This window comes from Arthrobacter sp. 01T425 (assembly GCF_056398725.1).
In genome coordinates this window covers 115344-171588 of the sequence record NZ_JBFTPY010000006.1, presented here as the reverse complement: position 1 = coordinate 171588, position 56245 = coordinate 115344, and the positions used below count along the sequence as shown (strand labels likewise).

Here is a 56245-nt window from a genome sequence, read left to right as displayed (position 1 = left end):
ATGCCGATCAGGCCGATGAACAGCCCGAGCGCCAGGGATGCCAGGCCGCGCAGGACGGAGGCGCCCAGCAGCGCACCGACGGTCAGGAAGGCCACCACCATGAGGGCCACGTAGTCCACGGGGCCGAGGCCGACGGCGAAGTCGGCCACGACGGGCGCCAGGAAGGTCAGCAGGACCGTGGCGATGGTGCCCGCGATGAAGGATCCGATCGCCGCCGTCGCCAGGGCTGCCGCTCCCCTGCCGGCCTTGGCCATCTTGTTTCCTTCAAGCGCCGTGACAATCGAGGAGGACTCGCCCGGCGTGTTCAGCAGGATGGAGGTGGTGGAACCGCCGTACATGCCGCCGTAGTAGATCCCGGCGAACACGATCAACGCGGCCGCGGGGTCCAGGGCATAGGTGATGGGCATGAGCAGGGCCACGGTCATGGCGGGGCCAATGCCGGGCAGCACGCCGACGGCGGTGCCGACGAAGACTCCGCCCAGGGCGTAGAGCAGGTATACGGGCTGCAGCGCGGTGCTGAATCCCTCGAGCAGGAGCATGAAGCTATCCATGGAAGAACGGCACCCCCTCGAACAGCGGCCCTGGCGGCAGGGAAACACCGAGCAGGCCGCCGAAGACGTACTGCAGCACCAGCGCCAGGATCACGGACACGGCGATCGCCTTCCAGAGGGGTTTGGCGTCCAGGGACCAGGCGGCACCGCTGAAGAGCACGGCGGCGGCCACCGGCCAGCCGGCCGGCTCGATCAGGAAGATGTGCAGCACCACGAAACCCACGAGTTTGGCCAGGGCCACCCAGTCGGTCTTGGCGGTCGCGTCCAGGTCTTCGCTGTCCTCGGCCTGCCCGACTTTGCCGCGGAGGACCTGCAGGATCACCCCGGCGCCGCACAGCACCAGCATGCCGCACACGATGTAGGGGAAGGCCCGCGGGCCGATGCCGGTCTCCGAGGGCGGGATCGGAATGGATCCCGCCGTCGCCAGGCCCGCGACGCCCACGCTGACGAACACGAGGGCGAACAGGATCTCCCCGGTCGGCCGCTTGGCGGGCGCCGCAGGGGGCGCCGCGGCGGGTGCAGACGTTGATGCGAGGTCAGACACTGTTACTTGACCAGGCCGATCTGGGTCAGGGTGGTCTTGACCTTGGCGATGTCCTCGGTCAGGAAGGTCTTGAAGCCGTCACCGGCCAGGAACGCGTCGTCCCAGTTGTTCTTGGTCAGGGTGGACTTCCAGGCCTCTGACGCGTGCAGCTTGGTGACGACGTCGGTCAGCTTCGCTCGCTGGGCGTCGTCGATGGACCCGGGGGCCACCACGCCGCGCCAGTTGGTCAGCACGACGTCGATCCCCTGGTCCTTGAGCGGCTTGATCCCGGGAAGCGCCGGGGCCTCGGCCTTTCCGGAGACGGCGAGCGCCCGGACCTTGCCGGCCTTGACCTGTTCGGCATACTCGCCCACGCCGGAGATGCCGGCCTGGACCTTGTTGCCGAGCAGCGCCGCGATGGACTCGCCGCCGCCGGAGTAGCCGATGTAGTTCAGCTTGTCCGCCTCCACGCCCTGGGATTTCAGGATCTGCCCGGCCAGGATGTGGTCCGCGCCCCCGGCCGAGCCACCCGTGATGGCCACGCCCTTGCCGTTGGCCTTGATGTCCGCGACGAGGTCGGCGACCGACTGGTATTTCGACGACGCCGGCACCACGAGAACCAGCGGCTCTTCGGTGAGCCGCGCGATCGGGGTGGTGTCTTCGAGCCGGGTCTTGGCGCCATTGGTCTCGACCGCACCCACCATGACGTAGCCCATCACCATGAGGGTGTTGACGTCCTTCTCGGTGGCGAGCTTGGCGAGGCCGTTGGTCCCGCCGCCGCCGCCAATGTTGGTGACCTGGGCGGAGGAGACGAGCTTGTTGGTCTGCAGGTCCTGCTGAATGGCGCGTCCGGTCTGGTCCCAGCCGCCGCCGGGGTTGGCCGGGACGATGATGCTGAGCTTCTTGATCGGATCGGCGCCCGCGGACGCGCCGGCAGCGGTGCCGGTTCCGCTTCCCGCGCAGGCGGACATGGCCAGGACGACTCCGGCGGCGCCGGCAATGAGGGCGGCGCGACGTGTGTGGGTGGGACGCGTGAAAGCGGGCCGCGTGAAAAAGTTCTGGGCAGTCATGGTTTCTCCTTGGGCGAATGTGATGCACATCATTGGAATCACGTCACTGACCCTAGGAGCGCCCGTCGAACGGCAACAGCATTTGGCCGTAGAGGTAGTAGTGGTCATATTGGTCACGGCCCCGGCCGTCTTTTTGGCGGGCGGGCTGCGCCCCCAATGGGAAACTTGTGACATGTTTCACAGGATTCCCCTTCGGTTCCAGCTGGTCGCTTTGCAGCTGGGCATCGTGCTGGCTGTCCTCACGGTGGTGGGGGCCGTGACCATCCGGATGCAGGAACAACAGCTCCGTGACGCCTACAAGGGCCGGCTGATCGGCGTCGCCGAAAGTGTTGCCCAGTTGCCCTCGGTCATCAACGCGTTCGGCACATCGTCGCCGGCGCAGACCATCCAGCCGATCGCGGAAGTCATCCGGCAGGCATCCAACGTCACCTATGTGGTGGTGACGGACCGGCACGGGGTCCGTCAGTCGCACCCCAATCCGGCGGAAATCGGCCGGCCGGTCTCCACCGATCCGTCCGTGCCGCTGTCCGGGGAGATCTACGTGGGTACCCAGACGGGCACGCTCGGTGAGTCCTGGCGGGTGAAGGTTCCCATCTTCGATGCGGCCGGCGCCGTGATCGGCTCCGCATCCGTGGGGGTGCTGGAGAGCACCCTGGCCGCCGACCTCCATGAGGACATGCCGCAGCTGTTCGGCTGGCTGCTCGGGGCGGCGCTGCTGAGTTCGCTGGGCGCGATGTATGTCTCGAAACTGGTGTGGCGGCGGATCTACAAACTCGAGCCCGAGGACATCGCTGCCCTGCTCGAAACGCGCGACGCCATGCTCCACGGCCTGGGTGAAGGACTGGTGGCGGTCGACGCCGACGGCAGGGTCGCGCTGGTCAACGATGAGGCACGCCGCCTGCTCGCCCTGGCAGGGGACATCACCGGGACCCCTGCAGCGGCAAGCCTGGAACCGGCGGTCCTCCGCTTGCTCTCGGCCGGGTCCGCCACGGAGGAACTGGTGCTCTCGGGTGAACGGATTCTGCTGGGCAAGGTCAATGCGGCCACCGTCGACGGCCGCGAAGTCGGCAAAGTGCTGATCCTGCGCGACCGCACGGAGCTCCACACCGTCCTGCGTGACCGCGACGGCGCCGTGGACGTGACGCAGGCGCTCCGCGCCCAGGCGCACGAATTTGCCAACAAACTGCACGTCATCTCCGGGCTGCTGGAGCTTGGAAAGCAGGACAAAGCCATCGAATACCTGGGCCGCAGCCACAACGACGCCGTCTTCGCGAACCGGCCGCTGGCGGCCGGAATCACCGACCACGGCGTCCAGGCGCTGCTGATCGCGAAGTCCACGGTCTGCGCCGAGCGCGGCATCGAGATCATCGTCAGCCCGGATTCGCTGTGCTCGGTTGATGACTCGGGCGACGTCATCACGGTGCTGGGCAACCTGATCGACAACGCTGTGGACGCTGCGGGTTACGACAGCACTGTTGCCATCCGGCTGGGCGAGAGCGCCGACGGCGGGCGGACCATCGTGGTGGAGGACGACGGACCCGGCGTCCCGGTTCCTGAACGCGCTAAAGTGTTCGAGCCCGGCGTGACCAGCAAGGAGTCCGAGGGAATCAACAGCCGCGGGTTTGGGCTGGCCCTGGTCCAGCGGGTTGCCCTCCGGCGCGGAGGCCGGGCGGCAGTATCCTCATCGGCGTTGGGCGGAGCCTGCTTCTCGGTAGTGCTCAGAACAAAAGAGGCGGAACTACAAAACCAATGAACGCCATACGCACCCTCATCATTGACGATGACGTAGCAGTGGCCGGGATCCATCACGGGTTCCTGCTGGCACGCGGCGGATTCGACGTCGTGGCCATGGCCCACACCGGGCAGCAGGGCATCGATCTGGCCGCGGAGCTGGGCCCGGAGCTGGTGTTGCTGGACATCCATCTGCCGGACATGTCCGGCCTGGACGTCCTGCAGCGGCTGCGCGCGCGCCGGCGGCCCGTGGATGTCCTCGTGATCACCGCGTCCCGGGAGCTGGACACGGTCCGCGGCGCGATGGCCGGCGGGGTGCTGCACTACCTGGTCAAGCCCTTCTCCTCGCAGGCATTGAACGAACGGCTCGACGAGTACGTCATGCTGCGGGACGATCTGGCCTCCGGCGCTTCCGGGCCGCTTGACCAGGCGAGCATCGACCGCCTGGTGGCGCCCTCCCGCCGGTCCGCGGTGGCGGAAACCCCGGCGAGTCAGCCCGCCCAGCCAGACCAGGCCGCCGTACGGCTGCCCAAGGGACTGTCGCGCCCCACCCTGGACGCGGTCATCGAGGCACTGAAGGCCAGTCCGGAGGACGTCTCCGCGGCCGGCCTGGCGCTGCAACTGGGCCTGTCCCGGGTCAGCGCCCGCCGCTACCTCGAGTACCTCGTGGTTCACGGCCATGCCCGGCTGACGCCCCGCTACGGAGCCGCGGGCCGGCCGGAGAACCGCTATCTCTGGCGCCGCTGAACATGTCCGGTTCTTGGAGGCAGCAATGAGCATGTCCAATTCATGACGGCCACACCGAGCATGTCCAGTTCATGACGGCCACACGGGACACGTGGCACAAATGCGGGGCACGGGCCTGGGGTTGCGCGGCACAGGGCACCCATTTGACGCAGATGGCCGCAATAGGATCAGCCAATCCGGCCATCTGTGACGAATCGGCGAAGTCCAGCCCGGCAGGGTCCCACCTCGGCACCCACGAACATGCCCGGCGCCAGCCCCGGGACGCCGGCCACCCAGGGACCCATCGGAACAAGGCCTCGGAGAATGGTCGAGGATTCAGAGCCACAGGGCACCCAATTGACGCAGATGGCCGCAATAGGATCAGCCAATCCGGCCATCTGTGGCGAATCGCGAAGTCCAGTCCGGCAGGATCCCACCTCGGCACCCACGAAGTTGCCCGGCGCCAGCCCCGGGACGCCGGCAGCCGCCCAGGGACCCCTCGGCACAAGGCCCCGGAGAATGGGCGAGGATTCAGAGCCACAGGGCACCCATTTGACGCAGATGGCCGCAATAGGATCAGCCAATCCGGCCATCTGTGGCGAATCGCGAAGTCCAGCCCGGCAGGATCCCACCTCGGCACCCACGAAGTTGCCCGGCGCCAGCCCCGGGACGCCGGCAGCCACCCAGGGACCCATCGGCACAGGACCTCGGAGAATGGTCGAGGATTCAGAGCCACGGGGCACCCAATTGACGCAGATGGCCGCAATACGATCAGCCAATCCGGCCATCTGTGGCGAATCGCGAAGTCCAGCCCGGCAGAGCTTCACCCGGGCACACGCTGGTTGGCACACGCTGGTGGGCACACGCTGGTGGGCACACGCTGGTGGGCACACGTTGGTGGGCAGCCGGCCCGCGGTCAGGACCCGACGCGGCCCGCGCGGCGCAGTGTGGACGCGGCGTGCTTGAGGATGGGCCCGTCGACCATCTTGCCCTTGAACTGGAAGACGCCCGAGCCTGCCGCGGAGGCGGCATCGAGCAACTCCGCGGCTGCCGAGACGTCGGCCTCCGAGGGTGCATAGGCTTCGCGGACCACGGCCACCTGGTCCGGATGGATGCAGGCCTTGGACGAGAATCCGGACGCCACCGCGTCACGTGATTCAAGTGCCAGTCCGGCCAGATCCGGGATGTTGACGTAGACGGCGTCGATCGCGTCCTTGCCGAAGGCGCCGGCGGCCAGCAGCACGCTGGAACGGGCGTGCAGCGCGACGGCCCGGTAGCTGCCGTCCTCCGCCCGGCTGGAGGTTCCGCCGAGCGATGCCAGCAGGTCCTCCGCACCCCACATCAGGGCCACCACGTTGGGCTCGGCGGCGATGGCGGCGGCGTTGAGGACGCCGGCGGCCGTCTCGCAGAGGGCAATCACGCTGTAGCCCTCGAGTTCCCTCAGCTGGGCAGCGCTCTCCGCCTTGGCCAGCATGATGTGCCGGTACGGCGTGTGCTTGAGGCAGTGCAGGTCCTTCTCGAACTCGTCCGTGCCGGCCGGGTTGACCCGGACGACCGTGCGGGACGGATCCAGTTCCGGGACGTCGCCGGTGGCGCCGAGCTGGGCGAGGATGGCGCCGCGGGCCCGCTGCTTGTCGGCAGGGGCGACGGCGTCCTCAAGGTCCACGATCACGGTATCGGCGCGTTCCGCGGCTTTTTGGTACCGCTCGGGGCGGTCGGCGGGGCAGAACAGCAGGGCAGGGCCCATCAGGAAACTCATGTCTCTATTCTCCCCTTTTGCGCCGCTTCCAGCTCGGCAGCGGCGTGGGCCTCGCGTGTCCACATCAGGCAGCTGCGGGCGGCGAGCGCAACCACGTCCCCGTGCTGGTTCCGTCCGGTGTGCTGCATGGTCACGATGCCCTGCCCCGGGCGGGTCGCGGACAGCCTCTTCCCGGTCACCACCGTCTCCGTGTACAGGGTGTCCCCGTGGTACAGCGGGTTCGGAAAAGACACATCCGTCAGGCCGAGCTGGGCGATGATGGTGCCCTGGGTCAGCTGCGGCACGGACTGGCCCACCACGGTGGCAAGGGTGAACATCGAATTCATCAGCCGCTGGCCGAAGGGCTGCCCGGCGCTCCAGGCCGCGTCGAGGTGCAGGGCCTGGGTGTTCATGGTCATGGTGGTGAACAGGACGTTATCCGTCTCCGTGAGCGTCCGGCCCGGCCGGTGGGCGTAGACCACGCCCTCCTCCAGCTCATCGAAATAGAGGCCGCGCTGCTCGATCACCCGGGGGGTGCCGGTACCCGGGTGTGCGCCTGCGCCCGGTGAAGTCGTGCCTGCATCACTCATACGGTCAGTTCCTGGTCTTCCTCAAAGAGTTCGGCTCCGGTGGCCGCCACGACGTCCTCCACGGACACGTTCGGCGCCAGTTCGCGCAGCACCAGGCGGGACTTCCCGCCCTCGGTCACGACGTCGATCACGGCGAGGTCGGTGATGATCCGGTCCACGCAGCCCTTGCCGGTCAACGGCAGCGTGCAGGTTTCCACGATTTTCGGCTTACCGTTGCGGTCCACGTGATCCATCATCACGATCACCTTCTTGGCCCCGAACACCAGGTCCATCGCGCCGCCCATGCCCTTGACCATCTTGCCCGGGATCATCCAGTTGGCGAGGTCGCCGTTGACGGCGACCTCCATCGCGCCGAGCACGGCCACGTCGACGTGGCCGCCCCGGATCATGCCGAAGGAGGCGGCGGAATCGAAGAACGCCGCGCCCTTGTTGACCGTGACGGTTTCCTTGCCGGCATTGATCAGGTCCGGGTCGACTTCATCCTCGGCCGGGTACGGCCCGACACCCAGGATGCCGTTTTCCGAATGCAGCACCACCTCGACGCCGGCCGGAATGTAGTTGGGTATCAGCGTCGGCATGCCGATGCCGAGGTTGACGTACTGGCCGTTGTGCAGCTCCTGCGCCACCCGGGCCGCGAGTTCGTTGCGGGTCCAGCCCTTGCCCTCAGTACCGGCGTCGTGTTCGACGGCGGAGCGCCGGTATTCGTGGCGCACGGCCTCGGGACGGGGCGGGGCCTCTGCGGCTTTGTTCGTTTCCACGGCTAGGCTCCTGCCTGCTCTGGCGACAGTTTTGGTGCGCCGGAGGCACCGGTGGCCACCGCAACCGTCCGCTTCTCAATGCGTTTCTCGCCCTGCGGGGCAAGAACCACGCGCTGGACGAAGATCCCTGGGACGTGGACGTGCTCCGGGTCCAGCTCCCCCGGCTGCACGAGCTCCTCGACCTCGGCGATGGTGATCTTCCCTGCCATGGCGCACAGCGGGTTGAAGTTCATGGCCGTGGCGTGGAAGACGAGGTTGCCGTGGCGGTCACCCTTCCAGGCGTGCACGAGGCCGAAGTCCGGGGTCAGCGATTCCTCCAGCACGTACTCGGCGCCGTGGAAGCTGCGGACTTCCTTGGGCGCGGAGGCAATCGCGACGTTGCCCTCGGCGTCGTACTTCTGCGGCAGGCCGCCGTCGGACACCTGGGTGCCGACGCCGGCCGGGGTGTAGAACGCCGGGATACCCGCGCCGCCGGCGCGCAGCTTTTCGGCCAGCGTGCCCTGCGGGGTGAGGACCACCTCCAGCTCGCCGGAAAGGTATTGCCGGGCGAACTCCTTGTTCTCCCCCACGTAGGAGCTGATGGTGCGCCGGATCCGGCCGTCCTTGAGCAGGATCCCGAGGCCCCAGTCGTCGACGCCGCAGTTGTTGCTGACGGTTTCCAGGTCCGTGGCACCGCGCTCATGCAGGGCCTCGATCAGCGTCACGGGAATGCCGCACAGCCCGAACCCGCCGACGGCGAGGGAGGCGCCGTCGTGAATGTCCGCGACAGCCTCGGCGGCGCTGGCAACAACTTTGTTGATCATCGGTGATCCTTCCGGCCGGCTACAGTCCCAGTTCGCGGGCGATCAGCATCAGCTGGACCTCCGTGGTGCCCTCGCCGACTTCAAGGATCTTGGAGTCGCGGTAGTGGCGCGCCACGGTGAATTCGTTGATGAAGCCATAGCCGCCGAACACCTGGGTGGCGTCCCGCGCGTTGTCCATGGCTGCCTCGCCTGCGACCATCTTAGCGATGGCCGCCTGCGTCTTGAACGGCTTGCCGGCAAGCATCCGGGCGGCCGCGTCGTAGTAGGCCAGGCGGGCCGTGTGGGCGCGGGCTTCCATCCGGGCGATCTTGAATGCGATGGCCTGGTATTTGCCGATGTTCTGCCCGAACGCGCTGCGTTCCTTGGCGTATTTCACCGACTGGTCCACGCAGCCCTGGGCCGCGCCGACGGCCAGGGCCGCGATCGCGATCCGGCCTTCGTCCAGGATGGAGAGGAAGTTGGCGTAGCCGCGGCCCTGGGTGCCGAGCAGGTTTTCCTCGGGGACGTGGACGTTGTTGAACGTCAGCGGGTGGGTGTCCGAGGCGTTCCAGCCGACCTTGTTGTAGGCCTTTTCCGCGGTGAAGCCCGGAGTGTTGGTGGGCACCAGGATGGTGGAGATTTCCTTCTTGATGCTGCCGTCCGCGCGTTCCTCCTGGCCGGTCACCGCGGTGACGGTGACGAGCCTGGTGATGTCCGTGCCGGAGTTGGTGATGAACTCCTTGTTGCCGTTGATGACCCACTCACCACCGCCCAGCTTGGCGGTGGTCTTGGTGCCGCCGGCGTCCGAGCCGGCTTCCGGCTCGGTCAGGCCGAAGCCGGCGAGCGCCTTGCCGGAGGCCAGCAGCGGCAGCCATTCCTGCTTCTGCGCCTCATTCCCGAAGCGGTGGATCGGCATCGCACCGAGCGAGACGCCGGCCTCGAGGGTGATCGCGACAGACTGGTCCACCCGGCCGAGCTGTTCCAGGGCCAGGGCCAGGGCGAAGTAGTCCCCGCCCATGCCGCCGAACTCCTCCGGGAACGGCAGGCCGAACAGGCCCATGTCCGCCATCTGGGAGACGACCTCGTAGGGGAAGCTGTGCTCTTCGTCGTGCTTGGCGGAGACCGGGGCCACCACTTCGTCGGCGAATTCGCGGACGGTGTCGCTAAGGATCTGGTAGTCCTCGCTGAGTTCAAAATCTGCCATGGGGTGACTCCTGTTTCTGAGGTACATCGGTGGTCTGTTGAAAGGTGTTGAGTGTGCCGGGGTTGGTGTGCCGTGGTGGAGGCGGTGGGATCAGTGCGGTTCGGTCATTCGGCCGCGCCCATCGCGATGACGGCTTCCTCGATCGTGTCCTCCGCTTTCGAGGGTTCAGTCGGAACAGCGGGGTGGATCGTTGCCACCACCTGATCGGCCTTGACGAGGTCGCCGGAGCCGACGCTGATGTGGACGGTTCCGTCCAGGGGCGCCACGAGCTGGTGCTCCATCTTCATGGCTTCCACCGAGAGCAGGACCTGGCCGGCCTCCACGGCGTCGCCGTTGCCGACGGACACCGACACCACGGTGCCGGGCATCGGCGAGCGCACCGCCGGGTCGGCGGCGCCTTCCTCGCGTTCGATCGCGGCCAGCACCCGGGCGAGCCGGGTCTCCCGGGTGAGCACCTCGAGCCGGCAGGACCAGCCCTCGTTGCCGAGGAACACTTCCGTTGGCATCGGGTTGCCGGGGCCAGGGGGGACGGGCCCGCGGTGGACAGGCGCCAGCGCGTAGCTGCGGGATTCGTCGCCCAGAGTCAACTCCGCGGTGCCTCGCTTGGTGGACCGAAATGATGCCGGGCGTCGCGGGCCGCCGTGGACTGCCACGGTCGCCGTCCCCCGCGCCAAGGAGCCGGATACCTGCACCGTGGCGATACCGCCGTCGGGGGTCCCCAGGCTGATCCGGCGCGGGGCAGCTGCACCGAGCCGCCACCCGTTACCGAGATGCCAGGGGCCTGTCCCGGCGTCCTGCGTTTCATGCCCGTGCATCGCAGCGGCGAAGACGGCAGCAGCGGCCACCTCGAAGTCGCCCGGGTGCCGGAAGGAGAACTCCGGCATTTTCCGTTCGATCAGGCCGGTGTCGAGCCGTCCGGCGCGGACGTCGGCGTCGTTGATCAGCAGCCGCAGGTATTCGACGTTGGTGTCGATGCCCAGCGCGGTATACCCGGCGAGCGCCTCATCGAGGGTGTCCAAAGCCTCAGCCCGGTCCTCGCCCCACGCGATGACCTTGGAAATCATCGGGTCGTAGCTGCTCGAGATTTGGAGGCCCTCCAGCAGGGCCGAGTCGACACGGACCTTGCCACTCGCGGTGTCCGGCAGTTCGTCCAGCAGCACGACCTGTCCGATGGACGGCAGGAAGTTCTTCTCTGGCACCTCAGCGTAGACGCGTGCCTCCACCGAGTGGCCGGTCAGCACGACGTCGGCCTGGGTCACCGTGAGTTCCTCGCCGGCGGCGATGCGCACCTGCCATTCGACGAGGTCAATGCCGGTGACCATCTCGGTGACGGGGTGTTCGACCTGCAGGCGGGTGTTCATCTCCATGAAGAAGAACTCGTCCGGGGCGGCGTCCGAGACCAGGAATTCCACGGTCCCGGCGCCGGAGTAGTGGACGCTGCGCGCGGCCTGGCAGGCGGCTTCGCCGATCCGGGCGCGGATCTCCGCTCCGTCGGGCAGGGATTCCAGCAGCGGGGACGGTGCTTCCTCGATGACCTTCTGGTGGCGGCGCTGCAGCGAGCACTCGCGCTCCCCGAGGTGGATGACGTTGCCGTGGTTGTCCGCCAGGATCTGGACCTCGATGTGCCGCGGGGTGAGCACGAGCCGTTCCAGGAACAAGGTGTCGTCGCCGAAAGCACTCGCGGCGACCCGGCGTGCGGTGGCCAGGGTGGCTTCCAGGTCCTCGGCGCGTTCGACGATGTGCATGCCCTTGCCGCCGCCGCCGGCGGAGGGCTTGATCAGCAACGGGAAGCCGACGCCGGCCGCGGCCTCGATCAGCCGCGCGTCGGTCATGCCGGGTTCAGCGATGCCCGGGACCACGGGGACGCCGTAGCCGGTGACGTGGTTCTTGGAGCGGATCTTGTCGCCCATGACGTTCAGGGATTCGACGCCGGGGCCGATGAACGTGATGCCGGCGGCTTCGAGGGCGCGGGCAAAGTCGACGTTCTCGCTCAGGAAGCCGTAGCCGGGGTGCACGGCCTCGGCGCCGGTGTCGCGGCAGGCCTGGATGATGGCCTCGATCTTGAGGTAGCTCTCGGTGGCCGCGGCGGGCCCGATCCGGACCGCCAAGTCGGCTTCCCGCACGTGCCGCGCGTCGGCGTCGGCGTCGGAATAGACGGCGACCGAACGGATGCCGAGGGCGCGCAGGGTCCGGATGACGCGGCAGGCGATTTCGCCGCGGTTGGCGACGAGCACGGTGCCGAACAGCGGGGTGCCGGTTGTGGGGGTGGCTGGAGGGGTGGCCACGGAAGGCGTGGTGGGCGAAGAGATGGTCGGCGAAGAAAGATTCATGGCTGGCTCACATCCGGAAGAGGCCGAAGGAGGTCTCCGGCAGCGGGGTGCGGGAGACGACGTCGAGCGCCAGTCCCAGGACGGTGCGGGTGTCCGCGGGGTCGATCACGCCGTCGTCCCAGAGGCGGGCGGTGGAGTAGTAGGGGCTGCCCTGGTCCTCGTACTGGGCCTTGATCGGGGCCTTGAAGGCTTCCTCGTCCGCGGCGGACCATTCCTCGCCGCGGGCCTCGTACTGGTCCCGCTTCACGGTGGCGAGCACGCTGGAGGCCTGGTTGCCGCCCATGACGGAGATCCGCGACGCCGGCCACATCCAGAGGAAGCGCGGGGAGTAGGCGCGTCCGCACATTGAGTAGTTGCCGGCGCCGAAGGACCCGCCGATCACGACGGTCAACTTGGGGACCCTGGCGGTGGCGACGGCGGTGACCATCTTGGCGCCGTTCTTGGCGATGCCGCCCTGCTCGTAGTCCTTGCCGACCATGAAGCCGGAGAGGTTCTGCAGGAAGATCAGCGGGATCCCGCGCTGGTCGCACAGTTCGATGAAGTGCGCGCCCTTGAGCGAGGACTCGCTGAACAGCACGCCGTTGTTCGCCACGATGCCCACCGGGTGGCCGTGCAGCTTGGCGAAGCCCGTGACCAGGGTGGTGCCGTAGTTCTTCTTGAACTCGTGGAACCGGCTGCCGTCGACCAGCCGGGCGATGACCTCACGCACGTCGTACTGGGCGTTGACGTCCGTGGGCACGGCACCGTAGAGCTCATCCGGGTCGGCAACGGGCTCGACGACGGTGTCCACGTCCCAGACTGGCGCGGAGGGCTTCGGCAGGGTGGAGACGATGTCCCGGACGATCTGGAGGGCATGCTCATCGTTCTCGGCCAGGTGGTCCGTGACCCCGGAGATCTTCGAGTGCACGTCGCCTCCGCCGAGTTCCTCCGCCGTGACGATCTCGCCGATCGCGGCCTTCACCAGCGGCGGGCCGCCCAGGAAGATGGTGCCCTGGTTGCGGACAATCACGGTCTCGTCGCTCATCGCGGGGACGTAGGCGCCGCCGGCGGTGCAGGAGCCCATGACCGAGGCGATCTGCGGGATCTTCGCCGCGGACATCCTCGCCTGGTTGAAGAAGATCCGGCCGAAGTGTTCCTTGTCCGGGAAGACCTCGTCCTGCTTGGGCAGGAACGCCCCGCCGGAGTCCACGAGGTAGATGCAGGGCAGCCGGTTCTCCAGGGCGATTTCCTGCGCGCGGAGGTGCTTCTTCACCGTCATCGGATAATAGGTGCCGCCTTTGACCGTGGCGTCGTTGGAAATGACCAGCACCTGGCGGCCGTGCACCAGCCCGATGCCGGCAATGACGCCGGCACCGGGCGAGTCGCCGTCGTACATGCCGTCCGCGGCCAGCGGGGCGATCTCCAGGAAGGGGCTGCCATCGTCGAGCAGCTGGTCAATGCGCTCGCGCGGCAGGAGCTTGCCGCGCGCCACGTGGCGTTCCCGGGACTTCGCGGGCCCGCCCAGCGCGGCGGTGGCGAGCCGTTCCCTCAGCTCGCCGGCCAGCCCCAGTTGGGCCTCCCGGTTCGCGGCGTAGGCGGTGCTCGTCGCATCCACCCGGCTGGCGATTGTCTCCATTGACTGTTTCCGTTCCCTGACCGGCGCGGACTTGCGCGCCGGAGCGGCAACTCAGGCCGCCCGACTATTTCGGTTAGTACCGCATAACTGAGATTTAGGTTAGTCTCTATTAACTGTGATGTCCAACACAGGGATCATTTTGTAAAGAGGGGATGCGCCGGTGACCGAGCCCAGCCAGACTGCCCAGCTTCCGTCAGCGCAGGCAGCCCCGCCCCAGGCAGCCTCAACCCAGCGCAGCCAGGCCAAGGCGAACAGACGGCAGGCCCTCCTGTCCGCCGCCGCTGCGCTCTTTGCCCTGGAGGGCTTCAACCGCGTTTCCCTGGAGGATCTCGGGGCCGCGGCCGGCGTCAGCGGACCGGCGGTCTACCGTCACTTCGCCGGCAAGCAGGCCGTCCTCGGCGCCCTGCTGCTCAGTGTCAGCCAGGACCTGCTCGACGGCGGCCGCAGGGTGGTGGCCGATTCCGACGGCGATCTGGCGGCGTTGGGCGGGCTGGTGGCCTTCCACGTCGACTTTGCGCTGAGCAACCCGGACGTCATCCGGGTCCAGGACCAGGACTTCAGCAACCTGGCCGGCGAGGACCAGGCCGAGGTCCGCACGCTTCAGCGCAACTATGTTGAACTCTGGGTGGACGTGCTGGCCGGACTGCACGAGGGCACGGAGGCCGCCGAACTGCGGATGCGCGCGCATGCCACGTTCGGGCTGATCAACTCGACCCCGCACTCGGTGCGCAGCCACGGGCGCCGGATCGGGGTCCGCCGCGCGAGGCCGCTGCTGGAAAGCATGGCGCTGGCCGCGCTCCTGGCACCGGCTCCCACCGAGCCGCTCGGCTAAGCAACTCCCCCCGCCCCGGGCGCCCTCCCGGGTCCACGTGTCCACCGCCCACGTGTCCACCCCATGGCGACTTAGGCACGGAGACGCCGTCAACGGGGCCGCCGCCGTCGAAATTGTCCTCCATGCGCCCCGGGACGGCGACAACCCCGCCCAAAGGAGCCCGCACACCACGAAGCTGCCGGCTGCCCCTTCCTTTCGGACGGGGCAGCCGGCAGCTGTGTAGAGGGACCTAGACCATCGCGAGGACCATGCCCGGATCGGCCAGCATGGCGCCGAGGTCCTGGAGGAACCGCGAGCCCTGCTCGCCGTCGACCAGACGGTGGTCGAAAGACAGGCTGAGCGTCATGACCTGGCGCAGCGCGACCTCGTCCTTGTACTCCCACGGCATCTTCCGGACCGCGCCGAGGGCCAGGATGGCTGCCTCGCCCGGATTCAGGATGGGCGTGCCGGCGTCAATGCCGAAGACGCCGATGTTCGTGATGGAGATCGTGCCGCCGGAGAGCGCCTCAGGGCTTGTCTTCCCGGCCCGGGCCGTGTCCGTCAGTTCCGTCAGGGCCAAGGAGAGATCCATGAGGGACATCCGGTCCGCGTCCTTGATGTTCGGAACCGTCAGCCCCCGCGGGGTCGCGGCCGCGATGCCCAGGTTCACGTAGTTGAACTGGACGATCTCCTGGTTGGCCTCGTCCCAGCGGGCGTTGAGGGTCGGGTGGTTGCGCAACGCAATCAGCACGGCCTTGGACACGAGCGTCAGCGGGGTGAGCTTGTACCCGGCGAACGCGCGACTGGCCTTGAGCCGTGCCAGCAGCTCCATCGTGGGCGTGACGTCGACGGTCAGGAACTCGGTGACGTGCGGCGCGGTGAAGGCACTGGCCACCATGGCGGCGGCCGTGAACTTCCGCACGCCCTTGATCGGCGTGCGGGTCTCGCGCTCGCCCGGGGCCCGGACAAGCCCTGCGGCCTGCGCCGTCGCACCGGCGGGCTCCTGGGCGGCCGCGGGCAGGTCCCCGCCGCCGACGAAGTTCAGCACATCGTCGCGGGTGATGAGCCCGCGCTCCCCGGTACCGGGCACGGCCTCAAGGTCGACGCCGAGATCCTTGGCCAGCTTGCGCACCGGAGGCGTGGACCGCGGGCGCTCCCCCGCCGCGGATGCCGCCGAGGTTTCGACCGGCTTGGATTCGGCCGGCGCAGAGACGGCCGGTTCAGCAGCACGTACTGGTGCCACCGGCTCTGCCGCGACGGCCGGAGGGGCCGCCGGGGCCGCGAAGGTGCGGGCGCGGCGGGCCGGACGGCCGGACGCTTCCAGGACCGCGCCATAGCCCACGAGGTTCGGCTCACGCTTGCCGCCTGCGGCCCCGTCCGCACCAGCACCGCCGCCGGAACCGGCGGCGCCGTCGTCGCCCTCGATCTCGAAGGAGACGATCGGCTTCCCGACCTCAACAACGGTGCCGGGCTGTTCGTGCAGGGCCGCGACGACGCCGGCAAACGGCGAGGGCAGCTCGACGACGGCCTTGGCCGTCTCTACCTCGGCGATGATCTGGTTGAGGGTGACGGTGTCCCCTACCGCGACCTTCCAGGCGACGATTTCCGATTCCGTCAGTCCCTCGCCGAGGTCCGGGAGCCTGAATTCCTTGATCATGGTGGCGCTCATCCTTCCAGCCCGCTGAGGGAGTTGGGGCGGCCGAGGGCACGGTCGACGCCGTCGAGAATCCTGTCAAGGCCCGGCAGGTGGTGCATTTCCAGCTTGGAGTAAGGGTAGGGAACATCGAAGCCGGTCACGCGGACGGGAGCGGCCTCGAGGTGGTAGAAGCAGCGCTCGGTGATGCTCGCGGCGACTTCGGCGCCGAGGCCGCCGGACTGGCTGGCCTCGTGCGTGATGACCAGACGGCCGGTCTTGCGGACCGAGGCCTCAAGTGTGGCGAAGTCCAGCGGTGCCAGCGAGCGCAGGTCGATGACCTCAACCGAGATGCCTTCGTCGGCGGCCGCCATGGCGGCGTCGCGGGCGGTCTTGACCAGCGGGCCATAGGCCACGAGGGTGACGTCCGTGCCCTCGGTGACAACACGGGCCTTTTCCATGGACAGGGCAGAGCTCAGGTCGACGCTCTCGTCCACCTCGCCCTTGTCGTGGTAGCGCCGCTTGGGCTCGAAGTACAGGACGGGATCGTCGGAGGCGATGGCTTGCTGGATCATGGTGTAGGCGTCCTGGGGGTTGGACACGCTGATCACGCGCAGCCCCGAGGTGTGGGTGAAGTAGGCCTCGGGCGATTCCGAGTGGTGCTCCGGCGAGCCGATGCCGCCGCCGAACGGGACGCGGATGGTGATGGGCATCTTGACCGCGCCCTGGGTGCGGTAGTGCATCTTGGCGACCTGGCTGACGATCTGGTCGAACGCCGGGTAGATGAAGCCGTCGAACTGGATCTCCACCACCGGACGGTACCCGCGGTATGCCAGGCCGACGGCGGTGCCCATGATGCCCGATTCGGCGAGCGGGGTGTCCACGACGCGGTGCTTGCCGAAGTCTTTCTGCAGCCCGTCGGTGACACGGAAGACACCGCCAAGGGCGCCGATGTCCTCGCCCATCAGGACCACCTTGGGATCGTTTTCGAGGGACTTGCGCAGGCCCGAATTGATGGCTCGGGCAAAGGTCATCTGCGTCATCAGCGTGCACCTTCTTCAGAAGCGGCTTCTGCGGGATCGCCGAAGGAAGCCAGGTAACGGGAGTAGTGCTCCTGCTGGCGGTCCAGCCAGGAGTTGGGCGTGCTGTACACGTGCTTGAAGATATCCAGCGGCTGCGGCTCGGGCATGTTGATGGTGCCGGCCCGGAGTTCCTTGGCCACTGCGTCAGCTTGCGCGGCGACGGCGGCCTCGAGGTCCGCGGTCAGCAGTCCCTTGCGCTCGAGCAGCGACTTCATCCGGCTGATCGGGTCCTTGGCGGCCCAGTCTTCGAGTTCGTTGGCATCCCGGTAGCGGGTGGGGTCGTCCGCCGTCGTGTGCGGGCCCATCCGGTAGGTCACGGCCTCGATGAAGGTGGGGCCGCCGCCGCGCCGGGCACGGTCCAGGGCAATGCGGGTGGCTGCCATGACGGCGAGGACATCGTTGCCGTCGACCCGCATGCTGGGGATGCCGAAGCCTGAGGCGCGGTCCGCGAGCTGGATGTGCGACTGCAGCCGGACGGGTTCGGAAATGGCCCAGTGGTTGTTCTGGCAGATGAAGACGACGGGCGCCTGGAAGCTCGCGGCGAAGACCATGGCTTCGTTGACGTCGCCTTCGCTCGTGGCGCCGTCGCCGAAGTAGGCCACGGCGACACAGTCGGCGCCGTCGTTCTGGATGCCCATGGCGTAGCCCGTGGCGTGCAGGCTCTGCGCGCCGATGATGATCTGCTGGGTGGCAACGTTGACGGTGAACGGGTCCCAGCCGGCGGAGGCGTTGCCACGCCAGGCACGGACGAGGTCCTCCGGCTTCACTCCCCGGCAGTAGGCGACACCGTTGTCGCGGTAGCTGGGGAAGACAAAGTCGTCCTCGCGGAGGGCGCGGGCCGAGCCGATCTGGGATGCTTCCTGGCCGAGCAGTGGCGGCCACAGTGCCAGTTCGCCCTGCCGCTGGAGGGCTGTGGCTTCAGCATCGATCCGGCGGATGACCACCATGTCCTCATAGAGCGCGCAGAGCTGCTCATCGCTGACGTCCTGGAGCCAGGGATCGAACTCGGGATGGCTGATGCGCTCGCCCGCCGGGGTGATGAGCTGGACGAGGTCGCCGCCCGTCCGCCTCATAGAATTTTCACTGTTTCCGGGGCCCCCGGCGGCAATGCCGCCCTTGCCCGCGTCGTCGGTAAACACTGTTGTCCGCACCTTCTGACGTCGTCTGACCGGAACTCGCAGGACTCGTGATCCCGCGGCGCGCCAGCCGCCCGGGCGCCGTTGCCCCGGATAATTGTGACCCTACTCACAATGCTCATCGGGTACAACCACCCGCAAAAATGTTGAGCATTATGCACTGTTTGACGTTCGCCAACCGTGCTAATCTTGCGCATTATGCAAACCTTGGATGGCACTGACACCCGCCTGCTTTCGGCCATGGCGCGGGACCCCCGGCGGACCGTGGTTGCCCTCGCCCAGAAGCTCGGACTCTCGCGCAATACGGTGCAGGCCAGGATGGCCCAGCTGGAGAAGAAGCACGTGTTCCTCTCCTTCGAGCGGCGGATCAACCCGGTGTCCCTGGGGTACCCGCTGATGGCTTTCATCTCCGTCCACGTCCAGCAGCAGAAGCTCGGACCCCTCGCCGTCGAGCTCGCCGGGATTCCGGAAATCCTGGAGGGCTACGGCCTGACGGGCTCGGCCGATCTGCTCCTGCGGGTGGTGGCGCTCGACGCCGAGGACCTGTTCCGGATCAACGGCAAGATACTGGCGTGCGACGGCGTGGACCGGACCGATACCGCACTGGCGATGGGCGAGCTGATCCCGTTCCGGATCCAGCCCCTGCTGGAGCGCGGATCCGCCGATAACTGATCCGCTTTTCATCTGTGCCGTGGGCGGCCGCGGCGCTAGGCTGTGTCCGTTGGGTCCCCCTGAGTCCTTGGGTCCGCGCACGCGGCCCAGTGCAACAGGCAGTGGCTTGTCTGGACTGCCGGAAAGGCTTGAACCGTGAGCAGTCCCGAGGAACCACACCGCCCGGTACCGCCGCAGCCCGGGCATGAGCCTGCAGCCGGCCACCCGGCGCCCGGCCAGCCGCCCGTTCCGTACTACGCCCCGCCGCCCGGGCCACCCGCCGACGCCGCGGTGCCCAACTACGCGGCACCCAGCTACCCGCCACCCGCGACCGGCGCGGCACCCAGCTACCCGCCACCCGCCGACGGCGCACCTCCGTACTACGGCGGTCCGGGGCAGCCGCCGCCCTACTACGGCGGCGCCGCCCTGCCGCCCCCGAAAAAGAGCCGCAAGGCCCTGTGGATTGTCCTCGGGATCGTCGGCGGTGTGCTCCTGCTGGTAAGTGCCGGCGCCGTCGTCCTGCTCAACGTGGTGGGCGGAGCCACCAACCAGGCACGGGGCATCGCTGACGATTTCACGAAGATGCTCATCGCCGGTGAGGTCAGCACCGCCTACGAGAAGTACCTGGATCCGGCCCTCATGCGGAAGATTTCGCCGGAGGAGTTCGCCGCGGGGGTGCAGAGCCTGGAGCTTGACGGCAGCTGTAAACCGAACTTTTCAAGCCTCAACGTCAGCTCCAACAACGGCTCCAACGCCGCCGACGTGGCCGGAACGATCGACTGCGACACGAAAAGTGTGGAGCTGGCCTACCGTTTCGAGGGCCACGACGAGCTGAAGATGGTGAACATTCGGCTGAGGCCTCAGCGCTGACCTCGAAAAACCCTGTCGAAGCGCCCATCCACAGAGAAGCTCCCGTGCTGCTGCACGGGAGCTTCTCTGCTGGTGCAGCCTTCCTAGTGGTTGGTAGCCTTTTCGGCGCCCACCCCGGTCAGGGAACGGACCTCCATTTCGGCCTGCTTTGTGGCGTCTTCCTTCCGCTTGTCCAGGACGGTGCCCAGCCAGCCCAGGAAGAACGCGAGCGGGATGGAGACGATGCCCGGGTTGCTCAGCGGGAAGATGGCGAAGTTGGCGCCGGGGATCATCGACGTCTTGGCCCCGGAGACCACCGGGGAGAGCGCAATCAGGATGATGGCCGCGGACAATCCGCCGTACATGCTCCACAGGGCTCCCTGGGTGGTGAACCGGCGCCAGAACAGCGAGTAGAGGATGGTCGGAAGGTTGGCGGAGGCAGCCACGGCGAAGGCGAGCGCGACGAGGAACGCGACATTTTGTCCGTTGGCGAAGATGCCGCCGGCGATGGCCAGCAGCCCGATCACCACCACGGTGCGGCGGGCAACCTTGACCTCGGTGGCGGCGTCGGCCTTCCCCTTGGCGATGACGCTGGCGTAGATGTCGTGGGCGAAGGATGCCGCCGCGGTGATCGTCAGGCCGGCGACGACGGCCAGGATGGTCGCGAAGGCCACCGCCGAGATGAAGCCCAGGAGCAGCGGACCGCCGAGGTGGAAGGCGAGCAGCGGCGCGGCCGAATTGACGCCGCCCGGGGCTGCCTTGATGGTGTCGGCACCCACCAGCGCAGCCGCGCCGTAGCCCAGGACCAGGGTGAACAGGTAGAAGATGCCGATGAGCCAGATGGACCACACCACCGACTTTCGGGCTTCCTTTGCGGTCGGAACCGTGTAGAAACGCATCAGCACGTGCGGCAGGGCTGCGGTGCCGAGCACCAGGGCCAGGCCGAGGGACAGGAAGTCGACCTTGGAGGTCTCCGTCTTGCCGTACTGCAGTCCCGGGTTGAGCAGGTTCGGGTTGCCCGAGGTTTCCACCGCGCCGCCCAGCAGGTCGGAGAGGTTGAAGCCGTAGATCGCGAGGACCCAGAAGGTCATGACGGCCGCTCCGGCGATCAGGAGCATGGCCTTGATGATCTGCACCCAGGTGGTGCCCTTCATGCCGCCGATCAGGACGTACATGATCATCAGGGCGCCGACGACGATGATCACCAGGGCTTGTCCGCCCCAGTCGCTGATGCCCAGGAGCAGCGAGATGAGGCTGCCGGCACCAGCCATCTGGGCCAGCAGGTAGAAGAAGCAGACGGCCAGCGTGGAGATGGCTGCCGCGATGCGCACGGGGCGCTGCTTGAGCCGGAAGGAGAGGACATCGGCCATGGTGAACTTGCCGGTGTTGCGGAGCAGTTCGGCGACAAGCAGCAAGGCGACGAGCCAGGCGACGAGGAAGCCGATGGAGTACATGAAGCCGTCGTAGCCGTTGATGGCGATGGCTCCGGTGATGCCGAGGAAGGACGCTGCGGAGAGGTAGTCGCCGGCGATGGCGGTGCCGTTCTGCGGGCCTGTGAAGGAACGTCCGGCGGCGTAGTAGTCGGCTGCCGTCTTGTTGTTGCGGCTGGCCCTGATCACGATGACCATGGTGATCGCGACGAAGAGGGCGAAGATGCCCATGTTCAGCAGGGTGGTGTCTTTGAGATCTGCAACGTTTACTGCGGGAACCATGAGTGTCATTTTGCTGTCCCCCCAACCGGGTTGCCGTGCTTGTCGAATTCGTGCCCCTCGATTTCCTGGCGGATCGCGGAGGCAATGGGGTCCAGCTTGCGGTTCGAGTAGCTGACGTACCAGCCGGTGATCGCGAACGTGGAGACGAACTGCAGCAGGCCCAGGATCAGGCCGACGTTGATGTTGCCCCAAAGCTTGATCGACATGAATCCGACCGCGTAGTCGGCCAGCAGGACATAGGCGAAGTACCAGAGCAGAAAGGCAATGGAGAGCGGGAAGACAAAGCTGCGGTGACGGGTGCGCAGTTCCTGGAACTGCTCCGTCGACTGGACTTCCTTGAAGTCCACGGCCGCCGCAGCGTCCGTTTCTTGGGCGTCGTGACCCATCGGTTCCTCCTCATTGAGACTGGTGAGTCCACACCGGTTGCCGTGGTCTGCGCGGGACGCACCCTGCAACCCATCCTGCCGATGTGACTGCAATCACTGTGCACCGTGACGTGGGCTACCTACCACAGCCGGGGCAGCCTGCGTCGCTCAGCGGTCCCGGCGCTGCGCCAAACGGCGCCCGATACACCTGTTTCGCGGCCATCGGTGTCCGGGCACGTGCCAGAGCCGTCAGCCCCGGCACCGGCGGTAGGCTGGGCATCATGCCGGACTCTCCCCTGTTCACCGCCGCCGCCGTCGCGGTGATCGCCATGGCGATCACGGTGGTCGTCGCCGTCGGGCTCCAGGTCCTCCGCTCCTTCCGCGACCTCGGCACCGATGCCGAGCGCGCCACTTACACGACGCTCCACGCCGCGTCCCGGGCCGGCCAGTACCTGCGGACCGGCCTGAACCCTGCCGGTGCGGCCAAGGCCAGCCGGCAACTGCGCAGCATCCTGGGCTGCGATGCCCTCGCCATCACCGACACAACCGGCGTGCTCGCGTGGGACGGCGCCGCCGAGGAGCTCAAGCCTGCCCTGATGGGGCTCGCGTCAAAAGTGTTCGACGGCGGCCACCTCGCCGTCATTCCGGCGGGCGAACTCCAGCTCCTGGCCGCTGGCGTCGGCGGCATGACGCTGGCGCCGGAGGTGGAGCGCGCCGTCGTGATCGCCCCGATCAAAACCGGCACGCGTGTGGTGGGTGTGGTGGCCGCCTTCGCGCCGGCCGCCGGGGCGGGACTGGTCCGCGCCACCGGGGAGGTGGCTGACTGGGTGGCCACGCAGGTGGAACTGGCCGAGCTCGACGCCTCCCGCACGCTCCTGATGGAAGCCGAGGTCCGCGCCCTCCGCGCCCAGATCAGTCCGCACTTCATCTACAACTCGCTCAACGCGATCGCATCCTTCATCAACACGGATCCGGTCCGGGCGCGCGAGCTCGTGGTGGAGTTCGCCGATTTCACCCGCTACTCCTTCCGCCGCCACGGCGACTTCACCACCCTGGCCGAGGAACTGCGCTGCATCGACCGCTACCTGCTCCTGGAGCGGGCCCGGTTCGGGGACCGCGTCCAGGTCAGCCTGCGGATCGCTCCCGAGGTGCTCAGCACCGTGATCCCCTTCCTGAGCCTGCAGCCGCTCGTGGAAAACGCGGTCCGGCACGGGCTGGAGGCCAAGGAGGGCCCGGGCCACATCTCCATCACTGCGAATGACTCCGGTGCCTTCGCGGAAGTGACGATCGAGGACGACGGCGTGGGCATGGACCCCGACCAGCTGCGCGCTGTCCTTGCCGGGCACAGCGACGGCGACCACGTCGGGCTGCGCAACGTCGACGCCCGCCTGCGCCAGGTGTACGGCGACGACAACGGCCTCGTGATCGAGACCGCGCCCGGCGAAGGCACCCTGATCACGATGCGCGTCCCCAAGTCCCAGCCCCGGCACGATGCCTGATTCCGGTCGGGCAAGAATGCCTGCGGCAGTACGCTAGAGCCATGATTAACGTCCTCGTCGCCGACGACGAGCTCCCCGCCGTTGAGGAACTGGCCTTCCTGCTCGGCCGGGATGACCGGATCGGCGCCATCCACCGGGCTTCCTCGGGCGCCGAGGCCCTGCGTGCCCTCGAGGCCGAAGACGTCGACGCCGTGTTCCTCGACATCCACATGCCGGCGCTGTCCGGGCTGGACATTGCGCGGGCCATCTCCCGCAGCGCCCGCCCGCCCGCCGTCGTTTTCGTCACTGCCGACGAGGACTGCGCGCTGGAGGCCTTCGAGCTCGCGGCCGTGGACTACCTCCTCAAGCCCGTGCGGGCCGAAAGGCTGGCAAAGTCGATCGGACGCATCAGCGAACTGCTCAAGGATGGTGCCCCTGCACCCGAAATGATCACCGTGGACCTGGGCGGGACCACCAAAATGATCCGTCGCGAGGACGTGACCTACGTCCAGGCGCAGGGTGATTACGCCCGGCTGCACACCGCCGATGCCAGCTACCTCATCAGGGTTCCGCTGGCGGACCTCGAACAGCAGTGGGCCGACGCCGGATTCGTCCGCATCCACCGCTCCTACCTGATCGCGCTGAGCCACGTCAGCCACTTGAAGCTCGCCGCAGCGCGGCCCAGCGTCACCGTGGCTGGAGCCGAACTGCCTATCAGCCGCCGGCACCTGCCTGCTGTCCGGGAAAAGCTCGGCGCAACCCGTATCCGGCCGCAGGCATGACGCGGGTCCGGGTCACGGCGCCGCGCAGCGTCACACCAAACAGCGCCACACCAAACGGCACCGCACCAAACAGCACCGCAGCAAACAGCGCCGCCCTGAACGGCGGGCGCTCCGCGGCAGCCTCCCGCGAAGCGGAGGAGGAGACCGACGCCGGGCAGTTGTTCGTCCGTTCGCTCATCCGGTCCCAGCTCCGGCTGGGCCTCGTGGTGGCCCTGGGATTCCTGCTGATCATGCTCGCCTTCCCGCTGATGCTGGGGCTGGTCCCCGGCCTGGCGGACTCCACGATTGCCGGCCTTCCCTTCGACTGGGTCCTGCTGGGGGCCGGGATCTATCCCGTGATCGGCCTCAGTGCCTGGCTGTACGTGCGGACCGCGGCCAGGAACGAGGCCCGCTACCGGGACCTCGCCGGCGACAAATGACCGAACAGGTGAGGACCCACGTGAACGGCCCGGCGGGCGGCCACGTACGGGGCCCGGTGGGCGGCCACCCACGCGGCCGGGTGAACGGCCGGTGAACCCCGTCGTCGGCGTCGCGGCGTTCGCCGCCGTCTCCCTCGCCACGGCTGTGATTGGTTTCTACGGGTTACGGATCTCGCGCACCACCGGGGACTTCTACGTGGCGTCCCGGACGGTCAAGCCGTGGTGGAACGCCTCAGCAATCGGCGGGGAGTACCTCTCGGCCGCGAGCTTCCTGGGGGTCGCCGGGCTCATCCTGCTCTCCGGTACCGACGCCCTGTGGTATCCGGTGGGGTACACGGCCGGATACCTGATGCTGCTCTTGTTCGTCGCCGCTCCCCTGCGCCGCTCGGGCGCCTACACGATCCCTGACTTCACCGAGGCACGCCTCGATTCGCGTGCCGTCCGCCGCGTCACAAGCCTGGTGGTGGTCCTGGTCGGCTGGCTCTACATCGTCCCGCAACTCCACGGCGCCGCCCTGGCCATCCGGATCACCACCGGGCTGCCGGCGTGGGTAGGCCCGGTGGCGGTGGTCGCCGTCGTCTGCATCACCGTGGTGGCGGGCGGGATGCGCTCCATCACGTTTGTCCAGGCGTTCCAGTACTGGCTGAAACTGACGGCGGTGGCGGTGCCCATCGTGTTCATGCTGCTGGTGCTGGGCGGCAACAGCTCCCCGGCGGAGGCAGCCCCCGCGGTGAATCCGACGGCGCTGGCACCCTCGGGCCCCTATCAGGTCATTTCGCTGCTCGTGGCCCTGCTCTTCGGAACCCTCGGCCTGCCGCACGTGCTGGTCCGGTTCTACACAAATCCGGACGGACAGTCGGCCCGCCGCACCACCCTGATTGTCCTGGGCCTGCTCTCGGTCTTCTATCTGTTCCCCACGGCCTACGGCATGATCGGCCGGGCCTACGCCCCCGACCTCGCCCAAAGCGGGCCGGCCGATGCCCTGGTGCTGCTGCTGCCTGGCCGCCTGGTGGGCGGGGCGGCCGGCGACCTGCTCTCTGCGCTGGTGGTGGCGGGGGCGTTTGGGGCGTTCCTGTCGACGACGTCGGGCCTGGTGGTCTCTCTGGCCGGCGTTATCAGCCAGGACGTGTTCGGCGGCAGCGTGCGGGGCTTCCGGCTGGCAGCGCTGATCTCGGCGCTGGTGCCTCTGGGAATCGCGTCGATGACCGAGTCGCTGGCACTGGCCGGCAGCGTGGGGCTCGTGTTTGCCTTTACCGCGTCCACGATCTGCCCTGTCCTGCTGCTGGGCATTTGGTGGCGGGGACTGACGGACGCCGGGGCTATCGCGGGCATGGCGACCGGCGGCGTGCTCTGCGGCAGCGCGATGGTGGCCGGCTCGGTGCTGGGTGCTGCGCAGACGCCGTCGTGGCTGGCGCAACCGGCCGCATGGACGGTGCCGGCCGCGTTCGCCGTCACGATCCTGGTGTCGCGGGCCACGCGGGGCCGGGTGCCGCGGACAATGACACGGCTGATGACCCGGCTGCACACCCCGGAACGGCCGCTCGCGACGGAACGGTGACCCTGGCGGGGCTCCGGGCGGGGCGTGACTAGTCGATGGCCGCCATGAGCTCGACGGCGCGCTCCAGGAATGCGTCGACCTGGCTTTCCTCGTAGCCCTCCCGGCCCACGGCGGGACGGAACACGGCGCGCCGGACGTTGTCCACGCTCAGCGGCTGGTCCTCCTCGAGGTAGCCGATCAGCTCGTGGCAGAGGTCGTCGACGTCGGTGGTGTTGTAGCTGCGGGCCTTGGGCTTGGACGGGCGCCGGAAGCGCTGGCCGTCCGGGCGGTGCAGGCGCCCGCGCAGGACGCCCGCGAGCCGGCCGATTTCGCGCAGCCAGGCATCCTCGCCGCGTTCGGCAACGAGCTCATCGCGCTCGCGCCTGGCGAGGGCGTCTTCGAGCCGGTCCAGCGCGGCGTCCACGCCGGCGGCGGCGTAGCCGCCCTTCACGGGATCGAAGGACACGGCGCGGACGTCCGAGCTCTTGATGGCGCGGGAGGCCGAGGACGGAGCTTCGAATGACACCCGTGCGCGCTGCAGGAAATCGTCGACCTGCCTGGCGTTGTAGCCATACTGGTTCCGCTGCACGCGGTCAAAAGACGCAGGAATCTGCCGTTGAATGTCCACTGTTACTTTGTTCCTTTGATGCCGTTCGGCTGGTTTGCTCGGCACCATTCTAGGCGCCGGAAGTGCTGGTCCGGTGCTTCTAGGCGGCGGTGAGGGCCGAGAACAGGATGAACGCCACCGGCGAGGCGAAGACAATCGAGTCCAGCCGGTCCATGACGCCTCCGTGTCCGGGGAGGATGCTGCTCATGTCCTTGATGCCGAGCTCGCGCTTGACCATGGATTCGGCGAGGTCGCCGGCGGTGGCGGCTGCCACCATGCCCACGGCGAGCACGACGCCGAACCACCACGGTTCGCCCAGCACGAAGATCATGGCGAGCACGCCCACGACGACGGCCCCGGCGATCGAGCCGGCGAAGCCTTCCCAGGTCTTCTTGGGGCTGATCTTGGGGGCCATCGGATGCTTGCCCAGGGAGGCGCCCACGAGGTAACCGAAGGTGTCGTTGGCCACCACCAAAAGCAGCAGGGTCGCGATTTCCCACGCACCCGCCGGAATCACCCCGTCAGGCCACAGGCCTACCGGCGTCTCGCCGTCGGCGGTGTGCAGCAGCAGCGCCGCAAAGCTGATCAGGAACGGCACCCAGGACAGGGTGAAGACCCCTGCGAAAATGCTCCGCGCCGAACCGGCGGCGCCCTCCAGGGTCCGCCACAACAGCACCGCCACGCTGCTGACGAGCATGGCGAAGAGCAGGCTTTCGAGGCCGCCGAAGTAGGCGGCGATCGGCATGGCGACCGTGCCGACCATCACCGGCACGATCGGCAGGCGGGTGCCTGCGGCCTCCAGCGCACGGAAGATCTCCCAGACGCCGAAGATCGCAAAGGTGGCGGTCACCAGGACGAAGCCCAGCGGGAGGAACAGCAGGCCGCCGAGGACGCATACCAGCATGCCTACGCCCACCACCGTGGCGGCGGGCAGGTTCCGGCCCGCTTTGGGCGTTGGGTTCTCGCGCTGCTTCCCCCGCCTCCGGGCGCGCGGCCCGGAGGCCTCCTGTGCCTGATTCATCAGACCTCGAGCAGCTCAGCTTCCTTGCGCTTGAGCAGCTCGTCGATCCCGTCCACGTGTGCCTTGGTCATGGCGTCGAGTTCCTTCTCACCGCGCGCGCCTTCGTCTTCGCCGGCGTCGCCGTCCTTGACGAGCTTGTCCAGCGTTTCCTTCGCTTTACGGCGGATGTTGCGGATGGACACCTTCGCGTCCTCACCCTTGGACTTGACGATCTTGACGTATTCCTTACGCCGTTCGGACGTCAGCTCGGGAATGGTGATCCGGATGACGTTGCCGTCGTTGGACGGGTTGGCGCCGACCTCGGAGTCGCTGAGGGCACGTTCGATGTCGCGCAGGGCCGTCTTGTCGTACGGGGTGACGAGGATGGTGCGGGCATCCGGGACCGCAAAGGAGGCCAGCTGCTGCAGCGGCGTCGGCGTGCCGTAGTACTCGACGATGACCTTGTTGTACAGGCCAGGCGTCGCGCGGCCGGTCCGGATCGAGGCGAAGTCTTCCTTGGCTACCTCAACTGCCTTGTCCATCTTGTCCCCGGCTTCGAGCAAGGTTTCTTCGATCACGGTCTCTCCTCAGAAATTGGTGCGTCCCGGGGGCCGGGGCGCGGCACGTCTTCTTTGTGCGCCTGCCGTATTCCGCCGGGCGCTTTTGTCTTCCGCCTGGCGGCGGAAAGGTCCTGAAAACATCCTAGCCGTTGCTAGGGGGTGACGACGGTGCCCAGGTCTTCGCCCCGGATGGCGCGGGTGACGTTGCCCTCGCCTTCCATGCCGAAGACCACCATTGTGAGGTTGTTGTCCTTGCACATGGTCATCGCGGTCTGGTCCATCACGCGGATGTCGCGGCGGAGGGCGTCGTCGTAGCTGAGGCGGTGCAGTTTCTCCGCCGTCGGGTCCTTCTTCGGGTCGGCGGTGTAGACGCCGTCGACGCCGCTCTTGGCCATCAGGACGACGTCGGCGTGGACCTCCATGGCGCGCTGGGCGGCCACGGTGTCCGTGGAGAAGTACGGCAGGCCGGCGCCGGCGCCGAAGATGACAACCCGGCCCTTTTCCATGTGGCGGATGGCGCGGCGGGGGATGTAGGCCTCGGCGACCTGGCCCATGGTGATGGCGCTCTGCACGCGCGTTTCCACCCCGGCCTGCTCAAGGAAGTCCTGGAGCGCGAGGCAGTTCATGACGGTTCCGAGCATGCCCATATAGTCGGCGCGGGAGCGGTCCATGCCGCTCTGGGACAGTTCGGCGCCGCGGAAGAAGTTGCCTCCGCCGACGACGATTGCGACCTCCACATCGGGAACTGCGGCGGCGATCTGCTTGGCCACGCCGCGGACGGTATCCGGGTCGACGCCCAGTTTCCCACCGCCGAAGACCTCGCCGGAGAGCTTCAAGAGGACGCGGCGCCTGTTCTTCTTTGGCTGGGCTGAAGTGGTGACGGTTTCCATGGTGCCTTCCCGTTGGTGAACTCTGAGTTAGGTTATCGTGCTGGGCGCCCAAGGAGGCATTCCGGCCGTGACCGGAAACGGTGCCTCACGGGTGCATGCAAAAGGGGTGGCCACCGTGGTGACCACCCCCTTAGCGTGTCTGGCTAGTGCCTGACTGGTGTCTGGCCAGTCTGACTAGGAACCGACGCGGAAGCGCGTGAAGGCAGTTGCCTTGACGCCGGCTTCTTCGAGGACCTGTGCGACAGACTTCTTGGCATCCTTGGCGAATGCCTGGTCAACGAGGACCTCGCCCTTGTAGAAGCCGGTAACGCGGCCTTCGACGATCTTGGTCATCGCGGCTTCGGGCTTGCCCTCGGCCTTGGCCGTTTCCTCGGCGATGCGGCGCTCGGACTCGACGAGCTCGGCCGGAACGTCCCCACGGGTGAGGTAGTTCGGAGCCATGGCGGCGACGTGAACGGCGACGTCGTGGGCTGCGGTGGCAGCCGCTTCGCCTTCGCCGTCAACAGCGAACAGCACGCCGACCTGGGCCGGGAGGTCCTTGGAGGTCTTGTGCAGGTAAGCGTCGACCGTGGCGCCCTCGATGCGGGAGATGCGGCGGACAACAACCTTCTCGCCCAGAACGGCGCCCTCTTCGATGACGACCTCGGACAGCGGCTTGCCGTCGACCTCGGTGGCGAGCAGGGTCTCGAGGTCGGCAGCGCCGGACTCGACGGCCACAGCCAGGACCTTGTCGGCCAGCTGGATGAACTTGTCAGCCTTCGCGACGAAGTCGGTCTCGCAGTTGACTTCGATCATCACGCCGACGCCGTTGGCGACCTTGGCGGCAACCAGGCCTTCGGCGGTGGAGCGGCCTTCGCGCTTGGTGGCGCCCTTCAGGCCCTTGATGCGGATGATTTCGATGGCCTTCTCGGCGTCACCGTTGGCTTCGTCAAGAGCCTTCTTGACATCCATCATGCCGGCGCCAGTGCGCTCGCGCAGAGCCTTGATATCAGCGGCAGTGTAGTTCGCCATGTGAACCCCTCTGTCTAGAAATTTATGTGGTGTACGGACCGACAGGACGGCTGCTCACCGAGTGAGCGGCCATCCTGTCGGTACCCCCTATGCAGCTGAGCGCATGTGGGGAGATCCAGATTTACTTGTCTGACTACTTGGCTTCGTCGGCGGCCGGTGCTTCTTCAGCAGCCGGTGCGTCCTCAGCGGCCGGAGCAGCTTCGGCGGCCGGTGCTTCGTCAGCAGCCGGTGCAGCCTCAGCGGCGGGCGCTGCAGCAGCTTCAGCCTTGTTGCCTTCGAGGAGCTCGCGCTCCCACTCGGCCAGCGGCTCTTCCGGAGCTTCCGTGGTGCCGGTGGCGCGCTGGTTACGGGCGATGAGGCCCTCAGCAACGGCGTCGGCGACAACGCGGGTCAGCAGGTTGACGGAGCGGATGGCGTCGTCGTTACCCGGGATCGGGAAGTCGACTTCGTCGGGATCGCAGTTGGTGTCCAGGATGGCCACAACCGGGATGTTCAGCTTCTTGGCCTCGTCGACAGCAAGGTGTTCCTTCTTGGTGTCGACGATCCACAGCGCGGACGGCGCCTTGGTCAGGTTGCGGATACCACCGAGGTTGGTTTCCAGCTTGGTGAGTTCGCGGCGAAGGAGCAGCAGTTCCTTCTTGGTGTAAGCCGAACCGGCGACGTCGTCGAAGTCGATCTCTTCGAGTTCCTTCATGCGCTGGATGCGCTTGGAGACCGTCTGGAAGTTGGTCAGCATACCGCCGAGCCAACGCTGGTTGACGTACGGCTGGCCAACGCGGGTGGCCTGCTCGGCGATGGATTCCTGCGCCTGCTTCTTGGTGCCGACGAAGAGAACGGTGCCGCCGTGTGCAACGGTGGCCTTCACGAACTCGTAGGCACGGTCGATGTAGGACAGCGACTGCTGCAGGTCAATGATGTAGATACCGTTGCGCTCCGTGAAGATGAAGCGCTTCATCTTCGGGTTCCAACGGCGGGTCTGGTGTCCAAAGTGGACGCCGCTGTCAAGCAGCTGGCGCATAGTTACGACGGGCATGCCGACGCTCCTTCCGGCAGGTCATTCATGAGAGAGCCCATGGCCCTCTTACCCTGCCAATAGTTGACGGTTGTTTAGCATTCGCCCGGGGCGGGCGTTGCTCCTAGCATCCACTGCACTTCCCATCCGCGCCATATGGACATGCCATGTGGAACGGACCGCAGGAGGCGCAGTCCTCCGCACCGGAAGTTTCAGGCTTCTTTTGAGGAGGGCTGGATACGCGTAGTCAGCTGCTGCTCCCCCGCACCCCTGAATGAGGCGTGCCGGCTTCGGCAATCACGAATATCGCGACTTACAAGCGTGAGGGCACAGCAAACTGCTCCACCAAGTGTACTACAGCGACCCCGCCCAGGAGGACGGTTTTGCCACGGCAGCGGTGCGGGGTTCGGGGGCTTTGGCGGGGGCCGGCGGGCACCTTATCCACATAGCCATGGCGGGAGATTCCGCCCGGGGTGCTGCCTTGACAGGCTGGGGCCATGAAGCTCCCACTTGGCCTGCGGGCATTGCTCCTGGCAGCACAGCTCCTGGCGGCATTGTTCCTGGCCACGTTCCTGGCACCTCCCCCCATCACCGTCGACGCCGATGTCTCCGCCGCTGCCCATGTCTCCGCCGCCGACGCCGACGCTACAGACGCCGGCTACGCCGCCGCCCGCTCCGGCCCCACAGATGCCGGCTACTCCGCCATTGCCGCCCGGGCTGCGATTTCCTCCGGCCGGGGCTCCCCGAGGGCGGGGCCGGTCCCTGCGCCTGCCTGGAGCTGGCCGCTGAGCCCGCGGCCGGCGGTGCTCCGCGCCTTCGATCCCCCGGCCAAGCCGTGGCTCAGCGGTCACCGCGGCGTCGATCTTGAGGCGGCCTTCGATGGCGCCCCCCTCAAGTCGCCCGCCGCCGGGACGGTGAGCTTTGTCGGGACGGTGGTGGACCGGCCGGTCATCACGATCGATCACGGCAACGGGCTGCGCAGCAGTTTCGAGCCGGTGGCGAGTTCACTGAGGGCAGGGTCCGCCGTGGCGGAGGGCGATGTCCTGGGGCAGGTGCAGACCGGCCACTGCGGCCCGGCCCCGCCCTGCCTCCACTGGGGCGTCCGCCGCGGCGAAGACTACGTCAACCCGCTGGCTTTCGTGATGGACCTTCGGCCGTCGGTTCTGCTCCCGCCCCTGAATCCGGGTCCGTGATGCAGCATTTGGCGCCGTCTTTGATGCGCGGATCGTCCATTGACGCCCGCGGGCAGCCGCGGCGACCGTTTGGCTTTGATGCGCGGATCGTCCATTGACGCCCGCGGGCAGCCGCGGCGACAGTTTGGCGCCCGTTTGGCGCCCGTCAGACGATCGCTGAAATGCCCGTGATAGCCCGGCCGGTGACGAGGGTGTTGATTTCGTGCGTGCCCTCATAGGAGTAGATGGCTTCGGCGTCCGCAAAGACTTTGGCCATCTCGAAGTCCGTCACGATCCCGTTCCCGCCGAGGATGCTCCGGCCCAGGGCCACGCTTTCGCGCATCCGCGCGGTGGTGAAGGCCTTGGCCAGCGCGGACTGCTCGTCCTTCGCCTCCCCCGCGTCCTCCAGCTGGGAAAGCCTCACCATCATGCCCATGGAGCTGACCGCATTGCCGAGGATCTGCACGAGCTGGTGCTGGATCAGTTGGAAGGAGGCAATCGGACGGCCGAACTGGCTGCGTTCCACGGCGTAGCGCCGGGCGACGTCGAAGGCCGCGAGCTGCTGGCCCACCGCTTGCCAGGCCACGGCCAGGCGGGTGACTTTCAGGACCTTGTTGGTGTCGCGGAAGCTGTTGGCGTTGGCGAGCTTGAAGAACTCCGGCACCACAACGTTGTCCAACGTGATGTCAGCGTTCTGCACCGTGCGCAGCGAGATCTTGTTCTCGATTTTCACGGCACTGTACCCCTCCGTCTTGGTGTCCACGAGGAACCCTTTGACCTGGTTGTCTTCGACATCGCGGGCGTAGATGACCACCCAGTCGGAGAAAGTCGCGTTGCCGATCCAGCGCTTGGCTCCATTGAGGATCCAGTTATCGCCGTCGCGCCGTGCCGTGGTGCGCGTACCGCCGGCGACGTCGGAGCCGCCCAGGGGTTCGGTGAGGCCGAAGGCGCCGATCTTCTTGAGCGAGTAGATCTCGGGAAGCCACGCGTCCTGCTGCTCCTGGGAGGCAAGGGCTTCGATGGAGCCCGTGAAGAGCCCGTCGTGGACGCCCATGAACGTCGCGATCGACGTGTCGGCGCGGGTGGCCTCCGCGTGCAGGATGCCTGCGAAGAGGTTCGAGTAGCCCTGCCTCCGGACGGGGCTGACCAGGTCGATTTCGGCGAGCTTCGGGATCAACTCCATGGGGAACTCCGCGCGATTCCAGCAATCGACGGCGATCGGCCGGACTTCGCGGGTGAGGAACTCGCGGACTTCGGCCAGCCTGTCCTGCTCCTTGGCGCTGAGCAGCTGCTCGAACGCAAAGAAATCGCCATCGGCGTAGGGCAGGTTGTGGATGTCGATGGCAGCTTTGGACATGGTGTTCCTTCACTCGATCAGCGGGGACCAAAAGGGCGCGGGCTTCGCGCCGACAATATGTTACTGATCAGTAACTTATCTCAGTGTCGGGACGCCTGCAAGTGCCGGCCCAACGAAAACCCGACAAAAAGGGAGCCGCGGCCGACGTCGGACGTCAGCCACGGCTCCCGTGGTTGCGGACCCCGGAAGAGGGGGCCGCCGCAGAAATAAAAGTAGGGCTACTCGGACTTGAACCGAGGACCTTAGGATTATGAGTCCCGCGCTCTAACCAGCTGAGCTATAGCCCCTTGCGCCCGGAGCCAGACCTGGCCCGCGGGGGCCGGATTGGTTCCGGGCAAAAATACTCTAGCAATAGTAGACGCATCACACGTGCATGCCGCCACCGGCAGGCGGCCTGCCGGTGCTGACCCGGGTGCTCTTGGACTGGACGCCGTGGAACCTGCGGCGTTCGGAGGGGCTGCAGTTCTGCCAGGCGGTGTGCCTAGAGGACCAGGTCGTCGTAGCTCGCGCCCCGGTAGATGTCCTCAAACGTCTGCAGCGTGCGCGCGATACCGTGGCTTTCCACCATTTCTCGGCTGGTCTTGCCCATCGCATCACGCTCGTGGTCGGGCAGCGAGAACACGCGCGTCAGCTTGGCCGCGAGGTCATCGCTGTCGTTGGGGATAAAGAGATAGCCATTTTCCCCGTCGCGGACCAGGTGCGGCAGCGCCATGGCGTCGGCCAGCAGGACTGGCGTGGACGCCGACATCGCCTCCAGGGTCACGAGGGACTGAAGTTCTGCCGTGCCGGGCATGCAGAACACATCGGCCGTGATGTAGGCCGTGCGAAGTTCGGCGTCACTGGCCAGGCCGAGGAACCTCACCCTGTCCTTCAGTCCGAGCCGGGCGACCTGCGCCTCCAGGGCAGGGCGGACTTCTCCGCCGCCGACGATTTCGAGGTGGATGTCCAGTTCTTTGGGCGTCTTGGCGACGGCATCGATCAGGACGTCCACGTGCTTCTCCTCCGCCAGCCGGCCGGCGAAGAGGACCGTGGGGCTGGCGTGGCGTTCCACCGTCTCGCCGGGATGCAGCTCGTAGGCTGCGGCGTCGATGCCGTTGGAAAGGGGCAGGACCTGGCGGAGGAAGGCGTGCTGGTGCATGGCTTTGGCGGCAAGCGGCGTGGGTGTGGTCACGACGTCGGCTTGGCCCATGACCTTGCCCATGTCCCGCCAGGAGATCCGGCCCACAATGTCTTTGAACCACTGCGGGAACGGCAGGAAGGGGTTCAGGTTTTCGGGCATGAAGTGGTTCGTCGCCACCACCCGGATGCCGCGCTTCACGGCCTCGTACAGGACGTGCTCGCCGATCATGTAGTGGCTCTGGATGTGCACCACGTCCGGCTGGATGCGGTCGAACAACAGCCCTATTTCCTTCTTGATCTCCCAGGGGAAGGTGACTCGGAAGTACTCGTGCGTGGGCACCGAGTGGGAGCGCAGGCGGTGGACGGTAGCCTCGTCGCTGAACTCGCTGTAGCTCGGGCCCTTGCCCGGGCGGCACGCCAGGACGTGGACATCGTGACCCCGGGCTGTCATGCCCTTGGCGAGGCGGTAGCCGAACTGGGCGGCGCCGTTGACGTGGGGCGGGTACGTGTCAGCGGCAATCAGGATGGTCAGCGGTGGCTGGTTGTCGGACGTGGTCACGTGAGGAGCTCCTGGTGGTCGCTGTGCGGACAGCTGGATCAATGGCGGCCGGCTGGCAGTCGGCACAGGCGCGCCGGGCCTGCAGCCGAAGTCTGGACTGACGCCCTAGGACCTGCCCGCTGCCTTCCGCGCGTCCTTCTTGCGCTTGGTGACTTCCGGGTGGTGCCTGGAGAGGGCTATGACTCCCACGATAGCAAGCAATGCGGCCGTCCCCATGGCAATAGCCGTCACGGGTTGGACATCCGGACGCAGTTCTCCCAGAATCACGATGCCAATCGCGATGCCCACGATGGGGTCGATCACCGTCAATCCGGCGATCACGAGGTCAGGCGGTCCGCTGGAGTAGGCGTTTTGGACAAACCACGATCCCAGAGCGCCTGCAGCAATAATCGCAACGACGCTGTACCACGGCACATTCAGCAGGAACTGCCCATTTGGATCGAGCAGATGCCTGCCAATGATGCGGGTCAGCACAGCAACGAAGCCGAACAGGACGCCGGCGCCGAGGATGTAGACGAAGGCGCTCATGCGGTGCCTGAACAGGACCGCGAGCGTGCCAAAGGCCGCAACCGCAATGGCCAGGAGCAGCACGATCGTCAGCTCGTCCTCGCTGCTGACGTTGTGATTCTCCTGCGTGGCGGTGACGGCCAGCAGCACGAACAGCGCTGAGCCGGTCACGCAGAGCGAGATGGCCACGACGGTTGCCCGGTTCATGCTCAGGCCTTGGTCTTTGGTGTTGACCACGGTGGTGATGACCAGGGCGATCGCGCCGATCGGCTGCACCACCGTCAAGGGCGCCATGACGAGGGCAATCGCGTTCATTCCCATCCCGGCGCACAGCAGAAGAAACCCGAATACCCAGCGCGGGTTACGCACGAGCCGCAGCAGGCCGTGGGTGCTCAGCGCAAGACCGCCGGTATCGGCCTTGACCGCACTGCCCTGGCGCTGTGCCCCAAACGCCAGGCAGAAGGCGCCGAGGACCGCAAGCAAAACCGCAACCCAGACCATCAGCGGGAGCCGCCGTCGTTGGCGCGAAGCTGCCTGCCCTTGCCGATGATGGCCCAGACGTAGTTGTAGGCCGCGATCCAGTGCCCCACGAGCCCCAATCCCAGGAAGATCCACGCGACCGTGGCATAGACGTCCGCCGCGGGCACCGGAAGCTTGGAGAGCACCAGCAGCGGCGTGCCCACCAGCAGCAGGCCCGTCCGGATCTTTCCGATGCGGCTCACCGGCAGATCCGGGTGGCCGTGGAAATAGAACACTGACAGAGCCAGCAGGACCGCGTCCGGGACCAGCAGCGCGGCGAGATACCACCACTCGACGACGCCTGCGATCACGAGGGTCACGGCGACGGCGATCAGGGAAAGCCTGTCCGCGATCGGGTCCATGACCCGTCCGAGGTTGGACATCTGATTGAAGCGGCGGGCGATGTAGCCGTCCACCCAGTCGGTACTGGCCATGACAGCGAGCACGACGGCACCGTAGCCGTACTTGTGCTCCGAGAGGACCAGCCAGATGAATAACGGAACACCAAGGAAGCGCACCACGGTCAGGACATTGGGAACCGTGAAGACCGCGTCGCGGTGGACGAGGGGCTGCCCGGGGCGGGCGCCGGCGCCGATGAACTTCATCGATTCCCCCTTTCCGTGGACGGCAACGGTTTGGCGTTTAGGTTCAGGGATCTGTCTAGCCCTTTATCAGCCTGCGCACCAGGACCGCGAGGGCGGCTCCAGAGGCGGCGAGCACAGCCAGGGGCTTCCAGCGCCGCTTGATCGTGTCGGCCAGGCCCTGACCGTCAGCGGATGTGGCCGACCCCGCCGAGGATCGGGCTGAGGCGCGGAAGCCTGCGATCTTGTCGCTGAGCTGCTCCTTGCCGTCCTGGAGCCGGACCTGGGCGGCCGACAGAAGGGTTTGGGCCTGGGTCTTGACATCGAGTTCGCGGCCGAGGTCGTCGCGGACGCCGGTGAGGTGCGTGCGCCGCAGGTCCAGCCTGCGTCGGAGTTCAGCCTCTGTGGGCGGCGGCCCGAAGTCGGGCTTGGCGGCAGCCTTTGCTTCCTTTTCCGCCGTCGCCTTGGCGGCGGCGGCTTCCTTGGCGGCCTTCGCCGCTTTGTACTGCTCGGTGCTCGGATCCAGGATCCTGGCGTCGAAGGCGGAGCCTTCCTTGGCAATGCCGAGATCGTACTTGAGCCCCCGGATCGTCTCCTCGGGGACCAGTGGCATGAGCTTCTTGAACTTGTTCTGCCCGATGAGCGCCCCGATCGCGGCGATAATCAGGCAGACGGCGGAGACCAACAAGGCGGCGAGCCACGCGGGCATGATGGTGGCCAGTCCCATGATCGCTGCAATGAAGAGTCCGATCACCAGGAGTCCAACGAAGACAAGGGCGACGGCGAAGAAGGCACCGGCGACGCCGAGCTGGGTCCCCTTGCGTTTGATTTCGGCCTTGGCCAGGGCAATCTCGTCACTGAGTTGCCGGGGCGCCAGCTTGAAGATCATCTTCAGGGTTTGCGGCAGCGCGGAAATGCGCAACCCACCGCCTGTCCCGCCGCTGTGACGTCCGCTCATCGGTCCCGCCTAACTGGTGCCATCCGTCGATCCGCTCGCGCGGGCTTGCCGGGTCTGGACAGCTTCGCACAGACCCCGGTGTCAAAACTATCATTTAGGCTCTTGGGAGGCCTTTTCGGGCAAGGTGTGGCGCGCCCGCCCAGCCACCGGCCGGCCACCCCGGCGGGCCCTAGGATGGACCACTGTGAGCACACCCCACAATCCCGGTGATTCCCTGAGCCGCCGTCGTAAATTCCTCTACATCCTGACGCTCGGCGCTTTGACCGCCCTCGGGCCGTTCACGGTCGACCTCTACTTGCCCGCATTCCCGGCCCTGGAAGACAGCCTTGGCGTCTCCGCGGCCGCGGTGCAGCTGACGCTCACGGGGACGACCATCGGTTTCGCGCTGGGACAGCTGGTCGTGGGCCCGCTGAGCGACAAGTTCGGCCGGCGCCTGCCCCTGATCGTGGCGACGGCGGTCCACATCGCGGCGTCCCTGGGCGCCGCGCAGTCCACGGACATCGCCACGCTGGGTTTCTTCCGTGTCCTCATGGGTGTCGGGGCTGCAGGGGGCGGCGTGGTGGCCATGGCCATGGTCCGTGACCTGTTCAGCGGCTACGAGATGGTGCGGATGTTCGCGAGGATGGCCCTGGTCAACGGGCTGGCCCCGATCCTCGCCCCGGTCATCGGCTCCCAGCTGCTGTTGCTGATGCCCTGGCCCGGCATCTTCTTGTTCCTGGCCGCCTACGGGACCTGCGTCATCATCGCGGCCCTCTTCGTGATCCGGGAGACCCTGCCGCCGGAACAGCGCGGCAAAACCGGGATGACCATGGGCCAGCGTTACAAGGTGCTGTTCTCCGACCGGATCTTCGTAGGCCTGCTGCTGGTGGGCGGGATGAACTTCGCGGGCCTCTTCACGTACCTCTCCGCCTCGCCTTTCCTGTTCCAGAATGTCTACGGGTTCACGCCCCAGCAGTACGGCCTGCTCTTTGGTGTCAACTCGCTGGGCATCGTGGCAGGCGTGCAGACCAGTGCGCGGCTCATCAAGCGCGTCCCGCCGCAGTGGATCCTGGCTTGTTCCACGGCCTGGATGTTCGTCATGGCCGTCCTGATTGTCGTCTTCGACCAGCTGGGGTTCGGGCTGTGGGGCGTCCTGGTGCCGCTGTGGTTCTACATCCTGGGCGCCGGTTTCACCTTCCCCACCGTGCAGGTCCTGGCCCTGGCCAAACACGGAGCGCAGGCCGGAACCGCGGCTTCACTTCTCGGCGCGGCGACCTTCTTGATGGCGGGCCTGGTCTCGCCGGTGGTCGGCTGGCTCGGCGTCAGCTCCGCAACCCCGATGGGCGCCGTCCAGGCCGTCTGCATCCTTCTGGCGGCCGCTGCACTGTGGCTGGTTGTTCGGCCCAGCACGGTGCCACCGATCCAGTAGCCGGGCCATCCCCGGGGGACATGCCCATTCATCGCGGCCTCTCCCACGGGACATGCCCATTCTTCACGGCCTCCCCCACGGGACATGCCCATTCTTGGCGCCCGGGGCTGGACATATTGGCACTATGTCCATCCGCCAGGACCACCAATGGACATGTCCCCAAGGGCATCCCGCCAGCACTGAGCATGTCCCCCGGACAGCCCAGTTCAGCGGACACCGTGGCCCGGCCCTGTGCCTGTCGCGCTGCCCAGCCACACCTTGCACCCCTGCACCCCTGTGCCTGTGGCGCTGTCCAGCCACACCTTGCACCCCTGTGCCTGCGCCTGTGCCTGTGGCGCTGCCCAGCTGCACCTTTCACCCCGGAACCCTCTGAACCCCTGCACCAGTAAACCCGCACGCCCGCGCATCCCTGCGACCCTGCAGCTCTTGTCCTCTGGCCCGTCGCTCCGCCAACATGGCCTGCACTCTGGCCTCTGCCCTATGGCCCCGCCCACCCGCCCACGCAGCCCTGTCCGTGGCCTGCAGCCCTTGCGCCCCGTCGCGCCCTGTTCGACGTCCGCGCCGGGCGATAAAGTTATTTCATGCCCGACAGGCAGGATCACCAGCCCCTTCCGGCCACTTGGCAGCGGTGCGACGCCGGAATCCTGCCCCTGTGGTGGGATCGCTTGTGCGCTCAGACCAGTCCGCAGTCGGCCGCCCTGTTCGCCGCCGGCCTGTTCACCGAAGACCGCCGCCGCCCAATCGCCCAGTGGTACAACCCCGCATATGACTCCGCCCTCCTCGTGGCACCGGAATCTTCCCCGGAATGGCCGGTGCAACGGTTCGGCATCTTCTATGCGCCCCCGGGCGGCGGATTCACCCAGGTGCACTCGGCGCCGCATGAATGGCACCCGCGGGAACCTCGGAAGTCCCCCACGGAGCTGGAGGCCTTCCAGGCAGCGGTCGCCGAGGCCCAGCGCTTCCTCCAGGTGGAAATGTACTTCGTCTGAACCTCTACCTGAACTGCCCGCCACTGCGTTGCCCGGCGGAAAGCCCTGGCCATTGACGGGGCAACAAAAAAGAGGAAATAAAAAAGGTCCCGCGGCTGGTTTTCACCGGCCGCGGGACCTGTCCGCTCCTCCTGCTGGACTTGAACCAGCAACCCTTCGATTAACAGTCGAATGCTCTGCCAATTGAGCTAAGGAGGAATGAAGCAGGTACGACATTAGCAAAGGTTTTGCCGGTAGGGAAATCGGCCACGGGGCCAGCGCCTGCCAGTCGCGAAATACCCCCTCCGGGTATAAAAAAGTCCCCGTTCCGGAACCCGGAACGGGGACTGCGCGCTCCTCCTGCTGGACTTGAACCAGCAACCCTTCGATTAACAGTCGAATGCTCTGCCAATTGAGCTAAGGAGGAATGAAGCGGGTATAAGCCTAGCAAACACCAGCCCGGGAAACGAAATCGGCGGCTCAGGCGTCCGAGCGCAGGGACCGCCGCTGCATCTCAAGTTGCATGAGTTCGCGATTCAGCCGCTGGAATTCCTCGGGGTCGGCCGAGGCGTCCAGACGCTGCAGCTGGCCCATCTTCTCGGCCTTGACGCGGGTGATCTGGAGCTCGAACAAGCGGGCGAGGATGTCCTTGCAGTAGCGCAGGACGCCTTCGGGGGTGTTGGCCGGCAAGGGCACCACGGAGAGCTCGGACACGAGCGGGCGAAGGGGCTCAGGGACCTCCTGCAGCAGCTGCTCGACCCAGCGCACCGGATCCCCCGAAGACCCGAGTCCGGTGGCCCGGATGGCCTCGTGGATGGCGAGATAGGCGGGTGTGGAGAACCGCGCCTCCGAGAAGCGCTGCCACGTCTCGCCCTCGAGCATGCCGGGTTCCTGCAGCGCGACCTCGAGCGCCTGGCGCTCCATCGCGGCCACGGGGTCCCGGGGATCAGGGCGGTTGAAGGACGGGAGTACGGCCGACGGCGGCAAGGGGGCAACGCCGGGCGCGGTCCCGGCAAAGCCGCGGCCGGACCCTGCATACCCCTGCCCGCCGCCCTGCCCGTGACTCTGGGCCTGGCCGCCTCCCGGCGGAGCCGATGCAGCCTGTGCGGCGCGCTTGGTCGCCGCGCCGACGGCCCTGCTGACCTCCTCGACCGGCATCCCCAGCCAGCCGGCGAGCTCCCGGGCATAGGCCGGACGGATTCCGGCGTCGCGAATCTGCGCCACCACGGGCGCGGATTCACGCAGGGCCGCGATCCGGCCCTCGACCGTGTCCAGATTGTGCCGCTTCAGGGTGGCCCGGATGGCGAACTCAAACAGCGGGCGGCGGCTACCGATCAAATCCCGGACGGCGGAGTCGCCCTTGGACTGGCGCAGTTCGCAGGGGTCCGCGCCGTTGGGTTCGACCGCCACGAAGGTTTGTGCGACAAACCGCTGGTCCTCTTCGAAGGCGCGCAGGGCCGCCTTCTGCCCGGCGGCGTCGCCGTCGAACGTAAAGATGACCTCTCCCCCGCTGCCGTCGTCGGAGAGCAACCGGCGGGCGATCTTGATGTGCTCGGTGCCGAAGGCGGTCCCGCACGTGGCTACCGCCGTCGGAATGCCGGCCAGGTGGCAGGCCATGACGTCGGTGTAGCCTTCCACGACCACGAGCTGGCGGTCTTTGGCGATGTTGCGCTTGGCGAGGTCGATTCCGTAAAGGACCTGGGACTTCTTGTAGAGCGCGGTTTCGGGGGTGTTGAGGTACTTCGGGCCCTGATCGTCCTCGTAGAGCTTGCGGGCACCGAAGCCGATGGTGTCGCCGGCGATGTCCCGGATGGGCCAGATCAGCCGGCCGCGGAAACGGTCATAGATCCCCCGGCCGCCTTCAGAGAACATGCCGGTCAGCTTGAGTTCCGGGTCCGTGTAGCCGCGGCCGCGGAGGTGCTTGAGGAGCGAGTCCCAGCCCTGCGGCGCGTAGCCCACGCCGAACTGTTCGGCCGCCGCACGGTCGAACCCACGCCCGTAGAGGAAGTTGCGGCCCTCAGCGGCGCCGGGGGTGAGCAGCTGGGCACGGAAGAACTCGTCGGCCACCTTGTGCGCGTCCAGCAGCCGCTGGCGCCGGCCGATGTCCTCCCGGTTGGGCCCGGAGCCGCCGTCCTCGTAGTGGAGCTCGAAGCCGATCCGGTGGGCCAGCTTCTCCACGGCCTCGTGGAAGGAGATGTGGTCCAGCTTTTGGACGAAGGAGATGACGTCGCCGTCCTCGCCGCAGCCAAAGCAGTGGTACCGGCCAACCTGGGGTCGAACGGTGAAAGATGGAGAACGCTCGTCGTGGAAGGGGCACAGACCCTTGTAGGACCCGAGCCCGGCTCCCTTGAGCGTCACGTAGCCATCGACGACTTCCTTGATGTCGGTGTGCTGGCGTACTTCATCGATGTCTTCGCGTTTGATCAGGCCGGCCACATTGCCATCCTAGTCCCCGGGTACGACGCCGACGGGCCGGCCACGACGGCCCTCACCACAGCGACGGCAGGCTGCCCACGAGACGCTCGTACATGGCCAGCGCCGAGCCGTCCGTCAGCGACGCGACCTGGTCGATGACGACACGCAGCCGCGCGGCGTCGTCGCCCGCGTCGAGCCAGTCGGCGGCGAACATCGGTTCCAGGTGGCGGTCCCCCGTGGCGCTGAGCGCGGTGACGAGGGCATGCAGGACCTCACGCTGGCGCTCGTAGATGGGCTGCCGGTGTTCGGTGGTCATCACGAAGGTGGTGGCCAGGCCCTTCATGACCGCGATTTCCATCACGGTCTCATCCGGAACGATCAGCTCAGCGTTGTAGCGGGTCAGGTTTTCCGGGCCGTAGACCGTGCGGGTGGCCTCCAGCGCGCTCTGGCAGAAGCGGCCGATGAGCTGGCTGGTCATGTCCTTGAGCGCCGCCATGGCCTTGCGGCTGCCGTCGGCCTCGCGCACCCAGACATCCGTGGCCTCCAGCCGGGCCAGGGCGGCGTCGATCGCGGCGGGATCGTTGTGCGGCAGGTACCACTGCTTGGCGTAGCCGACGACGCGGGCGCGGTGGTCCGGGTTGTCCATCCAGCGCAGCTGGAAATGCCCTGCCACGATCGCGTCCTCGACGTCGTGCACCGAGTAGGAGATATCGTCCGCCAGGTCCATGACCTGCGCTTCGAGGCAGGACCGGCGTTCCGGGGCGCCGTCGCGGATCCAGTCGAAGATGGGGAGGTCGTCCTCGTAGGCACCGAACTTGCTGGTCCGCTCCCCGTGGATGACCGGGGCGTTTACCGCGGACCACGGGTATTTGGCGGCGGCATCGAGACTGGCCCGGGTCAGGTTCAAGCCGGCCGGCCGGCCGTCGGCGGCGAGGACCTTTGGCTCCAGCCGGGTCAGCAGCCGCAGCGTCTGGGCGTTGCCTTCGAAGCCGCCGATCCCGTGCGCCACCTCGTTGAGGGCGGCTTCGCCATTGTGGCCGAAAGGCGGGTGGCCGAGGTCGTGGCTGAGGCATGCGGTGTCCACGACGTCGGGGTCACAGCCCAGCGCACGGCCCAGTTCGCGGCCCACCTGGGCAACTTCGAGGCTGTGCGTGAGCCGGGTCCGGACGAAGTCGTCGGTATCCGGCGCCACCACCTGGGTCTTCGCGCCGAGCCGGCGCAGCGCCGAGGAGTGCAGGACCCTTGCACGGTCACGCTCGAAGTCCGAGCGGTAGGTGCTCTTGGGCGGCTCCTCGACCCAGCGGGCCCAGTCGCGGGAGGTATACCCGTCCAGGACGGGCGCGGTGGTCCGGGTCTCAGCCACCGGAGACATCCAGTTCGGCGAAGGAAATATCGCGGGTCTGGGCGTCATCCAGCGTCCGGTTCAGCAGCCAGTCCTTTGGCAGGGCCGGTTTTTTGGGCGAACCAGCGCGGCCGCGCGGACCCTCGGCGTCGCCTCCGGGATACGGCGAGTCGAGGTCCAGCTGGTCCAGGGTGCCGCGCAGCACCTCCAGGCTGGTGACGAGCGCCAGCTTGGTCCGCAGTTCGCTGCCGACCACGTAGCCCTTGAAGTACCAGGCAATGTGCTTGCGGATTTCGCGCAGGGCTTTGCCCTCGTCCCCGAACGTTTCGACCATGAGCTCAGCGTGCCGGTACACGCTCTCGGCAACCTGGCGCAGGTCCGGCCGGTGCCGCTGGTCGCTGCCTTCGAACGCGGCCATGAGGTCGCCGAACAACCAGGGCCTGCCCTGGCAGCCACGGCCGACGACGACGCCGTCCACACCCGTTTCGCGGACCATCCGGACCGCGTCCTCCGCGGACCAGATATCTCCGTTGCCGAGAACGGGAATGTCCGGCAGGGCCTCGCGCAGCCGGGCGATGGCGGACCAGTCGGCCTGGCCGGAGTAGAACTGGGCGGCCGTGCGGCCATGAAGGGCGACGGCGGCGACGCCGGAATCGCGGGCAATCCGGCCGGCATCGAGGTAGGTCAGGTGGTCCTCGTCGATGCCCTTGCGCATCTTGATGGTCAACGGGACATTGCCCTTGGAGGCTTCCTTCACCGCGGTCTGGACGATGGAGGTGAAGAGGTCGATCTTCCACGGCAAGGCCGATCCGCCGCCGCGCCGGGTGACCTTGGGCACGGGGCAGCCGAAGTTGAGGTCGATGTGGTCCGCCCGGTCCTCCTCCACCAGCATCCGGACGGCGTGGCCGACGGTGACGGGGTCCACGCCGTACAGCTGGACGGAACGGACTTTTTCGTCGTCGTCGTGCGAAATGATGCGCAGCGACTCCGGCGTGCGCTCGACGAGGGCGCGCGAGGTAACCATCTCCGCCACGTACAGGCCGCCGCCGTATTCACGGCACAGTCTGCGGAAGGCGGAGTTGGTGATGCCCGCCATGGGAGCCAGGATCACGGGGGTGTCCACCGTGATCGGGCCCAGCTTCAGGGGCGGGAGTTCCAGCTTGGGGGCGGGAGGGGTTGCTACAACAGTCACCCGACCATTGTCTCAAAGACGGGCAAATCGGCCCGGTCCCGCTCCGGCTATGTGGAAATCTTCCCGATCTGGCGGCGTTCGGGGTGCCTGCAGATTCCTCGTCAGCCCCGCAGTGCGGCCCGCCGCCCGCGGCGCGTCGCAGCACCGGCGCCGTCGGACCCGCCCGGGTCGGACCCGCCAGGGTCGGTCCCGCCCCAATCCGGGTCGGTCCCGCCTGGGTCGGACCCGCCCCAATCCGGGTCGGCCCCATCCGACGGAGTCCGTTCCGACGCGGGCCCTGCCACCGCACCACCCCTGATGCCGGTGGCCTTGACCACCAGCACGGCGATGAGGGTGGTGACCGGCACGGCCAGGACGAGGCCCACGGAGCCGACGAGGGTGCGGATGACTTCCTCGGAGAGTTCGGCGCTGGTCAGGGCGTCCCCGAGCGGCCGCTCGTAGAGCATGACCAGGATCAGCACCGGCAGGGCCGCGCCGGCGTAGGCAAACGCGATGGTGTAGACGGTGGAGGCGATGTGGTCCCGGCCGATACGCATGGCGGACGTGAAGAGCTGCCGGGCGCTGGTTTCGGGGGCGAGTTCCCACAGTTCCCAGACGGCCGAGGACTGCGTGATGGTGACGTCGTTGAGCACGCCCAGCCCGGAAATGATCAGTCCGCACAGGATGATGCCGGAGATTGAGATGTTGTCCGAGATGTTGGTCAGGGTGGCAGCGTCGTGGCTGCCCACACCGGCGAGGTTGGCGGCGTCGGTGGCCCAGGCCGCCAGCAGCGCCGTAATAGCGAGGCCGAACATCGTCCCGAGCAGCGCCGTCGACGTGCGGGCGGAGAAGCCGTGGGCGAAGTAGAGCACCCCGATCATGATCACCGTGGATCCCACGAGAGCCAGCAGCAGCGGCGGCTTGCCCTCGACCAGCCCGGGCAGCATGAACGAGACAAGCACAACGTACGCGCCGACAAGCCCGATCAGGGCCCGCAGTCCGCGCCAGCGCGCCACGGCGATCACCACGACGGCGTAGAGCACGGCCAGGAAGATGATGGGCAGGGTCCGGACAAAGTCGACGAAGACATAGGCCGGCGCGCCCTGGCCCTCGGCGTCCTGCACCTTCGAGAGGTTCAGGTAGCGGATCCCGTCCCCGGGCTTCACGCCGTGGGACTTCGCGACGTCAGGGTTGATGACCACTTTCACCGGGTTGCCGCCCTTGTCCGGCTCAGTGTAGGCGAACGTGCATTGAGAGCCCTCGTTCGGCGGCTGCGGCGCGGCGCCGGAACCGGAGGTGCCCTGCTGGGCGGCGTCACCGCCGGCCTGGATATCCGAACAGCTGCCGACGACGACCCGCTGGATCTTGCCGGTGTCAAACGTCACCCCCGGGGCCGCCGCGTACGGGCTGGCCAGCGTGATGCCTTCCTTGCTTCCCGACGGCCACATGAAGGCCATGGCCGCCAGGGTCAGCAGCGTCAGCGGGATCAGGATGGCAGCCAGGATCCAGTTGGCCTTCTTCCGCGCAGCCAACATTTGAGGCGTCGGCTCCGGATGTTCGTTGTGGGAGTGCGAGTGTCCGGCGCCCATCAGCAGTTCAACCTCATGCCGAAAACTTTACGGCGTGGGCGGTTCCGCTCAGGACCGATGACGCCGCGCTTACACCGGCGCGATGTTCTGGTTGACGTGGAAGAGGTTCTGCGGATCGTATTTGGCTTTGACCTCCCTCAGCCGCTTGTAGTTCTCCCCGTAGTTCTCCGCAACCCTGGGCAGGTCATCGCCATCCATGAAGTTGATGTAGCCGCCGGGGGCAGAATAGGGCCGCAGCGCGGCCGCGTAGTCCCTCACCCACGCGATGTTTGCCTCGTTTTCCGCGGGGTCCATCCACTGCGCCGCGATCACGGGCGAAAACTTCACGTTCCGGTTGGCGAACGCCGTGTCCGTCGCGCCCACCCGCTGGACCGCACCATCGATGGGGTAGATGTGTACCGCGGTCTGCACGCTGGGGACCTTGCTGCCGTGTTCGATGTGCGCCGCGATGGCACCGTCGTTCAGTTCCGCCAGAAAATCCGCTTTCCAGTAGGCCTGCATGCCAGGGGGCTGCAGCGGGTCGAAAGCCGAGTTCAAGGCGGGGTACGGCATTGGTCCCACCATGGATCCCGCCGCCGGCGCGGCGTCCAGGAACGGCTGCCAGCGTGCCGGACCTTCCGCCGGATCACCGGTCCACATGCCGACGATGACGCACACCGGTTTGCCATGCCATTCCTCGGGCAGGAACGGAACAGGAGGACCCTGGTGGAAGCCCAGGAACGCGCCAAACTCTTCAGGGGCGGTAGCCATGTAGTCCCGGTAAAACCGCGCCACCGTCTCGGCATGCTCGATGGGGTAAATGATGATGCCGGCGTGGACCATGTCCACGGGGTGCATCCGGTACTCGAACGACGTCACGACGCCGAAGTTCCCGCCGCCGCCGCGCAACGCCCAGAACAGGTCCTCGTTCTCGCTTTCGCTGGCGGTAAGGAATTTTCCCTCGGCCGTGACGACGTCGGCAGAGAGGAGGTTGTCGCAGCTGAGGCCATACTTGCGGCTCAGGTATCCAATGCCGCCGCCGAGGGTCAACCCGGCGATTCCGGTCGAGCCGACAATGCCGCCGGGAGTTGCCAGCCCGAAGGCATGGGTCGCGTGGTTGAAGTCGGCCCACGTCGCACCCGGCTCCGCGCGCGCCGTCGCGGCTGCCGGATTAACCCGGACGCCGGTCATGTTGGAGAAATCGATGACCAGGGCGTCATCCCACGTGCCAAAGCCCGGGGCACTGTGTCCTCCACCGCGGACAGCCAGGTCCAGGGAGTTGTCCCGGGCGAAGTTGACGCAGGAGATGACATCGGCCACCTGGGATACCTGAGCCACCGCTGCCGGCCTCTTATCGATCATGCCGTTGAAGACTGCCCGTGCCGCGTCGTAGCCGGCGTCGCCGGGCGTGATGATCTGCCCGCGGACTTGCCCGCGCAGGCTATCGAACTGTGTTCCGTTCATTTTGTATACCGTCGATTTCGTCGTGAGATTCGACCGGACGGTTCTCTGCGCTCCCAGCCGGCGTGGCGCCCGGAGGTTTACCTGCTCATGCCTACTCTTCCCGCATTTCCCCGTCAAGGGCGCCAGCAAATGCACGCATGCCGGCCGCACCCATCACCGGGGGCGCCGGCTCCGAATCCACACTAGGGACCACCGGCCTTGACGGGACCGGGCCGCAACCTATGGTTGGTAATTGACGGACGAAGGACCGGAAGGACACATACGTGGCAATGCGCAAACTCGACGACCGCGAGCCGGAGGCGGGCCGTTCCGGGCCCGCCGCCAAAGCCGTGCTGACCATCGCCGAAGCCGCCGGGGAGACCCGCGGAGTCGTGTTGATCCTGCACGGCGGGCGGGCCGACAGTTTTGACGCAGTCCGCGGCCGGCACCTGAGTCCGGCCCGGATGGTGCCCTTCGCCCGGGCGCTGCACAGGCAGGGCGGCCCGCACGGGCTGGCCGCGTGGACCCTGCGCAACCGCTACCGCGGCTGGAACGGGGAGGACATGTCCCCCGTTCACGATGCCCGCTGGGCGCTCGCCCGGATCAGCCAGGAACATCCCGGCGTGCCGGTGTACCTGCTGGGCCACTCCATGGGCGGTCTCACGGCGCTGTGCGTGGCCGACGACCCGCAGGTCGAAGCCGTCGTCGCGCTCGCGCCGTGGGTGAACCACAAGACTTCGGTCCAGCCTGTCGCGGGCCGCCGCGTCCTGATCGTCCACGGGACCGAGGACCGCTGGACCAGCCCGGCGAACTCACTGGACTACGCCCGGCGCGCCGAGGGCGTCGCCGCGTCCGTTGACTACGTCTCGCTCAAGGAAGCCGGCCATTTCATGATCCGCCGGCTGGCACTGTGGAACGTGCTTGCGAACGGTTTCGTCCTGGACGCTTTCGGCGAGGCAACGGAGGCCGATGTTTCCGGCGCCAGGGACGCATTGCGCAGCGCCCTCGGCGGAGCCCCGCCGGCGGCCGGAACGCGTATGCCGGTGGTGTTGTGATGCCGCCGTTCCCGCTCGATGCCTTCCTTGGAAGCCTGCCCTGGGTCATCGCGGGACTCGTGGTGCTGCTCGGAGTGACTTTCGCGGTTGCCGTGCGGCAGAACCGGCACTCCGTCATCGACACCGTCTGGGGTCTGGGCTTCGTGGTGGTGGCCGGCATCTCCTGGGTGCTTTCGGCCGGATACGGCGACGCCGGCAGGCGGCTGCTGCTGCTAACCCTGGTCGCCGTGTGGGGCATCCGCCTCGCCGTCCACATCGGGGCACGCGCACGCGGCGGCCACGAGGACCCGCGCTACGTGGACATGCTCGCCGGAGCGCCCGGATCACGCCACGTCTATGCCCTGCGGCGGGTCTACCTGCCCCAGGGGCTGGTGATGTTCTTCGTCTCGCTCACTATCCAGGTCGGCATGTTCGCCACGGGAAGCCTGGGCTGGCTGGCGTTCGCCGGCGTCCTGCTCTGGATCCTTGGCTTCGTGTTCGAGACGGTCGGCGACTGGCAGCTGACGCAGTTTAAGGACGATCCCGCCAGGCGCGGCACCGTCCTCAACACCGGACTGTGGCGCTACACCCGCCACCCCAACTATTTCGGCGACGCCGCCGTCTGGGCAGGGCTGTTCCTGGTGGCGGCCGATTCCTGGCCGGGTGTCCTGACCGCCCTCTCCCCCGCCCTGATGATCTGGACGCTCGCCGGCAAGACCGGGAAGCCGCTGACGGAAAAGGCAATGTCCGCGCGTCCCGGGTACAAGGAATACATCGACTCCACCTCCGGCTTCCTGCCCTGGCCGCCCCGGCGGCGGGTGGGCGGACACTGACGTGCGCGGCCCGGCAGGTGCCCGGCACGGGCTGGGCTGGCGGCCCGTGAAGTGGCGGCCGGAGCCCAGCGACCGGTTCTACCGTTTCATTGTCCGCACCGGGCTGGCGCTGCGCTGGCTGTTCCGGATCCGCGTCCTCGTCACGGGGCGGGAGCACCTGCCCCAGCCCGGGCCGCCCAATCCCTCAACCCGCGGCGCATCAACCCGCCTCCCGTCCCGCCCGGTGGTGCCCGGCCAGGGCGCCGTGGTCGCGATCACGCACTTCGGATACCTCGACTTTGCCTTTGCCGAGATGCTGCTGTGGTGGCACAACCGGGCCCAGCTGCGTTTCCTCATCACGCAGGGCGCCGCCGACCACTGGTTTGCCGGCCCCGCGGTCAGCGCCGCCGGGCATGTGGTGGTCGGGTACGGATCGGGAGCACACGCCTACGACGCCGCCGTCGCCCGGCTTAGGGAGGGCGAATACGTCGCCGTCCTGCCCGAGGCCGGCGTGAGCCGAAGCTTCACGGTGCGCGAATGCAAGACCGGTGCGGTGCGGATGGCCGCCGAGGCCGGCGTGCCGATCATCCCGGTCTCCATCTGGGGCGCCCACCGGCTGATGACCCGCCACCATGCCTTCTCGCCGCGGCGCGCCTGGCGCGCCCCGGTCCGCATCCACGTCGGCGAGCCGATCCTTCCGGGCTCGCTCCCGGACCCGTCCGACGACGCCCGGACCGCCACGGCGCGCCTGGCCAAGACCCTGCAGGACGGGATCGACGCCGGCATCGCCGACTTCCCCCTGCGACCGGCCCCCGGGGCCTGGTGGATGCCGGCCGGTCTCGGCGGCGGCGCCCCGACTGAGGAGGAAAGACGCCGGCTCGACGAGGCCGACGGCCCCCGGCGCGCAGGTGCCAAGCGCCGATAAGCCCTACTTCCGCCATCGTCTTGACTAAACTCCATGGGGTACAAAAAGCACTCAATGGAGAGGGACACCTGTGGCAAGCACAGTCGTGACCAAGAGCGGAACCGAAGAACGCGGTCTCGCACGGATAGCCCAACGAATGGCGGCGTGGACGGAGCGGTGGTTCCCGGACGCCTACATCTTCGCCCTCGCCGGCGTCGTCATCATCGCGGTGGCCGCACTCGCCATCGGCGCCACGCCCCAGGCAATCGCCGACTCGTTCGGCAACGGCTTCTGGGACCTGACGGCCTTTACCCTGCAGATGGCCATGGTGGTCCTCACCGGCTACGTCGTGGCCACCTCCCCGCCCGTGGCGGGACTGATCAACAGGCTGGCGCTCGTGCCGTCAACGGCGCGGACCGCGGTGAGCTTCGTGGCCGTGCTCGCCATGTCCGTGTCCTTCCTCAACTGGGGGCTCAGCCTGATCTTCGGCGGGCTGCTGGCCCGCGCGATTGCCCGCCGCAAGGACCTGACGGTGGATTACCGTGCCTTGGGCGCGGCGGCGTTCATGGGCCTCGGCGCCGTCTGGGCCCTGGGGCTGTCCTCCTCTGCCGCGCAGCTGCAGGCCACGGCCGCTTCGCTGCCGCCGGCGCTGCTGAAGATCACGGGCATCCTGGACTTCGGCACCACGATCTTTACCTGGCAGTCGCTGCTGACGCTGGCCATCCTGATGGCCCTGACCACCGTGATTGCGCACTTCTCCGCACCCCAGGGCGGCTCGATCCGCACCGCAGAGGACCTGGGTGTGGACCTGGACGACGAGCCGGCCGAGTCCGCGCCGCGTTCCCGGCCGGGCGAATGGCTCGAATACAGCCGGGTCCTGCCGATCCTGGCGGGCGTCCTCACGCTCGGCTGGCTCGTCTCGCAGTTCCTCACCAAGCCGTTCCTCAGCGTGGTCAGCAGCCTCAACGGCTACCTGCTGGTGTTCCTCATCCTGGGCCTGGTCCTGCACGGGACGCCGCGGAACTTCCTGCAGGCCGTGACGAAGGCCGTCCCGGCCACCGCGGGCATCCTCGTGCAGTTCCCGCTGTATGCGGCGATGGCGGCCATCCTGACCAAGGCCACGGGAACCGGTGGCATGAGCCTCTCCACCCACCTCGCGGCGTTCTTCTCGGACATCGGCAGCGGCGGCGGCTTCGCCGTCGTCATTGCCCTGTACACGGCTGTACTCGGCATCCTGGTCCCCTCCGGAGGCGGAAAATGGCTGGTGGAGGCGCCCTACGTGATGCAGTCGGCCACCGATGTGCAGATGAACCTCGGCTGGACCGTGCAGATCTACAACATCGCCGAGGCGCTGCCGAACCTGGTCAACCCGTTCTTCATGCTGCCGCTGCTCGCGGTGCTGCGGCTGCGCGCCCGGGACCTGGTGGGCTTCACCTTCCTGCAGTTCGTCTTCCACCTGCCGGTGGTCCTGCTGCTCGTCTGGCTGCTGGGCATGACCTTCGACTTCGTGCCGCCGGTGATGCCCAAATAGCTGCTTTAAGGCAAACTGACCCGCAGCCGTGGCCGTTATCAAGCTTTATACGGCTACAGCTGCGGGTCAGTCGGGTTAAGGCCTAGGCCGGGTCGGAGACGACGAGCGTTTCCGAGCCCTGGACATGGGCCTTGCCGCTCTCGAGCAGCGGTTCGACGACAGTGCGCAGGGCGGTCATTGCGTCGTCCAGTTCGAGCATCACCGGGTGCTGGTAAGCGATCAGGGCCAACAGGTCCCGGACGGCGGCGTTGGCCTCGTCCGCGCCAAGCTTGGGCTCGTGCCCGAGGAACACCTCAGTTGGCTCAGTGGTCGAGGCCGCGCCGGCATCGGCGCCGCCGTCGGCTCCCGGAATTCCCTGGGCGTAGCTGACGGCGAACCCCTCCAGCCGGCCCTTGCGGCTGGCCGCGATGCCGTGTCCGAAGGCGCTGGCCTTGGGCGCCCGCAGCACGATCGCTCCGTGGGCGCCGCTGAGGTCATCCAGGAACAGGCGCTGCACCGCGGCGACGCTCAGCTCCCCCGGGCTGTCCCAGCCGTGCACGGCGGTGTAGTACCGTCCCACGACGTCGCTGAGCTCCACCGAGCCCGTGGCCAGGTCTTCGACCTGGTCGGTGGCCGCGGACTCCGAGCCGTCGCCGAACACCGGCAGCTTGAGCGGAGCCGGGTCAACGACGACGAGGCGGGAACGCTGGATCGGGGCCAGGCCCGCGGCCTCGGCAAACGCCGCACCGGGGGTGCCCGGCTCCACTTTGCAGCGCAGTCTGGACACGCCCGACGGCGCCTGGGCGGCCTCGTGCCGCAGCATGGTCAGCAGCGTGGACCCGAGGCCGGCGCGGCGGTGGTCCCGGGCGACCTCGACATACGCCCAGAGCCGTTCAGGGTGCAGCGAAGCCTCGTGGACCACGGCGGCCGCCACCGGAATGGCGACACCGTCCACAACGTCCTCGGCCACGATGCAGCGGCGCCACGGGGAATTGCCCGAGGGCGACAGCGTCCCGCGGAACTGTCCGGCCTGGACGGTCTCAGGGCCGCCCCAGATTTCCAGCAGCGCGAGGTCGTCGCCTTCCCGCCATTCCCGGTATGCGATGGCCATGATCAGGCGCCAATCAGCCGTGCGGCCAGGTAACCCTCCACCTTGTCCAGGGAGACGCGTTCCTGGCTCATGGTGTCGCGTTCGCGGATGGTGACGGCCTGGTCCTCGAGCGTGTCGAAGTCCACGGTGATGCAGAACGGGGTGCCGATCTCGTCCTGGCGGCGGTAGCGGCGGCCGATGGCGCCGGCGTCGTCGAACTCGATATTCCAGCTCTTGCGCAGCTGCGCTGCGAGGTCCTTGGCCTTCGGGGACAGGTCCTCGTTGCGGCTCAACGGCAGCACGGCCGCCTTCACCGGCGCCAGGCGCGGATCGAGCTTGAGCACGGTGCGGATGTCCACCCCGCCCTTGGCGTTGGGGGCCTCGTCCTCGGTGTAGGCATCGATCATGAAGGCCATGAACGAACGGGTGAGGCCGGCCGCGGGCTCGATCACATACGGGGTGTAGCGTTCGTTGGTGGCCTGGTTGAAGTAGCTCAGGTCCGCGCCGGAGGCCTTGGCGTGGGTGGAGAGGTCAAAGTCGGTGCGGTTGGCGATGCCCTCGAGCTCGCCCCACTCCGAGCCCTGGAATCCGAAACGGTATTCGATGTCCGTGGTGCCCTTGGAGTAGTGGCTGAGCTTGTCCAGCGGGTGCTCGAAGAAGCGCAGGTTCTCTTCGCGGATGCCCAGGCCCGTGTACCAGGACATGCGTTCCTTCATCCAGTACTCGTGCCACTGCTCGTCGGTGCCGGGCTCGACGAAGAATTCCATCTCCATCTGCTCGAACTCGCGGGTGCGGAAGATGAAGTTTCCGGGCGTGATCTCGTTGCGGAAGGACTTGCCGATCTGGCCGATGCCGAAGGGCGGCTTCTTCCGCGAGGTGGTCAGGACGTTGGAAAAGTTCACGAAGATGCCCTGGGCCGTTTCGGGCCGCAGGTAGTGCAGGCCTTCTTCGCTGGCGACGGGGCCAAGGTAGGTCTTGAGCAGCCCGGAGAATTCATGCGGCTCAGTCCACTGGCCGCGGGTGCCGCAGTTGGCGCAGGCGATGTCCTTGAGGCCGTTCTCGGCGGGACGGCCCTTCTTCTCCTCGTACTCTTCCTCGAGGTGGTCCGCGCGGTAACGCTTGTGGCAGGACAGGCACTCCACCAGCGGGTCGGAGAACACGTCGACGTGGCCGGAGGCCTCCCACACCTGACGGGGCAGGATGACGGAGGAATCCAGGCCTACGACGTCGTCGCGGCCGCGGACCACGGACTGCCACCACTGGCGCTTGATGTTTTCCTTGAGCTCGGCGCCGAGCGGGCCGTAGTCCCACGCAGAACGGGAGCCACCATAGATTTCACCGGCCTGGAAAACGAATCCCCGGCGCTTGGCGAGGGAAATGATCTGGTCGAGGACGGATTTTGCTGCCATGGGAACTCCAATTTTCTACAGGGCCGCTGGGTGCGGTCCGTGGTGTTGGCCCCGGGACGCCGGCTGGTTGCCGGCCGGGACAATACGAACAATGCAATGCAAACTCCAAGCCTACCGGCCCGCTACCGCTTCAGCGCGCCCTTGGGCCAGGGCAGGGTGGCCAGGACGATGGCGCCGAGCGTCAGGATGGTGCCGAGGACCGTCGGGAGGGCGATCACCGTTCCGGGCACCGGCAATATGAGATCCAGGCCGAGGGACCCCAGCAGCTGGCCGGCGATCATGCCGAGGCCGGTGACCAGCACGCCCAGGCTGCGGACCAGGAGGGCGCCGATGCCGATGAAGATGCAGCCGAGCGGGCCGCCAAGGTAGTACCACCACTGCGCCGGAAGGGGGTTGCCGGCCCCGGCCACGGCGAGTTTGATCAGCCATGCCACCCACAGCAGGGCCGCTCCGGCGATGAAGTTCACGAGTGTCGCGGCGATGGGGGTGCCGTAGTGCACGGTGGCTGTGCCGTTCATGGCCTGCTGGAAACTCATCAGGAACCCGGCCAGGAGCGGAAGCATCACTGGAACCAGCAACTGCAGCGCGGATTCCCCGGCGCTGAACCTGGGCGACACCGCCCAGGCGACGGCGGCGACGGTGAGCACACTGCCGAGCACCCGGATGCCGGTAATGGGCCTCTTCCCCGCCGGTCCGATCCCCATCCGGTCCACCAGCAGGCCGCTGAGGGTCTGCCCCGTCACGGCGGCCACCGTGAAGAGGGCGACGCCGAGCAGTCCCACGGTGAAGGACTGGGCGAAGACGAAGAGGGCACCGATGCAGCCGGCCAGGACGTAGTACGGCGGAAACTGCCGTTCGCGCAGGGCCGGCAGGATCCGCGCCAGCCCTGCCCGGCCCCGGGGCAAGGCCAGGGAAATGACCGTCATGACCAGCAGTCCGGTGCTGAAGCTGACGACGGCGGCACCGATTCCGTCCCCCAGCGCCACCCCGAGGGCGCCGTTGATCCGGCCCTGGATCGGGATGAACAGTCCCGTCGCGACGGCCATGGGCAGGCCGACGATCAGCGGAAGACGGCGGTGATGGGTCATAGGTGCCACCTTAGGTCAGGCATTATTGCTTGTATGAGCAATCCGGAATTCGAAGACATCACTATCCGCGACAGCATGATCCGGCTGGGCCAGCTGCTGAAACTTGCGAATCTGGTCGAGGACGGCGTGGAGGCCGCGGAACTGATCAAGAACGGGCT

General features: G+C 67.4%; 51 protein-coding genes and 3 tRNA genes (2 of these 54 only partly in view). 17 read left to right on the top strand and 37 right to left on the bottom strand.

Features of this window, described 5'->3' with window-relative positions; all coding sequences use genetic code 11:
- The 3 genes in view from AC1DNG_RS09485 to AC1DNG_RS09475 are tightly spaced (at most 2 nt apart) and all read right to left on the bottom strand, a layout consistent with a single transcriptional unit that may run on beyond the window.
- A protein-coding gene (locus AC1DNG_RS09485; RefSeq protein WP_476859063.1) for a tripartite tricarboxylate transporter permease crosses the window boundary here: on the bottom strand, window positions 1-551 show its 5' end (the start). It extends 982 nt beyond the left edge of the window; 551 of the gene's 1533 nt are visible here — the first part of the coding sequence; its start codon is at window positions 549-551; the stop codon falls past the left edge of the window.
- Window positions 544-1095: a tripartite tricarboxylate transporter TctB family protein gene (locus tag AC1DNG_RS09480; RefSeq protein ID WP_476887219.1), complete on the bottom strand. Its 552-nt coding sequence runs from the start codon at window positions 1093-1095 to the stop codon at window positions 544-546. The genes AC1DNG_RS09485 and AC1DNG_RS09480 overlap by 8 nt, the downstream gene beginning before the upstream one ends.
- Window positions 1096-1097: 2 nt before the next feature.
- The gene (locus tag AC1DNG_RS09475; RefSeq protein WP_476887218.1) at window positions 1098-2144 is read right to left on the bottom strand and encodes a Bug family tripartite tricarboxylate transporter substrate binding protein; all 1047 of its coding nucleotides are present in this window, start codon (window positions 2142-2144) and stop codon (window positions 1098-1100) included.
- A 172-nt stretch (window positions 2145-2316) separates the two neighbouring features.
- Here AC1DNG_RS09475 and AC1DNG_RS09470 point away from each other — a divergent pair, with 172 nt between their 5' ends.
- Window positions 2317-3897 carry an ATP-binding protein gene (locus tag AC1DNG_RS09470; protein ID WP_476887217.1) on the top strand — a complete coding sequence of 527 codons (1581 nt, stop codon included), beginning with the start codon at window positions 2317-2319 and terminating at the stop codon, window positions 3895-3897.
- Complete coding sequence (locus tag AC1DNG_RS09465) at window positions 3894-4622, top strand: response regulator (RefSeq protein WP_476871554.1); 729 nt, start codon at window positions 3894-3896, stop codon at window positions 4620-4622. The genes AC1DNG_RS09470 and AC1DNG_RS09465 overlap by 4 nt, the downstream gene beginning before the upstream one ends.
- 895 nt (window positions 4623-5517) lie before the next feature.
- Here the strand turns inward: AC1DNG_RS09465 and AC1DNG_RS09460 are convergent.
- The 7 genes from AC1DNG_RS09460 to AC1DNG_RS09430 form a co-directional block, all read right to left on the bottom strand.
- Window positions 5518-6360 carry an HpcH/HpaI aldolase/citrate lyase family protein gene (locus AC1DNG_RS09460; RefSeq protein WP_476871555.1) on the bottom strand — a complete coding sequence of 281 codons (843 nt, stop codon included), beginning with the start codon at window positions 6358-6360 and terminating at the stop codon, window positions 5518-5520.
- Entirely contained in the window at window positions 6357-6929 is a 573-nt protein-coding gene (locus AC1DNG_RS09455; RefSeq protein ID WP_476871556.1) for a MaoC family dehydratase, read from the bottom strand. Before AC1DNG_RS09455 ends, AC1DNG_RS09460 begins: the two co-directional genes overlap by 4 nt.
- Complete coding sequence (locus AC1DNG_RS09450; protein ID WP_223914040.1) at window positions 6926-7687, bottom strand: CoA transferase subunit B; 762 nt, start codon at window positions 7685-7687, stop codon at window positions 6926-6928. Before AC1DNG_RS09450 ends, AC1DNG_RS09455 begins: the two co-directional genes overlap by 4 nt.
- A gap of 2 nt (window positions 7688-7689) precedes the next feature.
- Window positions 7690-8490, bottom strand: a complete 801-nt coding sequence (locus tag AC1DNG_RS09445) for a CoA transferase subunit A (protein WP_476856466.1) — start codon at window positions 8488-8490, stop codon at window positions 7690-7692.
- 19 nt (window positions 8491-8509) lie between these two features.
- Window positions 8510-9673 (bottom strand): acyl-CoA dehydrogenase family protein, encoded by a 1164-nt coding sequence (locus AC1DNG_RS09440; RefSeq protein WP_223914042.1) that lies wholly within the window; start codon window positions 9671-9673, stop codon window positions 8510-8512.
- A 104-nt stretch (window positions 9674-9777) separates the two neighbouring features.
- On the bottom strand, window positions 9778-12003 hold the full coding sequence (locus tag AC1DNG_RS09435) for an acetyl/propionyl/methylcrotonyl-CoA carboxylase subunit alpha (protein ID WP_476887216.1): 2226 nt from the start codon (window positions 12001-12003) through the stop codon (window positions 9778-9780).
- A gap of 7 nt (window positions 12004-12010) precedes the next feature.
- Window positions 12011-13618 (bottom strand): carboxyl transferase domain-containing protein, encoded by a 1608-nt coding sequence (locus AC1DNG_RS09430; protein ID WP_476887215.1) that lies wholly within the window; start codon window positions 13616-13618, stop codon window positions 12011-12013.
- Between the two features lie 160 nt (window positions 13619-13778).
- On the opposite strand from AC1DNG_RS09430, the gene AC1DNG_RS09425 reads away from it, so the two are divergent.
- Window positions 13779-14450, top strand: coding sequence for an SACE_7040 family transcriptional regulator (locus AC1DNG_RS09425; RefSeq protein ID WP_476856469.1), 672 nt, complete (start codon window positions 13779-13781; stop codon window positions 14448-14450).
- A 229-nt stretch (window positions 14451-14679) separates the two neighbouring features.
- On the opposite strand, the gene AC1DNG_RS09420 is transcribed toward AC1DNG_RS09425, so the two are convergent.
- Genes AC1DNG_RS09420 through pdhA form a run of 3 tightly spaced genes read right to left on the bottom strand, consistent with a single transcriptional unit; the run spans window position 14680 to window position 18283 of the window.
- Complete coding sequence (locus AC1DNG_RS09420; RefSeq protein ID WP_476887214.1) at window positions 14680-16098, bottom strand: dihydrolipoamide acetyltransferase family protein; 1419 nt, start codon at window positions 16096-16098, stop codon at window positions 14680-14682.
- Entirely contained in the window at window positions 16095-17105 is a 1011-nt protein-coding gene (locus AC1DNG_RS09415; protein ID WP_476849401.1) for an alpha-ketoacid dehydrogenase subunit beta, read from the bottom strand. Before AC1DNG_RS09415 ends, AC1DNG_RS09420 begins: the two co-directional genes overlap by 4 nt.
- Window positions 17105-18283 (bottom strand): pyruvate dehydrogenase (acetyl-transferring) E1 component subunit alpha, encoded by a 1179-nt coding sequence (gene pdhA, locus AC1DNG_RS09410; protein WP_374706662.1) that lies wholly within the window; start codon window positions 18281-18283, stop codon window positions 17105-17107. The genes AC1DNG_RS09415 and pdhA overlap by 1 nt, the downstream gene beginning before the upstream one ends.
- Window positions 18284-18478: 195 nt before the next feature.
- Here pdhA and AC1DNG_RS09405 point away from each other — a divergent pair, with 195 nt between their 5' ends.
- Together AC1DNG_RS09405 and AC1DNG_RS09400 are read left to right on the top strand one after the other, a co-directional pair.
- A complete protein-coding gene (locus AC1DNG_RS09405) occupies window positions 18479-18952 on the top strand; it encodes an Lrp/AsnC family transcriptional regulator (protein WP_026266622.1) in 474 nt (157 codons plus the stop codon).
- A 135-nt stretch (window positions 18953-19087) separates the two neighbouring features.
- Window positions 19088-19801 (top strand): hypothetical protein, encoded by a 714-nt coding sequence (locus tag AC1DNG_RS09400; RefSeq protein ID WP_476856472.1) that lies wholly within the window; start codon window positions 19088-19090, stop codon window positions 19799-19801.
- Window positions 19802-19884: 83 nt separating this feature from the next.
- On the opposite strand, the gene AC1DNG_RS09395 is transcribed toward AC1DNG_RS09400, so the two are convergent.
- Together AC1DNG_RS09395 and AC1DNG_RS09390 are read right to left on the bottom strand one after the other, a co-directional pair.
- Entirely contained in the window at window positions 19885-21501 is a 1617-nt protein-coding gene (locus tag AC1DNG_RS09395; protein ID WP_026266623.1) for a solute symporter family protein, read from the bottom strand.
- Window positions 21498-21878, bottom strand: a complete 381-nt coding sequence (locus AC1DNG_RS09390; protein ID WP_476856474.1) for a DUF485 domain-containing protein — start codon at window positions 21876-21878, stop codon at window positions 21498-21500. The genes AC1DNG_RS09395 and AC1DNG_RS09390 overlap by 4 nt, the downstream gene beginning before the upstream one ends.
- Before the next feature lie 260 nt (window positions 21879-22138).
- Here AC1DNG_RS09390 and AC1DNG_RS09385 point away from each other — a divergent pair, with 260 nt between their 5' ends.
- The 4 genes from AC1DNG_RS09385 to AC1DNG_RS09370 all read left to right on the top strand — a co-directional run bounded on the left by AC1DNG_RS09385 (window position 22139) and on the right by AC1DNG_RS09370 (window position 26094).
- Window positions 22139-23356: a sensor histidine kinase gene (locus tag AC1DNG_RS09385; protein WP_476856475.1), complete on the top strand. Its 1218-nt coding sequence runs from the start codon at window positions 22139-22141 to the stop codon at window positions 23354-23356.
- Window positions 23357-23397: 41 nt separating this feature from the next.
- On the top strand, window positions 23398-24117 hold the full coding sequence (locus AC1DNG_RS09380) for a LytR/AlgR family response regulator transcription factor (RefSeq protein WP_476856476.1): 720 nt from the start codon (window positions 23398-23400) through the stop codon (window positions 24115-24117).
- Window positions 24114-24536: a DUF485 domain-containing protein gene (locus tag AC1DNG_RS09375; RefSeq protein WP_230012025.1), complete on the top strand. Its 423-nt coding sequence runs from the start codon at window positions 24114-24116 to the stop codon at window positions 24534-24536. The genes AC1DNG_RS09380 and AC1DNG_RS09375 overlap by 4 nt, the downstream gene beginning before the upstream one ends.
- Window positions 24537-24627: 91 nt before the next feature.
- Entirely contained in the window at window positions 24628-26094 is a 1467-nt protein-coding gene (locus AC1DNG_RS09370) for a sodium/solute symporter (RefSeq protein WP_476887213.1), read from the top strand.
- Between the two features lie 28 nt (window positions 26095-26122).
- Here AC1DNG_RS09370 and AC1DNG_RS09365 read toward each other — a convergent pair whose 3' ends face one another.
- From AC1DNG_RS09365 to rpsB, 6 genes are all read right to left on the bottom strand, one after another.
- A complete protein-coding gene (locus AC1DNG_RS09365; protein WP_051082302.1) occupies window positions 26123-26749 on the bottom strand; it encodes a DivIVA domain-containing protein in 627 nt (208 codons plus the stop codon).
- Window positions 26750-26780: 31 nt separating this feature from the next.
- Window positions 26781-27701 (bottom strand): phosphatidate cytidylyltransferase, encoded by a 921-nt coding sequence (locus AC1DNG_RS09360; RefSeq protein ID WP_079551459.1) that lies wholly within the window; start codon window positions 27699-27701, stop codon window positions 26781-26783.
- Window positions 27701-28258, bottom strand: a complete 558-nt coding sequence (gene frr, locus AC1DNG_RS09355; protein WP_018774548.1) for a ribosome recycling factor — start codon at window positions 28256-28258, stop codon at window positions 27701-27703. Before frr ends, AC1DNG_RS09360 begins: the two co-directional genes overlap by 1 nt.
- Window positions 28259-28392: 134 nt before the next feature.
- Window positions 28393-29130 carry a UMP kinase gene (gene pyrH, locus AC1DNG_RS09350; protein ID WP_018774549.1) on the bottom strand — a complete coding sequence of 246 codons (738 nt, stop codon included), beginning with the start codon at window positions 29128-29130 and terminating at the stop codon, window positions 28393-28395.
- Window positions 29131-29304: 174 nt separating this feature from the next.
- On the bottom strand, window positions 29305-30141 hold the full coding sequence (gene tsf / locus AC1DNG_RS09345) for a translation elongation factor Ts (protein ID WP_476887212.1): 837 nt from the start codon (window positions 30139-30141) through the stop codon (window positions 29305-29307).
- A 133-nt stretch (window positions 30142-30274) separates the two neighbouring features.
- On the bottom strand, window positions 30275-31174 hold the full coding sequence (rpsB, locus tag AC1DNG_RS09340; RefSeq protein WP_476849393.1) for a 30S ribosomal protein S2: 900 nt from the start codon (window positions 31172-31174) through the stop codon (window positions 30275-30277).
- Window positions 31175-31650: 476 nt separating this feature from the next.
- Here rpsB and AC1DNG_RS09335 point away from each other — a divergent pair, with 476 nt between their 5' ends.
- A complete protein-coding gene (locus tag AC1DNG_RS09335; RefSeq protein WP_476887211.1) occupies window positions 31651-32346 on the top strand; it encodes a M23 family metallopeptidase in 696 nt (231 codons plus the stop codon).
- A gap of 145 nt (window positions 32347-32491) precedes the next feature.
- Here the strand turns inward: AC1DNG_RS09335 and AC1DNG_RS09330 are convergent, their stop codons facing one another.
- The 6 genes from AC1DNG_RS09330 to AC1DNG_RS09305 all read right to left on the bottom strand — a co-directional run bounded on the left by AC1DNG_RS09330 (window position 32492) and on the right by AC1DNG_RS09305 (window position 37925).
- Window positions 32492-33682 (bottom strand): acyl-CoA dehydrogenase family protein, encoded by a 1191-nt coding sequence (locus AC1DNG_RS09330; protein ID WP_476887210.1) that lies wholly within the window; start codon window positions 33680-33682, stop codon window positions 32492-32494.
- Between the two features lie 213 nt (window positions 33683-33895).
- Window positions 33896-33969, bottom strand: a tRNA-Ile gene (locus AC1DNG_RS09325).
- 194 nt (window positions 33970-34163) lie between these two features.
- A complete protein-coding gene (locus AC1DNG_RS09320; RefSeq protein ID WP_476887209.1) occupies window positions 34164-35360 on the bottom strand; it encodes a glycosyltransferase in 1197 nt (398 codons plus the stop codon).
- Window positions 35361-35465: 105 nt separating this feature from the next.
- Window positions 35466-36368 (bottom strand): DMT family transporter, encoded by a 903-nt coding sequence (locus AC1DNG_RS09315; protein WP_223914060.1) that lies wholly within the window; start codon window positions 36366-36368, stop codon window positions 35466-35468.
- Window positions 36368-36991: a CDP-alcohol phosphatidyltransferase family protein gene (locus tag AC1DNG_RS09310; protein WP_223914061.1), complete on the bottom strand. Its 624-nt coding sequence runs from the start codon at window positions 36989-36991 to the stop codon at window positions 36368-36370. Before AC1DNG_RS09310 ends, AC1DNG_RS09315 begins: the two co-directional genes overlap by 1 nt.
- Window positions 36992-37046: 55 nt before the next feature.
- Window positions 37047-37925, bottom strand: coding sequence for a phage holin family protein (locus tag AC1DNG_RS09305; RefSeq protein WP_476849387.1), 879 nt, complete (start codon window positions 37923-37925; stop codon window positions 37047-37049).
- 184 nt (window positions 37926-38109) lie between these two features.
- On the opposite strand from AC1DNG_RS09305, the gene AC1DNG_RS09300 reads away from it, so the two are divergent.
- Window positions 38110-39333: a multidrug effflux MFS transporter gene (locus tag AC1DNG_RS09300; RefSeq protein WP_476887208.1), complete on the top strand. Its 1224-nt coding sequence runs from the start codon at window positions 38110-38112 to the stop codon at window positions 39331-39333.
- 581 nt (window positions 39334-39914) lie between these two features.
- Window positions 39915-40322 carry a hypothetical protein gene (locus tag AC1DNG_RS09295; protein ID WP_476849386.1) on the top strand — a complete coding sequence of 136 codons (408 nt, stop codon included), beginning with the start codon at window positions 39915-39917 and terminating at the stop codon, window positions 40320-40322.
- A 125-nt stretch (window positions 40323-40447) separates the two neighbouring features.
- On the opposite strand, the gene AC1DNG_RS09290 is transcribed toward AC1DNG_RS09295, so the two are convergent.
- The 7 genes from AC1DNG_RS09290 to AC1DNG_RS09260 all read right to left on the bottom strand — a co-directional run bounded on the left by AC1DNG_RS09290 (window position 40448) and on the right by AC1DNG_RS09260 (window position 48261).
- Window positions 40448-40520: transfer RNA gene (locus AC1DNG_RS09290), tRNA-Asn, on the bottom strand.
- A gap of 135 nt (window positions 40521-40655) precedes the next feature.
- Window positions 40656-40728: transfer RNA gene (locus AC1DNG_RS09285), tRNA-Asn, on the bottom strand.
- Between the two features lie 53 nt (window positions 40729-40781).
- On the bottom strand, window positions 40782-42737 hold the full coding sequence (dnaG, locus tag AC1DNG_RS09280) for a DNA primase (protein ID WP_476887207.1): 1956 nt from the start codon (window positions 42735-42737) through the stop codon (window positions 40782-40784).
- Window positions 42738-42789: 52 nt separating this feature from the next.
- Complete coding sequence (locus AC1DNG_RS09275; RefSeq protein WP_230009400.1) at window positions 42790-44088, bottom strand: deoxyguanosinetriphosphate triphosphohydrolase; 1299 nt, start codon at window positions 44086-44088, stop codon at window positions 42790-42792.
- On the bottom strand, window positions 44072-45250 hold the full coding sequence (gene dusB / locus AC1DNG_RS09270) for a tRNA dihydrouridine synthase DusB (RefSeq protein ID WP_476887206.1): 1179 nt from the start codon (window positions 45248-45250) through the stop codon (window positions 44072-44074). Before dusB ends, AC1DNG_RS09275 begins: the two co-directional genes overlap by 17 nt.
- Before the next feature lie 101 nt (window positions 45251-45351).
- A complete protein-coding gene (locus AC1DNG_RS09265; protein WP_476887205.1) occupies window positions 45352-46764 on the bottom strand; it encodes a YibE/F family protein in 1413 nt (470 codons plus the stop codon).
- 123 nt (window positions 46765-46887) lie between these two features.
- Complete coding sequence (locus AC1DNG_RS09260; RefSeq protein ID WP_476872758.1) at window positions 46888-48261, bottom strand: FAD-binding oxidoreductase; 1374 nt, start codon at window positions 48259-48261, stop codon at window positions 46888-46890.
- A gap of 269 nt (window positions 48262-48530) precedes the next feature.
- On the opposite strand from AC1DNG_RS09260, the gene AC1DNG_RS09255 reads away from it, so the two are divergent.
- From AC1DNG_RS09255 to AC1DNG_RS09240, 4 genes are all read left to right on the top strand, one after another.
- Window positions 48531-49295, top strand: coding sequence for an alpha/beta hydrolase (locus tag AC1DNG_RS09255; RefSeq protein WP_476887235.1), 765 nt, complete (start codon window positions 48531-48533; stop codon window positions 49293-49295).
- Window positions 49295-50107, top strand: coding sequence for a DUF1295 domain-containing protein (locus AC1DNG_RS09250; RefSeq protein WP_476887204.1), 813 nt, complete (start codon window positions 49295-49297; stop codon window positions 50105-50107). Before AC1DNG_RS09255 ends, AC1DNG_RS09250 begins: the two co-directional genes overlap by 1 nt.
- A gap of 46 nt (window positions 50108-50153) precedes the next feature.
- Entirely contained in the window at window positions 50154-51011 is an 858-nt protein-coding gene (locus tag AC1DNG_RS09245) for a lysophospholipid acyltransferase family protein (protein ID WP_476887234.1), read from the top strand.
- Window positions 51012-51081: 70 nt separating this feature from the next.
- The gene (locus tag AC1DNG_RS09240; protein WP_476849381.1) at window positions 51082-52521 is read left to right on the top strand and encodes a short-chain fatty acid transporter; all 1440 of its coding nucleotides are present in this window, start codon (window positions 51082-51084) and stop codon (window positions 52519-52521) included.
- Between the two features lie 82 nt (window positions 52522-52603).
- Here the strand turns inward: AC1DNG_RS09240 and AC1DNG_RS09235 are convergent, their stop codons facing one another.
- The 3 genes from AC1DNG_RS09235 to AC1DNG_RS09225 all read right to left on the bottom strand — a co-directional run bounded on the left by AC1DNG_RS09235 (window position 52604) and on the right by AC1DNG_RS09225 (window position 56087).
- The gene (locus tag AC1DNG_RS09235; RefSeq protein ID WP_476887203.1) at window positions 52604-53611 is read right to left on the bottom strand and encodes a GNAT family N-acetyltransferase; all 1008 of its coding nucleotides are present in this window, start codon (window positions 53609-53611) and stop codon (window positions 52604-52606) included.
- 2 nt (window positions 53612-53613) lie between these two features.
- The gene (locus AC1DNG_RS09230) at window positions 53614-54999 is read right to left on the bottom strand and encodes a glycine--tRNA ligase (RefSeq protein ID WP_028278290.1); all 1386 of its coding nucleotides are present in this window, start codon (window positions 54997-54999) and stop codon (window positions 53614-53616) included.
- A 122-nt stretch (window positions 55000-55121) separates the two neighbouring features.
- Window positions 55122-56087: a DMT family transporter gene (locus AC1DNG_RS09225; protein ID WP_476887202.1), complete on the bottom strand. Its 966-nt coding sequence runs from the start codon at window positions 56085-56087 to the stop codon at window positions 55122-55124.
- A gap of 33 nt (window positions 56088-56120) precedes the next feature.
- On the opposite strand from AC1DNG_RS09225, the gene AC1DNG_RS09220 reads away from it, so the two are divergent.
- Window positions 56121-56245, top strand: partial view of an RNA-binding S4 domain-containing protein gene (locus AC1DNG_RS09220; RefSeq protein ID WP_018774572.1) — the 5' portion only. Its footprint extends 112 nt past the window's final position; only the first 125 of its 237 coding nucleotides appear in the window; its start codon is at window positions 56121-56123; the stop codon falls past the right edge of the window.

Bases quoted from the DNA above. Each gene is read 5' to 3' on its own strand.
- AC1DNG_RS09475 (WP_476887218.1), bottom strand. From the start codon at position 2,144: ATGACTGCCCAGAACTTTTTCACGCGGCCCGCTTTCACGCGTCCCACC.
- AC1DNG_RS09470 (WP_476887217.1), top strand. From the start codon at position 2,317: ATGTTTCACAGGATTCCCCTTCGGTTCCAGCTGGTCGCTTTGCAGCTG.
- AC1DNG_RS09465 (WP_476871554.1), top strand. From the start codon at position 3,894: ATGAACGCCATACGCACCCTCATCATTGACGATGACGTAGCAGTGGCC.
- AC1DNG_RS09460 (WP_476871555.1), bottom strand. From the start codon at position 6,360: ATGAGTTTCCTGATGGGCCCTGCCCTGCTGTTCTGCCCCGCCGACCGC.
- AC1DNG_RS09455 (WP_476871556.1), bottom strand. From the start codon at position 6,929: ATGAGTGATGCAGGCACGACTTCACCGGGCGCAGGCGCACACCCGGGT.
- AC1DNG_RS09445 (WP_476856466.1), bottom strand. From the start codon at position 8,490: ATGATCAACAAAGTTGTTGCCAGCGCCGCCGAGGCTGTCGCGGACATT.
- AC1DNG_RS09440 (WP_223914042.1), bottom strand. From the start codon at position 9,673: ATGGCAGATTTTGAACTCAGCGAGGACTACCAGATCCTTAGCGACACC.
- AC1DNG_RS09435 (WP_476887216.1), bottom strand. From the start codon at position 12,003: ATGAATCTTTCTTCGCCGACCATCTCTTCGCCCACCACGCCTTCCGTG.
- AC1DNG_RS09430 (WP_476887215.1), bottom strand. From the start codon at position 13,618: ATGGAGACAATCGCCAGCCGGGTGGATGCGACGAGCACCGCCTACGCC.
- AC1DNG_RS09420 (WP_476887214.1), bottom strand. From the start codon at position 16,098: ATGAGCGCCACCATGATCAAGGAATTCAGGCTCCCGGACCTCGGCGAG.
- AC1DNG_RS09415 (WP_476849401.1), bottom strand. From the start codon at position 17,105: ATGACGCAGATGACCTTTGCCCGAGCCATCAATTCGGGCCTGCGCAAG.
- AC1DNG_RS09405 (WP_026266622.1), top strand. From the start codon at position 18,479: ATGCAAACCTTGGATGGCACTGACACCCGCCTGCTTTCGGCCATGGCG.
- AC1DNG_RS09395 (WP_026266623.1), bottom strand. From the start codon at position 21,501: ATGACACTCATGGTTCCCGCAGTAAACGTTGCAGATCTCAAAGACACC.
- AC1DNG_RS09390 (WP_476856474.1), bottom strand. From the start codon at position 21,878: ATGGGTCACGACGCCCAAGAAACGGACGCTGCGGCGGCCGTGGACTTC.
- AC1DNG_RS09385 (WP_476856475.1), top strand. From the start codon at position 22,139: ATGCCGGACTCTCCCCTGTTCACCGCCGCCGCCGTCGCGGTGATCGCC.
- AC1DNG_RS09380 (WP_476856476.1), top strand. From the start codon at position 23,398: ATGATTAACGTCCTCGTCGCCGACGACGAGCTCCCCGCCGTTGAGGAA.
- AC1DNG_RS09375 (WP_230012025.1), top strand. From the start codon at position 24,114: ATGACGCGGGTCCGGGTCACGGCGCCGCGCAGCGTCACACCAAACAGC.
- AC1DNG_RS09365 (WP_051082302.1), bottom strand. From the start codon at position 26,749: ATGGTGCCGAGCAAACCAGCCGAACGGCATCAAAGGAACAAAGTAACA.
- AC1DNG_RS09360 (WP_079551459.1), bottom strand. From the start codon at position 27,701: ATGAATCAGGCACAGGAGGCCTCCGGGCCGCGCGCCCGGAGGCGGGGG.
- pyrH (WP_018774549.1), bottom strand. From the start codon at position 29,130: ATGGAAACCGTCACCACTTCAGCCCAGCCAAAGAAGAACAGGCGCCGC.
- tsf (WP_476887212.1), bottom strand. From the start codon at position 30,141: ATGGCGAACTACACTGCCGCTGATATCAAGGCTCTGCGCGAGCGCACT.
- rpsB (WP_476849393.1), bottom strand. From the start codon at position 31,174: ATGCCCGTCGTAACTATGCGCCAGCTGCTTGACAGCGGCGTCCACTTT.
- AC1DNG_RS09335 (WP_476887211.1), top strand. From the start codon at position 31,651: ATGAAGCTCCCACTTGGCCTGCGGGCATTGCTCCTGGCAGCACAGCTC.
- AC1DNG_RS09330 (WP_476887210.1), bottom strand. From the start codon at position 33,682: ATGTCCAAAGCTGCCATCGACATCCACAACCTGCCCTACGCCGATGGC.
- AC1DNG_RS09315 (WP_223914060.1), bottom strand. From the start codon at position 36,368: ATGGTCTGGGTTGCGGTTTTGCTTGCGGTCCTCGGCGCCTTCTGCCTG.
- AC1DNG_RS09310 (WP_223914061.1), bottom strand. From the start codon at position 36,991: ATGAAGTTCATCGGCGCCGGCGCCCGCCCCGGGCAGCCCCTCGTCCAC.
- AC1DNG_RS09305 (WP_476849387.1), bottom strand. From the start codon at position 37,925: ATGAGCGGACGTCACAGCGGCGGGACAGGCGGTGGGTTGCGCATTTCC.
- AC1DNG_RS09295 (WP_476849386.1), top strand. From the start codon at position 39,915: ATGCCCGACAGGCAGGATCACCAGCCCCTTCCGGCCACTTGGCAGCGG.
- AC1DNG_RS09275 (WP_230009400.1), bottom strand. From the start codon at position 44,088: ATGTCTCCGGTGGCTGAGACCCGGACCACCGCGCCCGTCCTGGACGGG.
- AC1DNG_RS09265 (WP_476887205.1), bottom strand. From the start codon at position 46,764: ATGTTGGCTGCGCGGAAGAAGGCCAACTGGATCCTGGCTGCCATCCTG.
- AC1DNG_RS09260 (WP_476872758.1), bottom strand. From the start codon at position 48,261: ATGAACGGAACACAGTTCGATAGCCTGCGCGGGCAAGTCCGCGGGCAG.
- AC1DNG_RS09255 (WP_476887235.1), top strand. From the start codon at position 48,531: ATGCGCAAACTCGACGACCGCGAGCCGGAGGCGGGCCGTTCCGGGCCC.
- AC1DNG_RS09250 (WP_476887204.1), top strand. From the start codon at position 49,295: ATGCCGCCGTTCCCGCTCGATGCCTTCCTTGGAAGCCTGCCCTGGGTC.
- AC1DNG_RS09235 (WP_476887203.1), bottom strand. From the start codon at position 53,611: ATGGCCATCGCATACCGGGAATGGCGGGAAGGCGACGACCTCGCGCTG.
- AC1DNG_RS09230 (WP_028278290.1), bottom strand. From the start codon at position 54,999: ATGGCAGCAAAATCCGTCCTCGACCAGATCATTTCCCTCGCCAAGCGC.
- AC1DNG_RS09225 (WP_476887202.1), bottom strand. From the start codon at position 56,087: ATGACCCATCACCGCCGTCTTCCGCTGATCGTCGGCCTGCCCATGGCC.